The 57,208-nt window shown below is 37.8% G+C and carries 66 protein-coding genes and 2 pseudogenes (1 of these 68 cut by a window edge); 27 read left to right on the plus strand and 41 right to left on the minus strand.

The window, feature by feature from the left end; translation table 11 throughout:
- From G581_RS0108400 to G581_RS12085, 14 genes and pseudogenes are all read right to left on the minus strand, one after another.
- Positions 1-329, minus strand: a 329-nt coding sequence (locus G581_RS0108400; protein WP_028845442.1) for a cupin domain-containing protein, incomplete at its 3' end; no start/stop codon positions are given.
- A 215-nt stretch (positions 330-544) separates the two neighbouring features.
- Positions 545-934, minus strand: a complete 390-nt coding sequence (locus G581_RS0108405) for an arsenate reductase ArsC (RefSeq protein WP_028845443.1) — start codon at positions 932-934, stop codon at positions 545-547.
- Positions 935-944: 10 nt separating this feature from the next.
- The gene (gene arsA, locus G581_RS0108410) at positions 945-2,681 is read right to left on the minus strand and encodes an arsenical pump-driving ATPase (RefSeq protein ID WP_028845444.1); all 1,737 of its coding nucleotides are present in this window, start codon (positions 2,679-2,681) and stop codon (positions 945-947) included.
- Between the two features lies 1 nt (position 2,682).
- Entirely contained in the window at positions 2,683-3,078 is a 396-nt protein-coding gene (gene arsD / locus G581_RS0108415; RefSeq protein ID WP_028845445.1) for an arsenite efflux transporter metallochaperone ArsD, read from the minus strand.
- 15 nt (positions 3,079-3,093) lie between these two features.
- Entirely contained in the window at positions 3,094-3,726 is a 633-nt protein-coding gene (locus G581_RS0108420) for a class I SAM-dependent methyltransferase (protein ID WP_028845446.1), read from the minus strand.
- On the minus strand, positions 3,716-4,786 hold the full coding sequence (gene arsB, locus G581_RS0108425; RefSeq protein WP_028845447.1) for an ACR3 family arsenite efflux transporter: 1,071 nt from the start codon (positions 4,784-4,786) through the stop codon (positions 3,716-3,718). Before arsB ends, G581_RS0108420 begins: the two co-directional genes overlap by 11 nt.
- Positions 4,783-5,328 (minus strand): DUF2703 domain-containing protein, encoded by a 546-nt coding sequence (locus tag G581_RS0108430; protein ID WP_028845448.1) that lies wholly within the window; start codon positions 5,326-5,328, stop codon positions 4,783-4,785. The genes arsB and G581_RS0108430 overlap by 4 nt, the downstream gene beginning before the upstream one ends.
- Positions 5,321-5,656, minus strand: a complete 336-nt coding sequence (locus tag G581_RS0108435; protein ID WP_028845449.1) for an ArsR/SmtB family transcription factor — start codon at positions 5,654-5,656, stop codon at positions 5,321-5,323. The genes G581_RS0108430 and G581_RS0108435 overlap by 8 nt, the downstream gene beginning before the upstream one ends.
- A gap of 520 nt (positions 5,657-6,176) precedes the next feature.
- Positions 6,177-6,632: a hypothetical protein gene (locus G581_RS0108440; RefSeq protein ID WP_028845450.1), complete on the minus strand. Its 456-nt coding sequence runs from the start codon at positions 6,630-6,632 to the stop codon at positions 6,177-6,179.
- A gap of 17 nt (positions 6,633-6,649) precedes the next feature.
- Positions 6,650-7,072 carry a hypothetical protein gene (locus G581_RS11150; protein ID WP_239639054.1) on the minus strand — a complete coding sequence of 141 codons (423 nt, stop codon included), beginning with the start codon at positions 7,070-7,072 and terminating at the stop codon, positions 6,650-6,652.
- Positions 7,044-7,544: pseudogene (locus G581_RS11155) on the minus strand (type II TA system antitoxin MqsA family protein); the annotation flags it as partial. The pseudogene G581_RS11155 and the gene G581_RS11150, both read right to left, overlap by 29 nt.
- A gap of 39 nt (positions 7,545-7,583) precedes the next feature.
- Positions 7,584-7,994 carry a hypothetical protein gene (locus G581_RS0108455; protein ID WP_028845451.1) on the minus strand — a complete coding sequence of 137 codons (411 nt, stop codon included), beginning with the start codon at positions 7,992-7,994 and terminating at the stop codon, positions 7,584-7,586.
- 228 nt (positions 7,995-8,222) lie between these two features.
- Complete coding sequence (locus tag G581_RS11160; protein WP_051179102.1) at positions 8,223-8,897, minus strand: type II toxin-antitoxin system antitoxin SocA domain-containing protein; 675 nt, start codon at positions 8,895-8,897, stop codon at positions 8,223-8,225.
- Positions 8,898-9,052: 155 nt separating this feature from the next.
- Positions 9,053-9,196 (minus strand): hypothetical protein, encoded by a 144-nt coding sequence (locus G581_RS12085; RefSeq protein ID WP_156875243.1) that lies wholly within the window; start codon positions 9,194-9,196, stop codon positions 9,053-9,055.
- Positions 9,197-9,680: 484 nt separating this feature from the next.
- Between G581_RS12085 and G581_RS0108470 the strand changes: the two genes are divergently transcribed.
- On the plus strand, positions 9,681-9,893 hold the full coding sequence (locus tag G581_RS0108470) for a TOBE domain-containing protein (protein WP_028845452.1): 213 nt from the start codon (positions 9,681-9,683) through the stop codon (positions 9,891-9,893).
- A gap of 58 nt (positions 9,894-9,951) precedes the next feature.
- Here the strand turns inward: G581_RS0108470 and G581_RS0108475 are convergent.
- Positions 9,952-10,158, minus strand: a pseudogene (locus G581_RS0108475) (DNA cytosine methyltransferase); the annotation flags it as partial.
- A gap of 194 nt (positions 10,159-10,352) precedes the next feature.
- Here G581_RS0108475 and G581_RS0108480 point away from each other — a divergent pair.
- Positions 10,353-10,976, plus strand: a complete 624-nt coding sequence (locus tag G581_RS0108480) for a hypothetical protein (protein ID WP_028845454.1) — start codon at positions 10,353-10,355, stop codon at positions 10,974-10,976.
- A gap of 153 nt (positions 10,977-11,129) precedes the next feature.
- Here the strand turns inward: G581_RS0108480 and G581_RS0108485 are convergent, their stop codons facing one another.
- Positions 11,130-11,591 (minus strand): Panacea domain-containing protein, encoded by a 462-nt coding sequence (locus G581_RS0108485; protein ID WP_169368428.1) that lies wholly within the window; start codon positions 11,589-11,591, stop codon positions 11,130-11,132.
- A gap of 46 nt (positions 11,592-11,637) precedes the next feature.
- Positions 11,638-11,877, minus strand: coding sequence for a hypothetical protein (locus G581_RS0108490; protein WP_028845456.1), 240 nt, complete (start codon positions 11,875-11,877; stop codon positions 11,638-11,640).
- 305 nt (positions 11,878-12,182) lie between these two features.
- Here G581_RS0108490 and G581_RS0108495 point away from each other — a divergent pair, with 305 nt between their 5' ends.
- Positions 12,183-12,947, plus strand: a complete 765-nt coding sequence (locus G581_RS0108495; protein WP_028845457.1) for a PIN domain-containing protein — start codon at positions 12,183-12,185, stop codon at positions 12,945-12,947.
- 8 nt (positions 12,948-12,955) lie between these two features.
- Here G581_RS0108495 and G581_RS0108500 read toward each other — a convergent pair whose 3' ends face one another.
- The gene (locus tag G581_RS0108500) at positions 12,956-13,237 is read right to left on the minus strand and encodes a hypothetical protein (RefSeq protein ID WP_028845458.1); all 282 of its coding nucleotides are present in this window, start codon (positions 13,235-13,237) and stop codon (positions 12,956-12,958) included.
- A gap of 196 nt (positions 13,238-13,433) precedes the next feature.
- On the opposite strand from G581_RS0108500, the gene G581_RS0108505 reads away from it, so the two are divergent.
- Positions 13,434-14,315, plus strand: coding sequence for an ATP-binding protein (locus tag G581_RS0108505; RefSeq protein ID WP_028845459.1), 882 nt, complete (start codon positions 13,434-13,436; stop codon positions 14,313-14,315).
- Here G581_RS0108505 and G581_RS11165 read toward each other — a convergent pair.
- A complete protein-coding gene (locus G581_RS11165; protein WP_051179105.1) occupies positions 14,282-14,659 on the minus strand; it encodes an STAS-like domain-containing protein in 378 nt (125 codons plus the stop codon). The two genes, G581_RS0108505 and G581_RS11165, sit on opposite strands and share 34 nt — an antisense overlap.
- 379 nt (positions 14,660-15,038) lie before the next feature.
- On the opposite strand from G581_RS11165, the gene G581_RS11170 reads away from it, so the two are divergent.
- The 6 genes from G581_RS11170 (at position 15,039) to G581_RS0108540 (ending at position 22,080) form a co-directional block, all read left to right on the plus strand.
- Positions 15,039-16,046, plus strand: coding sequence for a HEAT repeat domain-containing protein (locus G581_RS11170; protein WP_051179108.1), 1,008 nt, complete (start codon positions 15,039-15,041; stop codon positions 16,044-16,046).
- The gene (locus tag G581_RS12365) at positions 16,021-16,428 is read left to right on the plus strand and encodes a DNA methyltransferase (protein ID WP_051179110.1); all 408 of its coding nucleotides are present in this window, start codon (positions 16,021-16,023) and stop codon (positions 16,426-16,428) included. The genes G581_RS11170 and G581_RS12365 overlap by 26 nt, the downstream gene beginning before the upstream one ends.
- A gap of 227 nt (positions 16,429-16,655) precedes the next feature.
- Positions 16,656-17,489 (plus strand): thioredoxin domain-containing protein, encoded by an 834-nt coding sequence (locus tag G581_RS0108525; protein WP_028845461.1) that lies wholly within the window; start codon positions 16,656-16,658, stop codon positions 17,487-17,489.
- A gap of 382 nt (positions 17,490-17,871) precedes the next feature.
- The gene (locus G581_RS11175; protein ID WP_051179111.1) at positions 17,872-20,283 is read left to right on the plus strand and encodes an N-6 DNA methylase; all 2,412 of its coding nucleotides are present in this window, start codon (positions 17,872-17,874) and stop codon (positions 20,281-20,283) included.
- Entirely contained in the window at positions 20,267-21,700 is a 1,434-nt protein-coding gene (locus G581_RS11750) for a restriction endonuclease subunit S (RefSeq protein ID WP_156875245.1), read from the plus strand. Before G581_RS11175 ends, G581_RS11750 begins: the two co-directional genes overlap by 17 nt.
- Positions 21,701-21,849: 149 nt before the next feature.
- Positions 21,850-22,080: an HMG-box domain-containing protein gene (locus G581_RS0108540; RefSeq protein WP_028845462.1), complete on the plus strand. Its 231-nt coding sequence runs from the start codon at positions 21,850-21,852 to the stop codon at positions 22,078-22,080.
- A gap of 5 nt (positions 22,081-22,085) precedes the next feature.
- Here G581_RS0108540 and G581_RS0108545 read toward each other — a convergent pair whose 3' ends face one another.
- The 22 genes from G581_RS0108545 to G581_RS11780 all read right to left on the minus strand — a co-directional run bounded on the left by G581_RS0108545 (position 22,086) and on the right by G581_RS11780 (position 47,142).
- Complete coding sequence (locus tag G581_RS0108545) at positions 22,086-22,403, minus strand: hypothetical protein (RefSeq protein WP_028845463.1); 318 nt, start codon at positions 22,401-22,403, stop codon at positions 22,086-22,088.
- Positions 22,404-22,436: 33 nt separating this feature from the next.
- Positions 22,437-25,319, minus strand: coding sequence for a conjugal transfer protein TraG N-terminal domain-containing protein (locus G581_RS0108550; RefSeq protein ID WP_028845464.1), 2,883 nt, complete (start codon positions 25,317-25,319; stop codon positions 22,437-22,439).
- An 8-nt stretch (positions 25,320-25,327) separates the two neighbouring features.
- Positions 25,328-26,755 carry a conjugal transfer protein TraH gene (locus G581_RS0108555; RefSeq protein ID WP_028845465.1) on the minus strand — a complete coding sequence of 476 codons (1,428 nt, stop codon included), beginning with the start codon at positions 26,753-26,755 and terminating at the stop codon, positions 25,328-25,330.
- Positions 26,756-26,842: 87 nt separating this feature from the next.
- A complete protein-coding gene (locus G581_RS11755) occupies positions 26,843-27,838 on the minus strand; it encodes a type-F conjugative transfer system pilin assembly protein TrbC (RefSeq protein WP_051179118.1) in 996 nt (331 codons plus the stop codon).
- A complete protein-coding gene (locus tag G581_RS0108565) occupies positions 27,814-28,824 on the minus strand; it encodes a TraU family protein (protein ID WP_028845466.1) in 1,011 nt (336 codons plus the stop codon). The genes G581_RS11755 and G581_RS0108565 overlap by 25 nt, the downstream gene beginning before the upstream one ends.
- Positions 28,821-29,435, minus strand: a complete 615-nt coding sequence (locus tag G581_RS0108570) for a hypothetical protein (RefSeq protein WP_028845467.1) — start codon at positions 29,433-29,435, stop codon at positions 28,821-28,823. Before G581_RS0108570 ends, G581_RS0108565 begins: the two co-directional genes overlap by 4 nt.
- Positions 29,432-31,921 (minus strand): conjugal transfer protein TraN, encoded by a 2,490-nt coding sequence (gene traN / locus G581_RS12270; RefSeq protein WP_028845468.1) that lies wholly within the window; start codon positions 31,919-31,921, stop codon positions 29,432-29,434. The genes G581_RS0108570 and traN overlap by 4 nt, the downstream gene beginning before the upstream one ends.
- A gap of 23 nt (positions 31,922-31,944) precedes the next feature.
- Positions 31,945-33,960, minus strand: a complete 2,016-nt coding sequence (locus G581_RS0108580; RefSeq protein WP_028845469.1) for a hypothetical protein — start codon at positions 33,958-33,960, stop codon at positions 31,945-31,947.
- Positions 33,926-36,445 (minus strand): TraC family protein, encoded by a 2,520-nt coding sequence (locus G581_RS11195; RefSeq protein ID WP_051179119.1) that lies wholly within the window; start codon positions 36,443-36,445, stop codon positions 33,926-33,928. Before G581_RS11195 ends, G581_RS0108580 begins: the two co-directional genes overlap by 35 nt.
- A 10-nt stretch (positions 36,446-36,455) precedes the next feature.
- Positions 36,456-37,403 (minus strand): conjugal transfer protein TraF, encoded by a 948-nt coding sequence (locus G581_RS11200; RefSeq protein WP_051179121.1) that lies wholly within the window; start codon positions 37,401-37,403, stop codon positions 36,456-36,458.
- Positions 37,397-37,948, minus strand: a complete 552-nt coding sequence (locus tag G581_RS11765; protein ID WP_051179123.1) for a S26 family signal peptidase — start codon at positions 37,946-37,948, stop codon at positions 37,397-37,399. Before G581_RS11765 ends, G581_RS11200 begins: the two co-directional genes overlap by 7 nt.
- Positions 37,945-38,238, minus strand: a complete 294-nt coding sequence (locus G581_RS11210) for a hypothetical protein (protein ID WP_051179125.1) — start codon at positions 38,236-38,238, stop codon at positions 37,945-37,947. Before G581_RS11210 ends, G581_RS11765 begins: the two co-directional genes overlap by 4 nt.
- A 12-nt stretch (positions 38,239-38,250) precedes the next feature.
- Positions 38,251-39,006, minus strand: a complete 756-nt coding sequence (locus G581_RS0108605; protein WP_028845470.1) for a DsbC family protein — start codon at positions 39,004-39,006, stop codon at positions 38,251-38,253.
- Between the two features lie 68 nt (positions 39,007-39,074).
- Positions 39,075-39,944 (minus strand): HD-GYP domain-containing protein, encoded by an 870-nt coding sequence (locus G581_RS11770; protein WP_028845471.1) that lies wholly within the window; start codon positions 39,942-39,944, stop codon positions 39,075-39,077.
- A 103-nt stretch (positions 39,945-40,047) separates the two neighbouring features.
- Positions 40,048-40,317: a hypothetical protein gene (locus G581_RS0108615; RefSeq protein ID WP_028845472.1), complete on the minus strand. Its 270-nt coding sequence runs from the start codon at positions 40,315-40,317 to the stop codon at positions 40,048-40,050.
- Positions 40,295-41,173 (minus strand): ParM/StbA family protein, encoded by an 879-nt coding sequence (locus tag G581_RS0108620; RefSeq protein ID WP_028845473.1) that lies wholly within the window; start codon positions 41,171-41,173, stop codon positions 40,295-40,297. The genes G581_RS0108615 and G581_RS0108620 overlap by 23 nt, the downstream gene beginning before the upstream one ends.
- A 200-nt stretch (positions 41,174-41,373) precedes the next feature.
- A complete protein-coding gene (locus G581_RS0108625) occupies positions 41,374-41,835 on the minus strand; it encodes a hypothetical protein (RefSeq protein ID WP_028845474.1) in 462 nt (153 codons plus the stop codon).
- 15 nt (positions 41,836-41,850) lie between these two features.
- On the minus strand, positions 41,851-42,615 hold the full coding sequence (locus tag G581_RS0108630; RefSeq protein WP_028845475.1) for a phosphoadenosine phosphosulfate reductase family protein: 765 nt from the start codon (positions 42,613-42,615) through the stop codon (positions 41,851-41,853).
- A gap of 302 nt (positions 42,616-42,917) precedes the next feature.
- Positions 42,918-43,184 carry an HU family DNA-binding protein gene (locus G581_RS0108635; RefSeq protein ID WP_028845476.1) on the minus strand — a complete coding sequence of 89 codons (267 nt, stop codon included), beginning with the start codon at positions 43,182-43,184 and terminating at the stop codon, positions 42,918-42,920.
- 6 nt (positions 43,185-43,190) lie between these two features.
- Positions 43,191-45,179 (minus strand): DNA topoisomerase 3, encoded by a 1,989-nt coding sequence (locus G581_RS11220; protein ID WP_051179128.1) that lies wholly within the window; start codon positions 45,177-45,179, stop codon positions 43,191-43,193.
- A 786-nt stretch (positions 45,180-45,965) separates the two neighbouring features.
- Positions 45,966-46,481 (minus strand): ImmA/IrrE family metallo-endopeptidase, encoded by a 516-nt coding sequence (locus G581_RS11775; RefSeq protein WP_051179131.1) that lies wholly within the window; start codon positions 46,479-46,481, stop codon positions 45,966-45,968.
- Positions 46,456-47,142, minus strand: a complete 687-nt coding sequence (locus tag G581_RS11780; protein WP_051179133.1) for a helix-turn-helix domain-containing protein — start codon at positions 47,140-47,142, stop codon at positions 46,456-46,458. The genes G581_RS11775 and G581_RS11780 overlap by 26 nt, the downstream gene beginning before the upstream one ends.
- Positions 47,143-47,319: 177 nt before the next feature.
- Here G581_RS11780 and G581_RS0108655 point away from each other — a divergent pair, with 177 nt between their 5' ends.
- From G581_RS0108655 to G581_RS0108740, 17 genes are all read left to right on the plus strand, one after another.
- Positions 47,320-47,565 carry a hypothetical protein gene (locus tag G581_RS0108655; RefSeq protein WP_156875246.1) on the plus strand — a complete coding sequence of 82 codons (246 nt, stop codon included), beginning with the start codon at positions 47,320-47,322 and terminating at the stop codon, positions 47,563-47,565.
- A 122-nt stretch (positions 47,566-47,687) separates the two neighbouring features.
- Positions 47,688-47,840, plus strand: coding sequence for a hypothetical protein (locus G581_RS0108660; RefSeq protein ID WP_156875247.1), 153 nt, complete (start codon positions 47,688-47,690; stop codon positions 47,838-47,840).
- A gap of 22 nt (positions 47,841-47,862) precedes the next feature.
- Positions 47,863-48,510, plus strand: coding sequence for a sigma-70 RNA polymerase sigma factor region 4 domain-containing protein (locus G581_RS0108665; protein ID WP_028845479.1), 648 nt, complete (start codon positions 47,863-47,865; stop codon positions 48,508-48,510).
- A 27-nt stretch (positions 48,511-48,537) separates the two neighbouring features.
- Complete coding sequence (locus tag G581_RS12095) at positions 48,538-48,711, plus strand: hypothetical protein (protein ID WP_156875248.1); 174 nt, start codon at positions 48,538-48,540, stop codon at positions 48,709-48,711.
- Positions 48,698-49,864, plus strand: coding sequence for a hypothetical protein (locus tag G581_RS0108675; protein WP_028845480.1), 1,167 nt, complete (start codon positions 48,698-48,700; stop codon positions 49,862-49,864). Before G581_RS12095 ends, G581_RS0108675 begins: the two co-directional genes overlap by 14 nt.
- Positions 49,861-50,205 carry a hypothetical protein gene (locus G581_RS0108680; RefSeq protein WP_028845481.1) on the plus strand — a complete coding sequence of 115 codons (345 nt, stop codon included), beginning with the start codon at positions 49,861-49,863 and terminating at the stop codon, positions 50,203-50,205. The genes G581_RS0108675 and G581_RS0108680 overlap by 4 nt, the downstream gene beginning before the upstream one ends.
- 60 nt (positions 50,206-50,265) lie before the next feature.
- The gene (locus G581_RS0108685; RefSeq protein ID WP_028845482.1) at positions 50,266-50,688 is read left to right on the plus strand and encodes a single-stranded DNA-binding protein; all 423 of its coding nucleotides are present in this window, start codon (positions 50,266-50,268) and stop codon (positions 50,686-50,688) included.
- Between the two features lie 10 nt (positions 50,689-50,698).
- A complete protein-coding gene (locus G581_RS0108690; RefSeq protein ID WP_028845483.1) occupies positions 50,699-50,938 on the plus strand; it encodes a hypothetical protein in 240 nt (79 codons plus the stop codon).
- 15 nt (positions 50,939-50,953) lie between these two features.
- Entirely contained in the window at positions 50,954-52,093 is a 1,140-nt protein-coding gene (locus G581_RS11785; protein ID WP_051179135.1) for a recombination directionality factor, read from the plus strand.
- A gap of 16 nt (positions 52,094-52,109) precedes the next feature.
- A complete protein-coding gene (locus G581_RS0108700; RefSeq protein WP_028845484.1) occupies positions 52,110-52,478 on the plus strand; it encodes a VRR-NUC domain-containing protein in 369 nt (122 codons plus the stop codon).
- Positions 52,479-52,973, plus strand: coding sequence for a lytic transglycosylase domain-containing protein (locus tag G581_RS11240; protein ID WP_051179137.1), 495 nt, complete (start codon positions 52,479-52,481; stop codon positions 52,971-52,973).
- Positions 52,974-53,423, plus strand: coding sequence for a chemotaxis protein CheW (locus G581_RS0108710; protein ID WP_028845485.1), 450 nt, complete (start codon positions 52,974-52,976; stop codon positions 53,421-53,423).
- Between the two features lie 142 nt (positions 53,424-53,565).
- Positions 53,566-54,321: a complement resistance protein TraT gene (locus G581_RS11790; protein WP_051179139.1), complete on the plus strand. Its 756-nt coding sequence runs from the start codon at positions 53,566-53,568 to the stop codon at positions 54,319-54,321.
- A 301-nt stretch (positions 54,322-54,622) separates the two neighbouring features.
- Positions 54,623-54,865, plus strand: coding sequence for a hypothetical protein (locus tag G581_RS0108725; protein ID WP_038065679.1), 243 nt, complete (start codon positions 54,623-54,625; stop codon positions 54,863-54,865).
- On the plus strand, positions 54,849-55,118 hold the full coding sequence (locus G581_RS0108730; RefSeq protein WP_028845487.1) for a type II toxin-antitoxin system RelE family toxin: 270 nt from the start codon (positions 54,849-54,851) through the stop codon (positions 55,116-55,118). Before G581_RS0108725 ends, G581_RS0108730 begins: the two co-directional genes overlap by 17 nt.
- Before the next feature lie 224 nt (positions 55,119-55,342).
- The gene (locus tag G581_RS0108735) at positions 55,343-56,185 is read left to right on the plus strand and encodes a hypothetical protein (RefSeq protein ID WP_156875249.1); all 843 of its coding nucleotides are present in this window, start codon (positions 55,343-55,345) and stop codon (positions 56,183-56,185) included.
- Positions 56,176-57,208, plus strand: the 5' portion of a protein-coding gene (locus tag G581_RS0108740) for a type IV secretory system conjugative DNA transfer family protein (protein WP_239639056.1). The gene runs 425 nt beyond the window's last position; only the first 1,033 of its 1,458 coding nucleotides appear in the window; it begins with the start codon at positions 56,176-56,178; its stop codon lies beyond the right edge, outside the window. The genes G581_RS0108735 and G581_RS0108740 overlap by 10 nt, the downstream gene beginning before the upstream one ends.

Genomic DNA, 57,208 nt, shown 5'->3' on the forward strand with positions numbered 1-57,208 from the left:
GGAGCATGGACAACATAACATTTTAGAGGTGTCTGTCCTTTTGCCTTTAATCCATGAAGTTCTTTAGCTCCTATGGCTATAATATCACCTTTTTTAACTATTTGCCAGTTGTTTTCTATATATATTTCACCTTCACCCTCAACTATAAATATGCTGTCTACTTCCTTTTCATGAGTATGTAAAGGTATTTCAACACCAGGATCAAGTTCCATTATAATGATACTTAATTCAGGATGTTTTTCTTTTGTAATTACATAACCTACCTTTACTCCACTGAATTTTTGATGAGGCTGCATTGGTAATTCATTTAAACTGATTTTCACTGCCATAACTGTCCTCCTTTATTTTTCAAATTGCATTAAAGCAACATTTTCAATGTGGCTCGAGTTGGTGGAATTGATGTCTGTGGGCCATTTTTGAAACCATCTGTACGTGGGAACATGTCAATAGGTTTTTTGACCATTTTTGAAAAACCGTCGTACGAAGAAACATGTCAATTAACAATAACGCCAACCACTGAATGTGCGATTGGCGTTAATTAATTTTATATCAGTTTCTTCTTCAATTCAATTATTCGGGCTTCAATTATTGAAATAACTTTTTTAAATTCCTCATCACTCTTACCCGTAGGATCATCCAGTCCCCAATCCTCTCTATGCTTGCAGGGAAGGTAAGGGCATTCCACATTGCATCCCATTGTAATAACAATATCTACCGGCGGGATATCATCAAGCAACTTTGGATATTGGGTTTTCTCCATATCTATACCATAAAGCTCTTTCATTAGACGCACAGCATCCTTATTAATTTGGGGTTTTGTTTCTGTGCCAGCAGAGTAGCTTTCAAATACATCTCCTGCTAAATGTTTGCCCAGTGCCTCGGCTATTTGGCTTCGACATGAATTATGAACACAAATAAATGCAACTTTTATCATTTTATTCTCCTTACAGCGCCAACAAGCGATCACCTTTGATATCCTCAGGACTCCATGAAATCAGTGCGAACTTCCCATTTGCATGTTCATTGATGCGGTTGAGCCATTCTATTTCACCAGCTGCCTTAGCCTTCAGTATGTGATTTGTCGTATCCGTGCCATAAAGTGACTGATTGACCACCCACCACTTAGCGGCGATGCCCGCACGCTTTAAATCATCTTCAAGACGAAGAGCCTCATAAACGGGAGTCGCTTCCGGTAGGGTCACAATAATGACCTCGGTTTCGTCTGATTTCAGTCGTGGTAACAGTCGTGCCACCGATTCAGGTATTTCTCCCTTAGTACGTTGTATTTCGTGATTATAACTCTGTGTGGACTCCAACAGGAGCAGGGTGTGACCTGTAGGAGCAGTGTCTATAACTACCACCTGATCGTCTGCCATGTCAACTAATTCCGCAAATGCACGGAAAACAGCGATCTCCTGTGTGCAGGGTGAGCGAAGATCTTCTTCGATATAGGCAATATCCTCGTCACTCATACCGGATGCGCGTGCCTTGGAGAGCACCTCTTGCTGATACTTTTTAAGCTCCTTAGCTTCATCAATATGGCTCATGGATATACCGCTTGTTTCGTCTATCACAAATTTTAAATGTGCAGCCGGGTCAGTAGTGGTAAGGTGGACTTTCTTTCCTCGCTTTGCAAGTCCTAACGCAACAGCAGCCGCAACGGTGGTCTTGCCTACACCGCCTTTTCCCATCGTAAATATTACACGCTTGCCTTCTGCTGCTAATTCATCTATCACATCGCTGAGCGAAGGAATATGGTCAGTATTCAACTTTCGCGGCTCAGTAGGGACATAGTCGGTGGTAAGCAAAGCACGCACATTTTCCAAACCAGTGACATTATACGAGCGTAAAGGTACCATATAGATTGGAAACGCCTTTAAGGCTTCCGGCATATTAGATATAGCTGCTTGCTGTTTTTCGTAAAGGCTGGAAGAAAGAGCATCAGTATGCTCCATCAATAATCCATTGATAACCAGCATCTGATTGTTAACACCTAACGCAGACAATTCATCGGAAGCACGTTCCGCTTCTTTAAATGGTGCGATTTCCGGTCGGGTAACAAGTATTAATGTAGTCAGACTGCCATCCGATAGTGTTTCCACAGCTTGCTGGTAAATCGATTTTTTGCTCTCTAAGCCTGATAGTTGACCGAGGCAGGATGCGCCGTGTGTACTTTCACTTATGAACCTGCTCCAAGCAGAAGGAAGCTGAAGCATTCGTAGGGTATGGCCAGTAGGAGCAGTATCAAAAATAACATGATCGTATTCCTGCTGAACCTTTTCGTCTGTTATGAAATTAGAGAACTCGTTGAATGCTGCTATTTCTATTGTGCAGGAGCCAGAAAGCTGCTCCTCCATATTTGCGATAACAGAAGCGGGCAACTTGCCTCGATAAGGCGCGATTACGCTCTCCCGATACTCAGCTGCGGCCTGTATAGGGTCGAGGTTAGCCACATATAGATTAGGCACACCGGGGATAGGCGTACCTTTGTTGGTCAGTTCCATCGAGAACACGTCTTGAAGATTGGAAGCCGGGTCGGTGCTGATGAGCAACACACGCTTGCCTTTATCCGCAAGAGAAACAGCGGTGGCACAGGCGATGCTGGTTTTGCCAACGCCACCCTTGCCGGTATAGAAAAGATATTTCGTTAATTTGATGTTTTGTGGATCGAATAAATTCATTTTAACAGCAACCTCCCTTGCAATTACAGCCGCCGGATTTTTTCATAGAAACCTTTACTGTTATGGGCTTCCTCTTTATTCCCAACACATCCTCGGGAAGATCAAGCAGCTTTGTAAATTCCTCATTGGTAGGGTATCGGCCTGTAATGACAATCTCGCCATCAACCATTACTGCTGGTAATCCCTCTGTTCCTTTTTTATTGATATAGGCGTTGATGGTCTTGTCTTTTATAAATTCAGCAGGTGCACTGTTAAGGTTGAAGCGGTCAACAATTACACCATGTTTTTTTAACGTGTCAAGCACTGTAGAGATACGCAAAAGTTCAGGGTCTACTCCCACACCACAGAGTCCAGTTGGGCAGCACATAGCGGGTTCGAATATTTTCATTTTTTTCATAACGATCAACTCCTTTTATATAGATGATTTTTCGGCTGAAGCAATAAAGATGTTAATTGCTGCACTACTACAGGATTCACAGGAATCGCAGCAGCATTGTTCATTTAAATCTTCAATTTTTATGTTGGATAGGTTTGCTTCAGCAAACCATTTCTTAATATCTGAGCGCTCAAAACCAAGCCAAACATCAAACTGCTCTTTCCGTAAAAACTCATAATCATGCCGGTCTAAATCGGCAATTACTAATTTACCACCGGGCTTTAATATACGTGTCATCTCTAAAATCGCTTGCCCCGGTTTTTCAACGTGATGCAAGAACATATTTGCCATTACATAATCAACGCTTTCACTCTCTAAAGGTAGCGTATAAGCGTCTGCCTGAATACAGGTGATTGCACCGCTTGAACCGAACTTTTGCTCCAATACATTGAGCATTTCCTTGGACTGGTCTATCGCTATGACACGAAGCTTCCTGTTAAGCAATTCTTGCGTAACAAAGCCGGTACCTGCGCCGATATCAACAGCCGTTGATCCTTCTTTTACTTGAGCTGCTTCACACAATTTTTCCCGAATACTATCAGAGAAAAAGGTCTGGCGTATCGTATCCCATTGGTCTGATACACTATCGAAATAGTTTTTACTGCTCACTATTCAGCCCTCCTTCCGCAGGAAACCAGTGCCTTGTATTATTCGCTATCTTTACTAACATCAACATAACAGGTACTTCTGTTAGAACCCCTACAATGGTAGCAAGTGCAGCTGGACTTTGTGTTCCAAATAATGAAATCGCGACGGCAACTGCCAGTTCAAAAAAGTTAGAGGCACCAATCATACCGGCAGGCGCTGCTATCTCATGAGGTAGTTTTATAGCCTTGCTTGCTAGATATGCAATGAAAAAGATTAGGAAAGTCTGAATAATTAATGGTATAGCAATTAAAGCAATATGCAGTGGATTATTCAGAATTACATCGCCCTGGAATGAAAAGATTATTATTAGTGTTAGCAATAGACCTATGGTAGTGATATTCCCAAACTTCGGTATAAAACTCTTTTCAAAGTAATCTAGTCCTCGCTTTTTTGTAATGTAATTACGGGTAATTATACCACCAGCCAGCGGGATAACAACAAACAATACTACAGACAAAATAAGAGTGTCCCAGGGTATGGTTACACCGCCCACACCTAGGAGAAACGCAACTATAGGCGTGAAAGCTATGAGAATTATAAGATCATTTGTTGCCACTTGCACGACAGTATAAGCCGCGTTGCCTTTGGTCAAATAACTCCATACAAATACCATCGCTGTACACGGTGCCGCTCCAAGAAGTATTGCTCCCGCAAGATAGTCTTGTGCCAATTCTGCCGGAATTAGAGGTTTAAAAATTACGAAGAAAAACAGCCATGCAATGCCGAACATGGTAAAAGGCTTTATCAACCAGTTGGTTATCCATGTAACGAAAAGCCCCTTAGGATTTTTGCCTACATTTCTAATACTTTGAAAATCTACTTTTAGCATCATTGGATATATCATAAGCCAGATTAAAATCGCCATAGGTATTGAAACATTTGCATATTCAAAACGTCCTAAAAACGCTGGGATTCCAGGTAAAAACTTTCCAATCAGGATACCCACTGCCATACAAAGAAGCACCCAAACCGTTAAGTATTTTTCAAAGAAACCGATTCCTTGTGTTTTTTCTCTGCTCATATCGTATTACCGCCTTTCTCACACCGTTCAGCTTTATCCTTGTATGCCTTGGCTATAAAATATTTCTTTAGATTTTCAGGAAGCTGATAGGCTTTGCGCTCAGGCTCACGTTGCCCGGTGTTATATACCTCGCGCAGGATGGCGTCCACAATCAATTCCTTTGGAGGGGACGTGTATTCGACTCCATTATATACCCATACACGGCAGTCAACATTATCTCCGCAAAGCGTTCCACAATCCTCGCAAAGTGATTCTCTGAGCTCTACTGCGATGTCATTTCCATTCACGCGGATGGTCGGCGAACTGATAAATTGATATTTAATTGCCAACTCCTTCGTTGTAATATTTACTTTGTTTACCTTGACTTCATAACCTGCCGCATTAAGTACCACGGCTACGCTGGAAACTGCTTCATCCAGTGCCTTTTCAGTATCCTGGCATCTACCGCAAACGGTCGTGTCCAGATACAGAAAATCAATGTTGATAGGTTTTTTTGGCTGCGGCTGGCAACAATTCTCGGAAGAACAACAACATTTACTCATTTTCATTACACCCCTTACAACAAATTGAGTTATCTTTGCAAATACAATTTTCCTTATTGGAAGTGATAGCACAGAAAAACTGTTTTGTTTTGCTGATAGTATCATCATCCAGAGAGTAATACGTCCATTTACCTTCTTCCCGCGCTTTAACAATCCCACATTCACACAGGATTTTCATGTGATGAGACAGTGTGGATTGGGACATTTCAAACTTCTCCAGAATATTGCAGGCACAAAGTTCCCCGCAGGAAAGCATATCTACAATCATCGCTCTTTTGGGATCTCCCAACGCTTTAAACACTTTCGTGTTATCCAAGTAGTAATCCATAACATCACCTCAAATCTAAAAACTTCGATATGATATATTATATGCGTCAAATCGAAAAAAGTCAATGTGATATATAAATTTTAAATAAAATATTTCATGAACATTTTTAGCGGAGCTGTTTCTTCATTAAAATAGAGAAGCATCCGCTAATTACGGATGCTTAAATAACCGTGTAGATTGTAAAAACAACGTTTTTCATTTTCACACCTACATCCAACCACCACACAACCTCAAAAGAATCCCTTAAAAACATCTAATCTGAACCTTACGTTTACAGGAACATATCAATGGATTTTTGGCTGTTTTTAGTAAAACCGAGGTATATAGGAGCATACCCACTAAATTATAAAAACAAATTAATTTTGGTTGCTTGCTCGTATACTTTTCCAGATTTGTCTTTTGCAGCATTTTTTAGTCCATATCCGATACACATCTTGAAAACTTATATTGCTACCACATGGACACGGTTCACTATCTTTTAACTTAATTTGAGATAAAAACAACACTCCACCCCCTTACTTTATAATCTATTTTGATTCTCATCTGGCTCCATTAAATTATCCTCAAAAACGAACAAGTTTTGAATTGGAATTTGTTCGCGCAAATAATATGTCAGATCAGTATCGCCAACCGTCACTCCACCACAAAGTGCCCCCTTAAAATTGTGAGATTTACCGTCCGTATCTGTAATTTTCATTTCCCAAGTTCCTATATCAGTAGCATAGTAAGTCAATTGGTCACTTTCTATATACTGTGAGAAAAGCTCCAATATTTTCTTTACTGCGGATTTCCCTATATTAAACTGTTGCTTTCTAGAAATCTCGAACCGACCAAAACCATTTCCATATTTATATCCTGTAAACCATATTTCGCCATTAGCAGAAATGGTCAAATGCTGTTCCACTTCGTCATCAGGAAGTGGTTCTGGACCGAAGCATATATTATTTGAAACAATTCTTACTTTTTGTATCTGCAATTGGAACACCTCCTGTGCTACTCCCTTTTTAATACTGGCAAAACAGTCTCTAAATATTGCTGCCAATATCCTTCGTCATCGCCTACCATATCATGAAGCCAATAATACATAAACAGAATTTCAAATTCTTGCTTTCTGCCTTTTATAAAGGGCTTTTTCGGCATTCTTCTGTATAGTGAATCAATATTAAAGAGATTACTTTTCTGCTTATAATCGTAGTCATACTTTCTCCAAGTATATTGACTCTTCTTTCTATGTGTTGAAGGCCAAATTTCCTCATTATCATAAAAATTATTTATCCAATCATATGCAAAAGCAAGAAGATTAACCTGATATTTTGTCCATGTATTATTGATCCAATCACTAATTTCTTCAGTAATAGTCGGTACTCCAAACTCAAAATGCTTTTGGCTTTGAACCCGTTTTGTTTTCTTCCCCAAGCAGTTCCTGTACCTTCCGCTTACTCTTTTCATATGCCTGCAGAGATTTTAAATTGTCCTTATTTTTCTCCAGTAATTCTTTATAATACGCTGGATCATCATAAATCTTTTGAAGAATATCTGAATACTGTTTTGTAGGCATATCACCTTCACAATATCTCGAAAAAGTCATTTCTCCCCAACCTAAAAGCAATGATAGGGGACGTTTTCCAATATTGTATTTCTGAGGTATTTCTAATATCTTCTCCAGCGAAATAATGCCGTTTTTTTGACGGTACGTGTCATACAAAGCCCTTAGATTTTCGTCCTCTATATCCGCTACATAGACTTCGCTCCCACATTCCGTACAAACAGCCTTCTTTCCAGTATACTCATATTCTTCGCCTTTAAGTTTACCCTTAATTGTTGCTGTTTCTACCATGTATTCGACATCTCTTCTGCATTCCTCGCAAAATGTCTTATTCCTATTCATAAGGCGGCCTCCTTTCAAACTCTCAAACTTTCTGATTGATCATCGAAAAAGATAATCAATCGGCTTGTTTCGCTTATGAAACGATATAACAACCACTCGTTTTCCACTTTTACTATCAATTAGATTAAATTTCGTATATATATCAACTAACTCCTCGATGCCATCAAAGTTAAATAACGTAACCTGGGGACAAAATACATATAAAACCTCATGTTCAAATCCTACTTTCGTATTTTGCAATGAATGGCAAAAATCTTCTGTTTTTATTTTCAGTAAAATCTCCTTTTGCCTTCTGCTGTTTAGATTATATTCATTTATAAAATCTATGTTTTCTTGTCTATTCTCATTTTTTGATATAATGAATCTGCCCTCTCTAATACAGTCATGTATCATTGCCAAAATCTCATCAATCTGTTCCCAGGTATAATTCTGATTATAGTGCTGATTCATTGCATCACCTCTTTGGTGATACAATGATACTATATTATATGCCTTTTGTCAAGATTTATGCATCAATTAGTGCATTTTTATTTTATTGATTTTTATATTAAAATAAGTATACTAAAGATAACAGATCCTACGAGCTTATTTTAAGCGCAATACAGTAGGCCATTAAAAATACCCACTTAGGTAGTTCGTTCTATCTAAGTGGGTTTCCTATTTAACATGTTGCTAATGTTATCTTAAACTACTTCCCGTATAAAAGCAGTGCCAGATGATTAAGTGCCTTGTCCTTCCTACGGTACACCTGTGCTCTTTCAAGAAACAGCTTCTCTCCGATGTTTGCCACGGCACGTCTTTATGTGAATAATTGCTGATCTGAGCAGCATTCATATCTGCAAGTCGATTTATTACATCGTCTATAACTTCAAGTTCATGAGCTTTTAATTTTGTTAGATCAGGTTTTCTAAGTGGCAGATACTTTGTCTGGGGATAGTTGAAGTATTTATCTTCTATTTTTACGAGTTCATTGTTATTTATCATTGACTCAACAACTTTTACAAACTCAACAGGTGTAGGTCCATAGTGATTTTTTATATAGGTGGCGCCAATGAGCTGTTCTTCATATTTCTCGTAAAAATCAAAATCAATAAAATAAAGAATTTTATAAAGGACACTCTCCCCTATGTTAGGCTTTGAACCAACCTTATTAAGAATGTAAAGCAGGACTTCTTTTATTTTTTCAATATTTTTTTGAGGAACACTTATTCTGAAATCATGTTTTTGTGCTTCTGAATCCTGGGATATTGTAGGACGGGAAACTCCCATTTTTTCTGCAAGCTCAAGCTGTGTGTAGCCAACCATCGTTCTTAATTTTTTTATTCTTTCCCCTATTAATCTGTTAATATTCATTTTTTTCACCTTTTTTATTTAATTATACATTTTGTATTATACCTGTCAATGTTGTGTTGCTTTTTCTAACAAATTTTGAATTTCCTTTATTAACCTTATAAAACCCGCAAAAAAAGGCAGACCTCGTGTGTCTGCCTTTGATAATTTTGCTTTTTTTACTTGTTTTCTGTTGTTATCTGTGGAGTTAGTTCTTCATCTTCCCATTCAAGACAATGCTGTTGTTGAACTTTCATTAAGTCTTTTGCTGAATTTCCACTTGTTTTAATTGTTGGAAGCTTTGCTGCACCACCACCTCCCATAAAAGCAAAAGGTAAAAAAACTACACGATTTTCTGGGACAGGAGAAAGGAACTATCAGTGACAATCTAATAAGTCTAAGGCTTGATCAACAAAAGCTAAATTCTTATTATGTGACATTATTTTTAAGCAGTTCGTTAGTTAACAGGGTTTGAAGAATACCACTTGCATGTTGATTTCAGAAAACATTTTATGCATTCAGGCTGTCGTGGTTTACATATCAATGCGGTAAAATCAATAAGGGCAAACAAAAATTTTTCTGTTTTATCACAGGTAAACAATTCCATCGCTATATCAATTACCGCTTTTTTCCTTCGGGTTTCCCCTTTGAGCTTCAGAAATATTATAGGTTTATTCTATAATTTTCAGCATGTTAATCAAAAAAATCTATTGGACATTTAATGACTTTATTATTTATTGTTTAAAAAACAAAAAATTCTTTTAAATTTTTAGTGCTCTAAATAACAATTAAGAAGGAGGTTTTACTATGAAGTATGGTGCAAGGAACAAAATAATGGCAAAAGTTAAGTCAGTTAAAAAAGGTGATGTAATGTCCATTGTTAAATTTGAAGTGAAAAATCCAGTTGATATGGCATCAGTGCTAACTACCGAGTCTCTTGAGGAACTTAATTTGAAGGAAGGAGATAATGTTCAACTCATTATCAAGGCAATTCATGTTTTACCTGTAAAAGAGGATTAAAAAATAGAAATAGCGTAAAACTTTTAACATTTATTTTACTGATTGTTAAAATTACAACTTGAAGATAGCTTTTGTATATATCAAGCATGCCTTTTTCTTTTAAATAATGGTAGCCAAGCCGTGTTTTCAAAGTAAGAGCTGCATACCTGTCCATCTCCACGTGGCATACAGGGTAAAATCCAGTTTTTATAAATCCTTCCGATAGTCCTCCAGCTCCAGCAAATAACTCCACGAATGTACATTGTTTATTAATGTTTTTATTCATTCTATATTACCTATATTACATTTTTTGAATTCTTTTTAACATTTTTTATATTTATTTCATATTTCTGTTGACATGCTCTTATTTTTTAAGTATCATTTAAGCAAAATAGCATGGTTACATATTACTGCTGGTAACCAGCAGATATTATTATTAGAGAATTCCATAAGGCATTAAAAATCTGATGGAGGGGTAAAATGGACAATGAACAAGTTGAATTTGCAAAAACACTGTATGGCACACTTGCACAATCAGTTAGAGAACTTGAAAAAAATTTTCTCACGTTAATCGTGCAGCTTATAGCATCTCTGGGAGTTTATGGAGCAGGGCTTGTATATTATGTTGAACATGTAAAGGTTAATTCATGTTACTCAGTATTGATATTAATAGCTGCTACAATAGTGGCGATTTTTATCCTGATAATCCTCCGGCTTTCATGCAATATATTTGCTTACACAAGCAGGTCCAATCAAATAGTTATGGCAAAAATTGAAAATAAGGTTGGAATTTGTGGTAATATTGTTCCCACAAAATGGTGTCAGGCTATAAATATAGATGACCCTCCAGAAATATATAAATTTTTTAAGTTAATTTCTTCTATTGCAATACTGTTGATAATAGGTATTGATTTATTGATAATAATTATTGATTTTTTGATAATAGGTATTGATTTAAAAATATTTAATGATTTAATAAAAACACCAAATATCATTTTCATCATTTTCATAATGTTCATAATTTTTATATTTATATTAACTTGCGTATTTGAAAAATTTGCGTGGAACTCTTACAAAGACAAATTAAGAAAACTAAAATCGTGAAAGGAAGGAATCCAAATTTATAAATAGTTGATACGAAAACTGCTTTAATAGTGCAATATAATTTATTAAAGCCTGATATATTACAAGAAAGTATCAAGTACCTCTGCTCTGGAATTCTTAAATTTTATAAAAGCATGAGAATTAATATAATATTTATCCTAAGCCTGCTTTCTTGATAGCCTTCTCAATTAACTCCCCTGGATAATTATTTTTTAAACCTTTTACTGTATCAATTAATTTATCACCAGAAACTTTAAAGTAGTCATGCACGTAAAAGGCGGTTGCAACAATTGACAATTCTGCAACGTTTAAATTTCCATATTTTTCTACAATTTTTTCTATAGCCTGTTTTTCCTCTTTTGTTAAAAGGTCTAAGTAGTTATTAAGTTCATCTGTAGGGGTAATGAAGTATCCTTTTTCATCTATCCAGTCAATTTTTAGCATGCCTGTATCTTCTGCGAAATTTAATTCAGAAGCAACTTCAGATGAATATGGTCCATAAAGATACAATGAATAATTGAACTTTCCAATATTTTCACGGGTTAACAAATAAATTATTTTCTGGATAACTGTCTTTCCAATTTGCTCACGGTTTTCCTCCCTTAATTTTTTCACCACATAAGATATTAAGGTAGCAGGTTTGAAAATACTATATTGTGTGTCACTTGCCATGATTTTTTAATACCTCCTTTGCTTTAGTCTTGTCATCTGGTTTTACGTATAACCTGATTTGCTTGATTTCTTGCATATTCCTAACTATTGAAGATTCCCTTGACAATGGATAAGGATTACCATCTTTAATTACAAAAATTTCTTTTTTCTGTTCTCTATCAGAGTTAAATTTATACCATGAATTAGTAGCACTGTCTTCAAAACACCAGATATCCTTGTCTGCTAGCATTTTTGTTTAATCACATGTTAACTTTAAGGGTAGAAAATTTTAACATAAAATCGTAACAATTTACTTAAAAACAAAAACGTTGGAAGCAGTAAAAAAATTAAACAATGTGGCTTTATTTGAGAGTTTCGTGGTTTCGTGTAACAAATTCGTAATAGAAATTGGTTACCAGTTTGCAGGGTAACCAGAACGATATTTAAGGGAGGCTTAAGCAAGAAAAAATTAAAAAATAATCTTGAAATACTGAATCAACTAAAGTAATATATATATAAATAACCACAAATAAAAATAAAAAGGAGATAATTTATATGTCATCAACCAACTTTAATATTTATATAGCAGATTCTTCAGCTTTCATAAAAAATCCAAATTTTGTTAAATCTTTAAAAGGTGTAATTGTTATTCCTGATGTAGTGCTTAATGAGCTTCATGGATTAAAAAATTCTGAAAATCCAAAAATAGCAACAAATGCCATAACTGCATTTAAAAATATTGAAGAATATTTTACCAGTAAAAAAGGAAGTAAAAACCCAAACAATGATTCTGTTCTCGTAATAGAAAAAGATTATAAAAAATTACCTAACGTTAATGTAGAAAGCTTTGTAGATAAAGTTGTATTAGGAACAGCTCTATTATATAAAGAAAAAAACCCGTATAAAACAGTAACCTTATTAAGTGATAAACTTAACCTGAGGGTTTCAGCCGCCTCTTTACAGTTAAATACTGTAGATATTTCTTACTTGTTTATAAAAGAAATCAATCCATCAGAACCAATAAAAATAAAAACAAGTGATATGCCTTTAAGAACAAAAAAACAGGAACTAGCAGCAGATATGAGAAGAGCAGCACAGATTTTATTGGGGTGCTCTATAGCTTCTTTCTTTGTATTTCCTCTTTTAGCTATATTTTTTATTTTTTTGCTTGTTCCTTTCTTTTTCTTTTTATTCATAAAACCTGAAGAAGCAGAGGAAATAGAGTTCTCCCCCGCAGCTCCAGATGACTGGAAATTTATTTCTGAAGAAGATCCCTGTGAAAACATAGGAAGATATGGTTCTGATCGTTTATTATATTAAAATTTTTATTAATCTGGGTTTTTAGTTCCAACTTCTTTTTCTACAGAAGAAGGTTGAAAGAGAGCAACCATATCCACATACCCTTTCATTGCCCCCCACCATCTTTCTTCAAATAAAACCTGCTCTATTATTTCAACTTTTTTTGTGTTACCCTTTATTGCACCTATTTTTACAGTAAAAACACCTGGTTCCTGTTTAAAAACGTAGGAAAAAGGAATAAGAAAAAAATCATTTATAAAAATACAAGGACCTTCTTCTTCATGAAAATAAAAAAACACATTTTTTTGCATTTTTATAGGAATTTTTTCTTTGAAAATAAAAGTATAACAATCATTTTCTTCTAAATAAAATAAGGTAAAACCATATAATCCTCCTGTTGTTTTTATTTAACTTTAAAATTTTGCCCCATTATCAAATTTACACAAAATAGTTGACAGTACCAATTGCACTTGAGAATTTTAGGTAATTTTTTTAAAATTAATTACCATGAATGAATTAAGAATTGATAATATTATTAATTGGTTACCTGAGTTTATTAAAAATAAAAATTCATCCATCTCAGGCAAAATAAACTTATCTAGTACTAAATGGATAGAACCTGTTGGAATAAGTATCATAAAATCTATAGAATTATCAACTCCTGATATTGAAATAATTAAACCTGCGTCTAAAAATGTAAAAAATTATTTAGATATAATGCAATCTGATTGTTCATCACAGGGTCAAACTTTTATGTCAATAAAAATAATTAATACCAGACAGCAAAGTAATATAGATAAAATAGCCAATGAAATTGCAGAAAAAATGTTAAAAAATATAGACTTTAAAGATGATATGGAATATAAAAAAGATTACCAGGATTATCTCAAATATATGTTAAGTGAAGTTATGCTCAATGCAGTTAGTCATTCCGACAGTACTGTGGATATAGTAGCATGCGCACAGTATTATCCTTATAAAAGGAAAACGCAGGTATCTATTGTTGATTGTGGCGTTGGATTTAAAGCTACGCTTTCTCGTAAACATAATGACATCTTCAATGAGCGTGATGCTCTTAAGAAGGCAATTCAAAAAGGTATAACAGGCTCCATACAATATGTGTATCAAAATGCTATTAAAAATATTGGCATAGGATTATATGCATTATCTCAGATGGTAAAGAAATTAAATGGTTATCTATCCATAGTTTCAAAAGATGGTTGTTTAATATTAGAAAATAACCAGATAAGGACAACTGAGCTTCCCTGTAAATGGGATGGTAGTATTGTTGCTTTTGAGTTTGATTTGAACGTGATAAACTTAGATTTTATTGACTTTATGAAATTATATGTTTATCAAGAAGAAAATTCAGAAGAAGATATTTTTTGAGAAAAGACTATATCAGGCCTCATAACTATTACTTTGTGTTCTTCTGAAAAATCGTGGATTTTTCTACTGTATTTAACCACCCAGTTAAGAATGCCTCTAACTTTCTCATTTGCATTTTCAAGTTTCACTCTTTCTTTGATAAAGTTTACCCCAAAAGCTCTGGTAAAAATTCCCAGTATTTCATCGCCAAATGATTGATTTATACACTCCACCCCTGAAAAATCCAGAGTGACTGTTTCTCCATTCTGAAATGCTTCCTCCATTACCTTGCGTATTTTTTCTCCCGCAAAACGTGAGCCTATAAAATCATATGGAACTATTTCTTTTACTTTTATCGTTTTCATGTTTTAACACCCCTTTTTAAAAGTATAAGAAAATATTTTTTATTTGTCAATTAGAAAATAGAAAAAAACAATTAAGAAAAATTTATTTCAGATATTTTATTAAAAATCAATAGCTCAGTGGGAGATAGAATCGTCCGCCCCATAGATAATCATGTCGTCTGACCTATAAAAGGTATCTGACTCCGAAGTGTAAATTGGAAAATAAATAAAAAAAATTATTAAAATAACTTATTTCATTTAAAAGATGAAATAGTACATTTTAAGAAAATTAAATTCATTGATAGGGATAGATACGACGAAATTAAAATAAAAATTAAAGAAGTTTATCATTACTCTGTTAAGTATTTCTTAAAAAATTGATGATGTAGTTTACTAAGATATGAATAATGTAAGCTTAAAAAAAGAAGACATTGAAGAATTAAAATCTAACACGAAAAAGTTATATTCATTCGTAAAAACAGAAAATAATGGCATGTTGTTTTTTGTATTAAATAAATTAGGTAAATTACCATATGATTTTGATGATGCTCCACTTTTGTATTTAATAGACCATAAAGATGCAAAGATTAGATATTTAGCTATTAAAAATCTGGCTAAACTGGAAAAATTTTCGTTATTTCCTGTTTTTAAAAAAGTTATTACTAATGATCCATGTGCAGATGTAAGAAGAGAAGCAACTTCTGCTATAGGTCGATTGCGTGACCCAAAAGCCATTCCTTTTCTTATTGAATTATTAAAAGATTCCGATCCCGAAGTAGTTATGCAAGCTATCAGGGGGCTTCTTGTTTTTAAGAACAGCCAGTTAATCGCAAAAAAATTAAAGAAACTAAAAAATCATCCCAACGAAATAATTCAAGATGTCATTAAAAAGGAATTTTTCCCGAAAAAACCTAAAAAGAATGCTCTTAAACATACAGAATTTCCTGATTTTCTTAGAAATAAGGTAGTTCTTGGAGATGTGCAGGAAATAATTAAGTGCATTCCTGATGAGTCAGTTCATCTTACCTTTACATCCCCGCCTTACTATAATGCTCGAGATTACTCAATCTATCAAAGCTATGAACAATACTTAAAATTTCTGGAAAGAGTTTTTAAAGAAGTTCATAGAATTACTAAAGAAGGTTGTTTCTTTATTTTAAATACTTCACCTATTATCATGCCTCGTGTTAGCAGGCAACATGCCAGCAGGCGGTATCCTATTCCTTATGATATTCACCCATTACTTGTAAAGATGGGGTGGGAATTTATAGACGATATTGTTTGGGTAAAACCAGAAGCAAGTGTAAAAAATCGCAATGCAGGATTTTTACAACATCGAAAACCACTTGCTTATAAACCTAATGCAAGAACAAGAGATGGTTATGGTATACAGAAAAAAAACAGATAAGCTAATAGATTGGAATATAAAACAATATGACCAAAAGACGGTTGAAGAAAGCAAGGTAATTGGAAATTACGAAACCTCAAATGTATGGGAAATCGATCCTGTATTCGATAAAACGCATAGTGCAGTTTTCCCATTGGAACTTTGTAAAAGAGTGATAAAATTTTATTCTTTCAAGGGAGATTTAGTTTTTGATCCTTTTGCCGGTAGTGGTACGTTAGGAAAGGCTGCTCAAATTCTGGATAGATATTTTTTCTTAACCGAAATAGATCCAAAGTACTTTGAAAGAATTAAAGAAAATCTTGGATTTATAGATGTGAATTATGAAAAAGATTTTTTTAATAGGATTTTTACTTTTAATTATATCAACGACTGTTTATGCTGACAGTGCAAATCAATCTGGTTGGTTATCATCTTTTATTACCGGTTCGCAGGCAACCCGTTCTGTATATGTGTGTGTTGCATTAAACACGCTTAATGGCACAATAAAATTTTGCAATCTTGTTGAGAGAAAAGGTGATGGCATACAGCCCGGTGAGTATGCTGACTATAACAGCTGTTCAGTAAATTGCAGATAACAAAAAAAACAAATACAAAGGGGGTAGATGTATTATGTACTACAATTTAGTAAAAAAAAGCATGTTTTTATTTTTTGCATTATGTTTTATTTTGGTGTCAGGCGTTAGCAGTTTTGCTGGTAATACGGTAAAGGAAAACAGTCAAACAAATGACTTAGAGCTTTTAAGAAAAGTAATATATAAACAATTTCCTTCAGTTAGAGGCTATTTATTAAAAGAAGAAAAACAATATGATAATGTAACTGTTTATATGGTTGATTTATATGTAGATGCTTCCAGTGATAGAACAGTCCCGGTTTTAGTATATAAGATTGGCAATAATTTTTTTGTAAACGGTAGCTTTTTACAAATAGATACAAGGGATGGATTTGTTGAAGATATATCATTAAGGTTAATGGAAATTCAAAGGCAAGAAATGCAAGAGGAAATAAAACAGAAGTTACCTGTTATTTATTCCAAATTAAACAAAGACCGATTCATAAAAATCGGCAATGGTAAGGGGACGAATGAAGCAATTGCTTTTGTATCATTAGGGTGCCCGCATTGTAGACACTTTCTTTCTGATTTAATTACAAAAAAATACGATGGAACATTCTATTTAATTATTAATGGCGATGACAAATTATTAAAGTATATTCTTTGTAGTGCAAATAAAGAAAAAGCTATTAGCAATATTTTAAATAATAAAGTGGATATTAAAAAGATTAACAGCTTACGTTGCAATATAGATGTGGGAAATTATCTACAGTATTATAATGATATAGCCATGCAGTTGAATATTAATGGGGTGCCATCATTTATAATGAAAAAATGTATCTTATCCGGATATTATCCTGGTGTGCTTGATAAAATAAAAGAATGTCAGTAAAATTTATATAATAAAAAAAGTGGAATTGCAACAATTTTTTCCACACAAAGTTAAGCACATTTGAAATTGAAAATTTTCACGAAAATTGACCCGCCCTTTTAGTTAACAAAAAAATTTATTTTTTTTCAACATCTATTTTCTCATAAAGCTGTTTTATCCTGTAACTCTTACTATTAATGGATAAAATAATAATTTCATTAAAAGGAGTATCAGATTTTATTGATAGCTAAATATTTCCCCTTATTGACCTTTTTTTATATAAAGAGTAATATTTATAATGATAACCTCTGGTTACCAGATGGTTAAGGTAACCAGAACAATATAAAAGGAGGTAAATAAAATGGATAATCATGAAAGGACTATTAAGGGGAAGTATTGAGAAATGCCAGAAAATAACCACTCAAAAATAAAGCAGATTTTTTCAGCTTCAGATGTAAAGCATGGCTTATCTCTTTTCACAAGTGAAGAGATTAAAGCAGTAGAAAGCCTAATTATAGAACGGGATGGAAAATTTCATATCAAATGCCAGATCAAAAATAAATACAAAGTCGCAAAACCTGAGGAAATTGTAAGGCAACTTTGGGTTTATAGATTATTGAATGAGTATAACTACCCGAAAGAAAGAATAGATGTTGAAAGAGTGGTTTATTTTGGCTCAAGAGATTCCGGTTTAGCAGATGTGGTTGTCCTTCAAAAAGACCTCCAGCATCCATACATAATCTTTGAAGTAAAGAGGCCGCAAAGAACTGCAGGACTGGAACAATTAAAGAGTTATTGTAATGCAGAAGGTGCTCCGATTGGTGTTTGGTCTAATGGAAATGAAATTATAAGGCTTCACCGAGAAGAACCTAATATTTTCGTAGAAATTCCGAGGATACCAAAAGTTACAGAAACATTGAGAGACATTTTAACTGAAAGATGGACTCTTAGATGGCTTGAAGAGCATGATGAATTAAAGCAGGGTAATACAACACTTAAAAAGATATTGCTGGACTTAGAGGAGCTTGTTTTAGGCAACGCGGGAGTGGATCCATTTGAAGAAATTTTTAAGTTAATCTACGCCAAACTCTATGATGAATGGAGAGGGATTAACGACCCCTCCTATCAGTTAGAATTCTTCGTTGGAGACAAAAGCCCGGAACAGGTAAAAGGAGCAATAACAAATCTATTAGAGGGGGCAAAGAGAGAATGGCAGGGTGTTTTTGAGCCAACAGATAAAATTGAATTGAGAAACGACCATTTAAAAGTTTGTGTATCTTTCTTAGAAAAAATAAAATTATTCAATTCCAACCTGCGCATTATAGATGAGGCTTTTGAATATTTAATACCTCAAGTTTCAAAAAAGAAAGAAGGGCAGTTTTTTACCCCCCGCCCTGTTGAAGATATGGTTGTTGAAATGCTCAATCCTAAAGCTAATGAATTCGTTATTGACCCTGCCTGTGGTTCTGCTGGTTTTCTTTTACATTCTGTGATGTGGATTGCAGGCGGAATGATAAGTGGAAAGCCGCTGCCTGAAAGCGCAAGAAACTTTGCTCAGACGAAGATTTACGGAATCGATTTTGCCAAAAAAGCCGTAAAGATAGCCAAAGCAATTAACTTAATAGTAGGGGACGGCAAATCACATGTCTATAAAGACAACTCATTAGCACCTCATACATGGGAAGATGAAACAAAATCAGGTTTAAGAGGCAGGCTGTTACGGTTCCCTGATGATCCTCAAAAAGACAGAGAAAATCAAAATCAGTTCCTCTTCTTTGATTTTGATGTCTTAATGACCAATCCACCCTTTGCCGGGACAGTAAAGGAAAGGGACATTTTAAGACTCTATAACCTGGCCGAGAGAAATGGAAGATGGGTAAACAGAATTGGAAGGCACATCCTTTTTTTAGAGCGTTGTATCCAATTTATAAGACCCGGTGGAAGAATGGCTATTGTTTTGCCTCAGGGATTATTAAACAATACAAACGCTGAATATATCCGCAGATTTGTTATTGATGAAGCAAGGATTTTAGCAGTGGTAGGTTTACACGGTAACACCTTCAAACCGCACACAGGAACAAAAACAAGCGTTTTGTTCTTACAAAAATACACAAATGAAGAAAAAGAAAAGATTCAACAGATAGGAGCAAAATATGAGGGTGAATGGGAAGAATTTTTGAAAAACCTGAAAGAGAAATATCAAAACATAGCTTGGGATAGTTCGGTAACTGAAGAAGAAATACCGGAAGAACTAAACTCTTTCTTAGAAACTTATTTTGAAAGTAGAGAAGAGATTGAGGAATTGCCATCAGAAGAAACCAAGGTTGAAGAAACAGAAGAAGAAAACAAAGAAAAGAAACCCCTTGCTGTTTTAGTTCAGGAAAAATCCGAATTAAACGAGGTGCTAAGAGAAAAAACAGAAGAGCTGGAAAATGCAGATGCCACAAGAAAAACTGAACTGAAAAAAGAGATCAAAACACTACAAACCAAGATAGACAAACTCACCAAAGAAATATCACAAAGAACTTTAACAGGACAGATAAGTTTAGTTTTAAATGAGGAAAAGATTACAACCGCATTTAAGAAATATTGGCTTGATGGAAAAGTTATGCAAGAGATGGATTATCCAATCTTCTTTGCTGTGAATGAAAAGCCGGTAAAGGACGAAAGCGGGGAGTATAGATATAAGAAAGCACCAAACGGCGATTTAGAAATGGATAATCATGGTCACCCGGCAATTGACCATGATTTAGATGAAATAGCAAAGGCTTTTATTGAGTTTGCCAAAGAACAAAACTTTGATTTTTGGAGATGAAAAGATGGCGGTAATTAATGTTGTAAGAATTAGCAAACTAGGAGGAACCACTGGAATAAGGATGGATGCAGAATATTACGATCCAGAATCTATAAAAATAGAAAACCATCTAAAAAGAATACCTTGTATAACCATAAAAAATCTACAACTCCGCGTTGATGGAAGCGCCTTTTATCCATCCATTGCCGAATACTATCAAACATCAGGCATTCCGTTTTTGCGAGTTGGCGATATTATAGATGGTTTTTTAAAAACCGAAGATGTCTTATTTTTACCAATCGAAATAGCAGATAAGTTTTCGTCCATTAGAAAAACTTGTCCAAGAGACATTGTAATTACTAAGGGTGGAAGCGTTGGGATTGCTGCGATTCTTCCTAATATATTTAACCGATATGCTCTTAGCAGAGATTTAATAGTTATTAGAACCTCAAGACTTTCAGAAGAAGAAGCAATTTCAATATTGCTTTTTCTTATAAGTAAGTACGGCAAATCATTGCTTTTAAGAGGAAAAAGCCAACAAGTTCAACCACACCTTACCTTACCAGTCATTAAAGAACTTCCAATTCCAGATTTTAAAATTGGAAAGCTAGTTGAAATTTATAAAGATTCATCAATACATTTTCAGAAATCAAAATTCCTTTACTCCCAAGCCGAAAACCTGCTTTTAGAAGAACTCGGACTTAAAGACTTCAAGCCAAGATATAAAAAAACATATACCGCCAATCTTTCCAATGTTTTATCTGCCCACAGAATAGATGCAGAATATTTCCAGCCTGCGTATGAAGAGGTGATTGAGAAATTAAGAGAAAATAATATAGAGCTACCACCACTTAGAAAATTTATTTTGAACATTCAAAAAGGCATAGAAGTTGGAAGCGAGAATTACCAAAACGAAGGGAAGCCATTTATCAGGGTAAGCAATCTTTCTATAACCGGATTTACTGACAAAGACCAAAAATATATAAGTGAAGGATTATATCAGCAATTAAGGGGAACCTATGAACCCCAGCAAGGCGATTTTCTATTGAGTAAGGATGCAACTCCTGGAATAGCGTATGTTGTAAAAGAGCAAATTGAAGGGATAATCTCAAGCGGTATCTTAAAATTACAAATAGACGAAAGCGAAATAAATAAAGAGTATCTTGCTTTATGTATAAATTCTCTTATTGGAAAAATGCAGATAGAAAGGGATGGAGGAGGTTCTGTTATACTTCATTGGAAACCAGAACAAGTAAAAAGATTAAATATCCCTATTCTTCCTCTCTCAACCCAGCAAAAAATCGCCTCATTAGTTCAAGAGTCCCATGAGGCAAGAAAAAAGGCAAAGGAATTATTAGAGGCAGCAAAAAAAGCAGTAGAGATTGCCATTGAAAATAGCGAAGAAGAAGCTGTGGAGTATATTTCTAGAATTGCATAACATCCTCTTGCTTGCCTCTCTTGTTTCATTAAAATAAAAATATTTTCCCTTATTGACCTTTTTATATATAAAGAGTAATATTTATAATGATAACCTCTGGTTACCAGATGGTTAAGGTAACCAGAACAATATAAAAGGAGGTAAATAAAATGGATACATTTATCATAACAATAATCATATTAATATCAGGGGTATCAATCGGAGCAGTTTTATTCAGTGCATGGCACAGCATGAACCCAGAAGAGAAAAAGGAATTTATTGATGAGGCTAATCTCAGAGGAGAAGAGTATTTATTTGAAGAAGATGAAAGTTTCAGTTCTCCCGGTTCTTCCCGTAACCTTATTATAGAACCATCAAGCTTTTCCTCAGATGATAGATAAAATTATTAAAGTAATTTCTCCAGAAAATCTCTTTCTTTCCCTTTTGGAATAGCATCTATTCCGAATGCCAATACATCTGCATTATTTGTTAAATCACGCAATCTCTGTTTAACGCTCTTAATTTCAATTTGAATCATGACATTATTGACTGCAAGAATTTTTACAGAATCTGCACCCTCAAGGAAAACTGTATTTTCTGTAAAAACCAGAAACTGCCAGTATTTATCGTCATAAAGTCCTTTATTGATTTCCAAAGTTCTTTCTGTATTTGAAGAAAAAATCCTGATAATTAAGTCATTGTCCCCAATTTTAATTTTTAACATAATTTTAATTCCTCCAATTTATTTTTTGCTGATTTACCTGCCATAAACATCAGGAAGTTTAACCGTATCTTCTTCAGTAAAGGGTCCCTTGTAGCTTACGCTTCCAGGTCCTGATGGATTGTTTTCCTGGTTATATAAATTTCTTCCCTCTGCAAATATTGACGATATTTCTTTTTCCAGAGTTCTTGCCTTTTCCTGTGCAGTAAGAGAGCGGTTGAGGTCAAGTTCTTCGTATTTGTTATAAAGTTGATGTCTAACAAAGTTAAAATCTCTTACTTTCTGATTGGCTTCTTCAAAAGACATTCCTGCCTTAATACCAAGAATTTTCCCAAGAGGAGTTGCGGATAAATCAACCCCGCCCTGACTTTTCACGTAATCCCTCAGCGATCCCTCATGCTTAAAGTATTCATTAATTTGCTTTGCAGTTGTTGACATAACCTCTTCAGCCAGTGGTGTATTATGTTTCGTGAACATGTCAAGATAGCTTTTTTCTATAATGCCTTCTTCTCCATGCATGACTCTCCATGTATCATTACCAATAACAGTATTCTGCCCATAATAATCATTAACAGTTTCATGATAACGGTCCTTCCTGCTTCCCGTTATTGTCTCTCTTAATCTCTGGAAACTGGCGTTGTCAATGTCTTTCGTATTAAACTGCTGTCCTCTTTCCCCTTTTACATTTACAATTTTGCCATTACTATCCATAACGAGGGAGCCTTCAAACTGCCTGCCATTTTTATGTTTTATAATTCCATCATATTTTGAGGTAAGAAGCTGTCCTGTTTTGGCATCAATAATTCTTTCTGCTGTTCCATTAAGAGTGAATCCTCCAGCTTCTGCATTATGCAATGCCTCTTTTTCTATTAACATGCCGTCTTTGTAAGTAACAGATTTGTTGCCATCCTGCGATTGAGCAGTTATATATCCAACCTTTCCATCCGAATTTACACCAAACCCTGTGAGCTTCATGCCTGGCTTAATTGCTTTGCCTGGCCCTGGCAATTGTTTGTTTAAAGCATCTGCTTCAGCTTGCCCTATTATGCTACCTCTTCCAGTAAATTCCGTATACTGCTTGAGCATTTCTTCGTTATTGCCCTGATATCCTAAAGCCTTTGCTGTATTAAGAGTACCTTGTATTTCACCAATGCCTCGAGCTACCTGTCCTGACTTAAGCATTCCATAATCGCCTGCAGAAGTGTTTTCCATAATCTGTTGCTGTGCTCCTGCTTGATATTTTATCCCAAAAGCCTGCTGTGTTGCAGTAGCCTGAGCAATACTCTCACCTCCAAACATATTACCTGTCCTTGCCTGCCCAGACAGTTGCCCTGCTTGCATCTTTGCCGACCCTTCCATAAGACTTTTAAATCCTCCCTGAGCTGCCTGCATAGAAGCAGCATTAGCATATGTTTTAGCGGGTAGTATCTCTCCACTCATTACCCCGCCAGGATTGGTTACCATAGAACCATACTGTGCTCCTGATGACTGAGGAACTCCAGTAATTGACCCTGCAAGCATTCCTAATGCAGCCCCACCAAATTTAACAAGCATTCCTGTCATTACAGTGCTCAACATAAGTCCTGACCACCTGATAGCTCCAAATGTTGCAGCCACTTTAGGAAGATAATCCTGCGGAAGCATCATTAGCTGGACAAGCCCCATACCAAGATTACCATTTACTTTAAGTGAGTCAGATGCCTGTTTTGCAAGATCAACTGCCATGCTGTGTAAAATTGCATCAACCACTCCCCATACCGTAACCCAGAGAAACATGCCTGCTATTAAACTTATGGCTCTTCCTGCAAGAGGTGTTACAGCTATAAGAGCCATAAATGGAACAAGGGAGATTGCAACAGCCTTCATTGTCTCCTTGATAACAGGAATCCATGAGTTTGCATGTGCTGCCATACCTATCAGGTTTGACTGCGTTTTTGCTGTAGCCATTGCTTTCATTGCCTCAGTAGTAGAATTTGACGTTATAACCTCCATCATTGCATCTGCAAAAATAGACTGTCTTATGTATAACCCTGTATCTCCTGTTTGAAAAATCATCTGAACTGTGCTGTCAAGAAGATTTCTGCAGGCATTTAATCCTGTCCCCCCTGAAAAACTGTTTGAATAACATACTGCCTCTGTGGTGGTCTGTTGAATCTGAGGAGCATTTAAAGCCTGTTTAAGTGCAAGTCCTGCTTCCTGACATGTTTTAGTCTCCCCTGCAGGATTTTGCTCGGTGTAGTAAACTGTATAAAGCGATGGATTTTGTGACTCTGTTATAATAGTATCCCATGACGTTCTTCCGTCAGATATCGCATCAGGATTAAGCTGTGTTCCCGGTCTTACTGTTTCAGCAAGTACACAGTCCTTAACATATCTTTGAAGTGATGCCCTTAAGGATGCAGGTGCAGGATTAATATCAAGTAATAAAAATCCAGTCCCTCCTGCATTTGTCCTGTAATCACTTGCGGGATCAGCACTTGTTGATACTATATCAATAAATCCAACTTCTATCTTGTTTAACAGTCCTGCTAAAGTGGCAATGCCTCTTGGAACATCATCTACTGTTTCAGGTCCTCTGTTTAGGGTCTGGTCATAGATAACAAGTTTGTCTTTAGGGACAATAAATGCAGCATAAATCATTGTCCCTAAAAGCATATATACAAACCATGAATGAATCCCGCTTTTAACACCTGTTGCTATTCTTATATAAGCAGAGATAAAAGCAAACCCTGCTCCAAGAACCACTGCTGTTATAAATAATCCCTTGTATGCATCATCTGAAAATATTAAGGCTACTTTTTTCCATGCACTAAGACATGCATCATAGCCTCCATATGTTATATACTCCCATGTAGCAGCAGATGCTATAGCAGGAACAAAGGGAAGTATCAGAATTAATAAAACAAATAGCTTTCTCATGCAAACCCCTACCTTGCAAACAGCCTTTTACCAACAGAGGTTCCAAATTTAGTTGTAACCTCTGAATAAGCAGTAGACTCAAACTGAGAGTAAAGCTGTGACATGTTGGCAACTGACTGAATCTCCCCTAAGGACGCAGTATAAACTTCTCTTGCCTTGCTTATTGCACCATGTAGCCTTGATAAATAATCTGTTGCTGCACTTTTTAAAGTTGCAGAATCAAGAATACTGCATGGCTGGCTCTTTGAAGAACCAGTCCCTCTTGGAGTACCTAAAGTATCTGCAAAAGCAGCCGCTTTTAAAGCTCTTGACTGAACTGTAAGTAATGCTTGATAAAATACCCCTTTTGCAACAGGATCACTTATTGCAGGAACAACAGAGTCATCCCCTGACATCATTGCATATCGTAAATATAGATGAAGAGACAACGGAGAAAGCTTAACAAGATTTTCATAACTAACGCCATCCTGCCCCTGAAGCTTCTGTTTATTTCGTATTGCCTGCAGTCCCTTAAGTAAAGTGTCATAGACTTTCCCTCTCATGTTGGTTTGATCAAGGGTACACTGTGCATTGGGACTGTCTTTTCTGTAAAGCTTGTTATCTTTAAACAGCTCTGTTTTCATCTCTGAACATCCATCTACTGGATAAAACTGGAATGCTGAAGCATCTGTCTGTGCTCCAGCTATAACAATATCTCCAGCCATTGCCCTTATGTAAGGGATAACATCTGCTATTGTGCTATCCTGGGCTGCAACATAATCAAGAAAGCTTTTATAGCCAACCATCACCTTTAGTTCTGATGGACACCCCTCAATGGTCTCTTCCTTTGTAACAACCCCCGAAGAAGTCTCTGACCTGTCATCTGTGTTTGAATATAGCCCGATATCATGAAACAGACTTGTAAGCCCAGTGCTCTGTAAAGCCGTAGTAGCAGCCTGTTCAAATGCAGCTCCCGCCTGATTCTTATTTAAATCAATAGCTGCAAATGGTTTTGACAGTGCACATTCATTTAACTGAATGTTGTTTAAATCATTTATTATTTTTTCCACCTGGTTTAAATTGGTGTTTAAAGCAGAGCTTAATGTATTAAGTGCAATCTGAAATGCAACTATAGGGGCAGCCTGTATGAGTCTCTGAAACTTATCCACAAGGTAATCAAAATTTGTAAATCCAAAGCCGCCTAAAAAAGCATCAATGCCACCACAGCCTCCTTTTATTCTTGGTTTATTTATGCTTACCAGATAGTCGGTAGTGGATGGAACTCTTGCACTAAATGAACCCGCAGTAAAGTATCCACGCTTCTGTCCTTCAAAATATCCAGGAGCAGAAGATGTCTGCTGATCATACCAGTCATCAAGCCATCCTGCTTTAACCTCCCAAACGGAGATAAAGCTGAATAATATAGCAGTTAGTAATGCCGTAATCTTTTTTATCATAATGCTTCCTCCATAAGAATAATTTATGTTTTAATATTACTACCCTTGCTGGTAACCATAGATGATAAGGAATCTGAAAATGGCAGGTTATTTTTCAAGATGCTCCGCTATCAGTTTTATCTGTTCATCTTTGCTATATTCTGCAATAAGCTTTAAATGATAAGACAGCGATATATCGCCGTAAGACAGGTAAAAGCCTGAGTTTTTTACTGTGCCTAATCCTTCCGATAAGCCTTCGGTATTTACCACATTTTTCACATAAACCACTGCTGGAACTGCTTTTACTTCGTATTTCCTAAAAAGCAGAGGATCAATCAGGACTTTTGTCCTGTAAAGCTCACAGGAGCCACTACAGAGAGGGTCTATCTTTAAAGCTGTAGAGATCCATTCTGCTGTGGGTGCTATTTTCTTAAGCCCTCCTTTCCCTCCACGCATAATCAGAAAAACATTATCCTCCCCTAGCTTTGCCAGATCCCTTGCATAAGCTTTTACTGTCTCTATCGGCATGGATGAGGAAATAAATATATAAACTCTATCCTGAGCTGGAACCATGCTTTTAACAGCAGGTTTCATCTGGCTGTAAAACATACTGGAAGGATCATTAGCAGAGGGAATCTGCATTTTAGCTGTAATATCGTTCTGAAACTCTTTAACCTGAGATTGGAATTCTTTGCTTTCTGTGTATTTAAAAGCATTCTTAGCTTTTTCCTGAATTTGTGGCGTAATGTTCACATTATCAGGAAGTTTGATATTTTTTATTTTATCCTGCATTTTATCTATCTGTTGTTCAAGACTTTCTTTATAAAGAATATGTGTTTTCCATAACTTCCCATCTGTGTAAATCTCCACTGACTGGTATGGTTGATCAAGCACAACTTCTTTCATAACAATCTGCTGTGTACAGATATCAGCAATTTTCTTTAAGTAAATCTTACTATTAACAATTTTATCAACGTTATAGCAGGCTGACGGCATTGGAATTAAAGCCTTAACACTGCCCTGTCCATACGCATCAATGCTTAAAACTGCTATAGCAAGCAGTAAAATTATTTTTTTGACTAAAATGATCTTCCTATACAGCACTTAACCCTCCTTATAAACATCCAGCTAAAATTATCTGGAGAATTACTCCCCGCTCCATATGGCGGGTTTTTGTTTGTCTCCCATAAAAGCCCTGCTCTTCCAATTGGCATGGGAGCCCCTCGTACAGGCTTTATCTGGTGAACCTTATAGTGAGATTTTATCCATATTGGGGTAAGCACGGCCCCGCATTTGTCAACTCCTGGATCCCACGCAAGAAGCTCTCTGTGCATTTTATATACCATTCTTCCAGCAAGCCCTGCATTGGCTGATATATAGTCTCCCTGTGCAATGTCTCCTGATAATGGATAGCTGTTTCCCCACGAACCCATGCACCAAAAAAGCGGATCAAGAGGCCAGCCCATTGAAGAAGAAACAGAATCAGCCATGCATGCCATTTGAGCTGCTGGATTTCCAAAAAGCAGTGCCTCTGGATTAAGTATGAATGATAAAAGATCATTATTCCACGTTGGGTCAATCTCGGTAAGATACGCAAGGTCAAACCCTTCTATCGGTACACACGGAACATCCATAAATAGATCCAGTATCTGCCATACAGCAAAAATATACCAGTGTGCATTTGCCTGTACATGTTGTGTGTCATCCTTGTGAGAACCCTGCTGAAGATTTTTATCAGAACCACTCAGCTTTAAGCCCCCAAGTGTGGGAAGACACCATGGGGTCTTGGTTGTCTCTATAATTCTTGAAGGCTCCCAGTAAGAAACTGTAAGCCCTAATGTGAGTTTTGCTCCTTTTTTACAGGCACATACAATACTGTTTATTGTATCGGGGTTGTCAAGATCTGCTGGACCTTTAATTTTAACTCCTGCAAGCTCTATTGGAAATACCGCATCCCACCTTACATCTGTGAAAGGATTTATAAAGCTGGCTTTGCAATCATCTCCCGCTACATCCTGACAGTATAAAAAAACAACTGATAAAGCGGTTATTACAAAAGTTATTAAAGCTGTGGAAGTTATTTTTTTCACTTAATGCCTCCTTTAGGTGGAACCTCCCTTACAACAAAATATCTGTTTTGAGAATATACAAATGATGGAACTGCTTTTATTTGAAACTTATCAAGGAGTCTTTGATTGCACCCATATACAATCCTTTTTAGCTGTGCTTGGGCTGCTGCTACATCCCCTGATACAGCAATGAACATTATATCCTGTCTTTCATGGATTTTATTTTTCATGATCCATGTAACCTGCTCCACTGAATTTGCATTAAAAAAAAGTAAAGTATAGGGAAACTGCATGTAATCAAGCGGGTTAAATCTGTATCCTTCTGGATATATAACTTTCCCTTTATCATCCGTTATATCAAAGGGAAGTGTATAAGTGGGATCTACATGGAAAGTTTTATCCTGCCTTGCCTGAGCTATAGAGAAGTTAACCTTTGTTTTTGTTTTTGCAGACTGTCTCATTTTATCCCACAGTTTTTGCCAGTTTGTCTGCTTCATCTTATTCTTTATCTCTTCATAAGCATCAGGTTCAACTATTGGATAAGTGTTACCTGTTTTGCCTATTGTTTTTGCATGTAAAGTTAAAGAAACAAAACATAAAACAGCAGTTAATAGTAAAACTAATTTTTTCATTTAACTCCCCTATTTTGTAAACTCTGTGTTGCAGTGTTCTGTAAACTGCTCTCTATATTTTTTCTCATGTTTCTTTCAATATCCTGTGTATATTCACTTAAATCTATATTGTCAAAATTTAACGCCTGAAATTCTTCTGGTTTAAAGCCTCTGCAGTTAGGATGTTTTTCACTGCCCCACCCTCCATCGGGTCCAAAAGAAGCTAGCTGAGGTCTTCCCTGCTCATGCACTATCCTTGCAAGTTTGCTATTAAAACAACAGTATGATTTTACTTTCTGGACACATCCTACAAATTTTATTTTCTTTGTACAATAAGTCCCCACATAATGACACATTCCTGAATCCGCCATTGTTGAGGTAATTACGTCCTGCTTGTCACAGCTTGCCATAAAAAGGTTTGCAGCCAGAGTTGCAGCAGATAGTGCAAACCCAACAGGACCTCCCGCCGATCCTGCAATCCATAATGAAGCAGAAAATGCAAGATTAACTGCAGAAGCAATTACTGGATCGCTTATCACCTGAGAAATAGCTAACTGAGCTATCGCTGCTGCTATTTGAGGTCCCATTTTCTCAATATATGTACCCATTGCTGTCCCAACTACTTCGTCTGCACTTGCTCCTGCTTGCTTAAGTTCTGCTGCTTTTGAAAGAGCGGCAAATTCTTTACTACCCTCAGAAAATACTACTCTAGAAAGTCCATTCCCGATAGCAAGATTGCCTCCTTCCAATAAGTAGTTTCCTGCAGCAATATCAAGAGCATATGAGCCTATTTTAACCGCTTCTGTTGCAGCATATATGGCTCCTACTGCGTCAGTTATTGCTGATATCCCTGTTGATCCCACACTGTCATATATTTTTCCCTGAGATTCATCACAGCAGTTGTGAAAGCCTGTTTTTATCCCTGATTTCTGGCATCTCATTTTAGAGCCACTGAATATTGACCACTCCCCTGTACACATATCCTCATTAGAAGCAGCACTGTCATATGTGGATGCAATCATATCAGGGTCATCGTTTTCAATTTGACTTTCCGTAAAACATTGATTTGGAGAACACATCCACTTACTATTTACATTCATACACTGATAATTCCCCAAAGGACAGCCATATCCCGTAAAACATCCATTTGCTTGCAGTGTCCCTGAAGGGCAGGTTGCAGGAGCTTCACATTTTCCCGTTTGGGAATTAAAACTTCCTCCAGCAGGACAGCCTGAATAACATGATGTAGTACACTGAGCTTGTGTATCATAAAATGTTCCATTAAGGCTACATTGATATTTATTTGCATAGCTTGTATGAGTTGTACAGGACTGCCCCACTGAACAAGTAGGTGGATTACCTGAACAACTTGAACCACCTGGGAGAGGACAATAATATGAAATAGATACTACAGGTATCCATGCACCAAAACCACAGTCCTCACTGTCCCAATAATCACATGCACCTATTCTTATATTGTTATTTTGAGTTTGAATTAAAAAAATAGAATAACTTGTTTGGACGTTCGATTGGTATAAATTTCCACTTTGAAGAGGTATAAAATCTCCTGTATAATAATAATTATAAACGCCACCAGACTTATTGTAGTAATGAGTCCATGCTGCTATATAACCATTCTGGACTTGAATTCCAATTTCATCTCTTGGATGACCCCCACTTCTTCCCCATGCTGCACTTAAACCTGAACCATTCAGTGGTACCCATGTTCTTGTTTCATAGCTTGTTCTTATTCGAATCTGCCCTGCTTGTATATCTATACAACCAGTATAACCTCCCTCCCCCCATGTCCAAAAATCAGAACTACATGAGGAATACATGGTTGTGTCAGCATTACAAGAAGCAGTTTGAAAACAGTTATTGTTACAGGTTGTAGCATCAGCGTATATCTGTCCAGTTCGAGGGCATTGATAATTTGTATAAGGAACATTTTGAGATGAGCATGCTCCAATCGTAGTATCAGCTTCACACTTCTGGGTCTGCCCGTTATATGTATATCCTGCCGGGCAGTTAGGTTGAGAAAACTGCTCTATACATTCTGTTTGTCCTTGTGGACAGATGTATCCTTGAGGAGTCTGGGTGCATGCAAATATTTCATTTTGTTGCACTTCTCCATCACCATTAGAATCAACAGCACAGGCATTTGCAGGCATTGTCCAGCTACTCTCCCCATCACCTGCAGTCGCCTCTATGGGGTCACACTGTTTTGTATTTTTGTTGTAAATATACATTCCTGAACACACAGGCATTAAAACACATTTATTTGTTTCATAGTTGAAAGTATAATACTGTGGACAGGAATGTTTCTCATCTAATGGATTTGTAACACAGTATCCTGAAGAAGGATCATATGCTCCAGGAGGATAAACACATACAGGAGCATCTGCATAAGCTTTCCTGACCTCAATAAAAGGAGAAGCTATATTAATCACTGCATAGATAAATAAAACCAGTAAACCAGTTGTTTTTATGTGTATCTTGTTAAACATTCGATTTATGTATTACCCCCTTTCTAAGGCAGGGTTACATAATTGTTGTTAGTGCACTTCATATCCTGACTTGCCTGCCTTAATACCGCCATAGTGGACGTTGAAAGATTAAAATCATTGGAACATTTACAACCTTCAACCATTTCTTCTCCTTCCTTTGTAGGACATGTGTTTTCTATGCATGCTCTGTAAAGATATGTATATCTCTGCTCTTTATTGTATGTTGATGTTGGCCCTGATATGCCTATTTCTGGTCCTGTAGACAGTTTTTTTACTTTGCAGACAGGTTCACAATCCTGTCCAATCGGTCTATTTGTTATTGTAAAAAACCCCGTGTCGGTTATCTCTCCCTGAGAAGTCTTTCTCCAGTCCTGATAGTAAACGTTTGAACCTGTATCATTAACTGATGGAACAACTGTTGCAAGTCTTTTCTTTGCATCCGATAAATCTATCTGATTGTTCTTGCAAACATAAACCCTTTTTGTTTCCCACCAGTCCTCGCAGCCCATAATGCTGTCTCCTGTGTTAGGACATGAAAAATTTTTACAAGAAGGATATGCTTTAAATCCTGTTCTTATAAAATTTTTCATTACTGGTACATCATCTATATATTCATCTCTTAAAGTACAATTGGGATCATTTTCTAAAGAAGAACATGTGTTATTTACAGATTTGTTTAGTTCACAAATAGTTTGAATATCTAAAGTTACTATGCTAAAACCCTCCCCGCAGCCTGACACAGCCACCCTGTTTTTTGTCCTTAAAATTCCGGAGGATCTAAAAAACTGAGTGACATCCATTTGTGGCCCCTGATCCCAGCTGGTGTCTAATTCACAACTCCCTGGCGGATAACCATTAGGGTCAGTCCATGCGTAAGGTCCATACCAGATTAAACTGTTATTTACAAAAATCTGAATCCAGTCATCCCACTTAACTCTATTTAAAGTAGCCTTTGAAATTAAGTCAGGACGTTTAACCTGAATATCATAATAGGTTTCATAAATACTGCAACCGGCACACCAGTAGTTATCTCCCTCTATGCCAAGTACTATCTGAATGCACTTATCCCCGCAGGACCTTATCTGACCTGCATATCCTCCAACAGGAGCCACAACATCATACACTCCTATCCCCACAGGGTTTACAACATTCTGTATCACACAGGTTTTTTCTTGGGTACTTTCCTGAACATTCTGCTGTGCGGTAACCATGAGATTATAGTAAGAAGCAGAATCCCCGCTTTGAGCTGCAACTTCACTCTGAATGCCTCCTTGCAGATTCTGAGGAGAATCAAAATAATTTTGTAATTGTGGACTTGATTTTCCATAAGCAGACTGCACCTTCGAACAGCCTTCTGTTTTCTGTCCGTAGTACACTATGGAATTCCCCTGAATTTTTGAATCTGAAATAATGAATGCATTTTTGCTTGACTGCATTACAGCTCCAATCACTCCTCCTCCAAGTGATTTAAGAATATATGTAAAGTTATCCAAAGTCACAGCTCCATTACATGTGCTTGAAATACAGTAGCAGCCTGAAAGTTCATTGAACCCTGTTGTGGTATATAAAATTTTTCCAGAGGTTTCTGAAGTCCATTTATACGGATAACACTGCTCCTGGCTAAGACAGGCTATAAATCCATTGGAGCATACAGAAGTAATTGTCCCGCTTATCTGAGTATTTGTATCTACTGTGCCATCTAAATCTAAGTCCTGCTGAACCGTTATTGTGGATATTCCATTAGAGCTGTAATTAATGCTAACAATTGTAAATGCCTCACTTGAAGGGCATAAAAGTTGAGCTTTAAAACTAATGGATTTATCCAGAGTGGACATCGGTTTATTTTCATTTAACATCGGTAAAATAACATTCTGATTTAAATTGTCTCTTGTTCCATAAATATTTTGCATAAGCTTACCCATATCACTTGCAGCCTGATCGGGGTCTTTTGAATCATCCGCAAAACAGATTGAAAATATCACGGTAAAAAACATAACTGTTAAACTACTTCTTGCTATTACGCCTTTTAACCATCTCATCTATTGCCTCCTCATAGTTCATACCATTTGAAACCATTGCTTCTATCTCAGCAATTTCAGTTGGGTTTGAAGTATAAAGGTAGTAAGAATAAGGATCAACCATTAAGCGTGCAACTCCAATACCATAAGCATCAGAGTGTATAAATATCTCTGAGTATTTTGGAGCATTGTACTTAATTGTCCTTAATATGTTCATTGCAAAATCATCATAATTAATTACTTTTTCATCTTTTGCTTTTTCAAAATCAGAAGATTCAAGAAAGAACTTGTAAGCAGAGTTTACGTTTATGACATTTCCAACACGCCCAAACTGCTTTAGGTCAAGAATTGACTGTGTGATTATTCCAAAAGACCCCTTATACTTTCTTGCACGTCTATAGCCTGTTTCAATAACAACCTGAAGCTGGGCTGTGTCCTGCAAAAACTGCCATGCTTCATCAACTATAACCATTCGGGGTACTTCTCTTGTTGAGTGATACAGATCCATTGTTACAAGGTTTAAAATCTGAAGCACCACTACACTGAATAAATCAGGCAGGGATTTTAAATGCTCAAGCTCAAGCACTACAAAGTTATCGTTTGCTATATCGATTGTGCTTTTCCCTGAAAACCACTTGCCATAACTTCCATCAGATGTAAATTTTGCAAGGTTAAACGCAAGATGGCTTGCTATAAGTTTGAAATCCTGCTGACATTTTTCATCACTGCAAAAGAATGATTCATCATCGTAGTATTTGGGGAATGCTTTTAGCCACTCAAAAACTAAATCAACACTTCCTTCTTCTCCATAATTTTTTACAACCCATTCAACAGCACTTCTTATGAGGTTTGCCGCTGACTCTTGATAAATTACCTCGGGCATCTGTCCTGTAGATGATACAACCATCTGCCTTATAATCTCTGTTATAACAGGGATGTCATACTCTGGCTCTTTTATGTTTGAAAACGGATTCAGGCTTATGTTTGAATTAGGAGAAAACTCCAAAAACTTCCCTTCAAATATCCGTGCAAGTTTCTTGTAACTTCCTCCTATGTCAACTATTCTTATTTTGGTGCCCGCTCCATAGTAGTTTGCAACTATGTAGTTAACCAGAAAGGATTTTCCCTTCCCTGTTGGAGCTGCAATATACCAGTTGTAGCTGGATGAAGCTTGGCTAAGTATATCAACCCCCACTATCTGCCCTTTTCTTCCAGTAAAAAGAAGTGCAGGCTTTCCTGCTCCACCAAAGTCTGTCTGAACTGGAAGCAGTGCTGGCAAGCTGTCAAGTGGAACCACAAAATCCCTGTCAAGTATGTTTAAGGACATTTTTTCACAATATGCCGAAAAAGGAAGACTGTAACACAAAAGGGGCATAAGTAAATACTTGTCTTCCTGCATAACCGCTCCTGTTGACTCCCACAGCTTTATAGCCCTATAAACTGCTGTTCTTGTTGCTTCTTTATCATGAGAGAACAGCCACATTATAGGAATAATTCTGAAAAACTTATCCCCCTTTTCAACCTTGTCAACTGACCATATAAACTCCTCCTGCTTTCTCTTAAGTGCAGGAATAAAGGAGCCAAATGCCTGTTGCTGTATAACCAGATTAGCTTTGGTGTGCAGCTTGCTTCTTAAATTCTCAACAAAAATGTTCAGTGTCAGTATAAAAGGCGTGTTTATCTGTGATACATCTCCTGCCACTCCTTCGTAGCTTCCAGTAATAAGGTTTGTCCAGAAAGCATTTATATCCTGCGGAAGTGTTTTTGGGGTTATGCATCTAAAGTAGGTGGTATTTTCCTGCTGTTCATATCCTGATTTAATTTCGATAAACCCGCTTGATGGATCTGTTTTTATTGTTGTATCAGCATATATAACCTGCTTTGACAAAAGAGTGGTTTTTGTCCATTCTGTGTCATTCTGTGCTACTCTTGCATTAAGTATTCTTCTTAAAAGCTGAAGAAGCTCAGAGGGTCCGCATAAAACAGGATTTAACATTACTGCCTGAAGAACTTCTCTTACGTTTGTGACAATTTCTCTTATAAGCTCAGATGAAGTATCTTTAGCAGGCATCTTGATTGTTATAAAACTTCTAAAGTTTCGTAAACCTTCAAGTACTTTTTGCTCGTAAAACTTTCTTAACTCGTGATAACCCTTTTTTACAAAATCAGGTGCATACTGCTTTTCACTTTCATAAAAATCAAGAAATGCCTTAATGTCAGGATCAGCATAAAGAATAAACTGTATAACACTTCCTTCTGGATACCCTATTCTGAACAGTCCTTCAAGCACCTTTAAATCGTGAGCTCCAAAAACAAGCACAGGAGTACACTCAAACATAACTCCTATAGTGTCATCTTTATTGTAAAAACCCCCTGCTGCTTCATCGTATGCAAGGGGAGCAAGAAAATCACTGAATTTATCCCTTCTTATGTTTGAACGAAGTTTTTCTACAGGCAGGGAGCTTTTCTCTTCTTCTGTTTTTACAAGTCCAAAAATCTCTAACATCTATACCTCCTTATTTTTCTTTCTTCTTCCACAGAGGAGATGGGACAGTTGGATCAAGACTTGTCCCTTTTTGAAAATCATAGGCTCCATATGTTTCAGGGGATTCTCCTCTAAGAAGCCTTATTGCTCTTTGTGTTCTTTTATATATGTCATCTAATGCAGTAACCCCAGATGCAATTGGAAGATGCTTTCCAGAGCTTCTTTCAACTAAAATTATCGTTGGAGTGGTTTCAATCCCAAACTGGGCTGCAACCTGAGGCTGTCTTGCTATATCAACAACCTTTACTGCGATTCCATCCAGCACTGCTTTTTTGAGAATTTGTAGCTGTGCATCACAGTATTTACACCCTTCCTGTACAAAAACTACATATCCAAAATCCTGAGCATTTGTCTGTGCATACTGTCTTACTTCTTCCTTTATCATCTCTGCTTTCTGGGTAATTCCAGGACCAACTATTGGAACATCCCTTTCTGTTGTAAGCTCGGGATATTTCTGCCACACAAAACCTGATATATTGGCAAATAATAAAGCCTTCTTTCGGGCTACATCCTGTATGTTGTAGAATTCATACACAGACTCCTCAGTGGGCTTCTGAACAGCTTTTTTAAGATAGTAGTCATAGAGTTTTGCAAACTCATCAGGATGCATGTAGAGAAGCTCCTCGTATGTGTATTCTTTAAGAGGTTTATACTCTGGCTGTTGTCTCTTTTGCTCTGGCTGTTGTTCTTTAGTTGTCTGATTAGACTCTTGTTTGGGCTGTTGTTCGGGTTTTTCTTTTTTAAAATCTTTATACCACCACCAGCCTGGCTTTTGGGATTTATCATAAAATGTGCTCTGCTTTGCATCTGTCTCACTGTCATTACTGTTTTTCTGTGCTTCTTTAGCGTTATTGTCCTGAGCAAGAACAGGGACATAGAGCATTAAAACTGTAATTATCGTTAACAGAATTCTTACCATACGGGAACTGACACCGCCACTATATCTTCTTTTTTAATTAAACCAATGTATCTGGAGTCATAACTGTCAGGACTGTGTCCAACCGCAAAGTAACAGCCATCAGGGATTATAATTTCACACGCTTCCTGGTTTCTGTTAATACAGGGAGTATAGTTTTCCACTTCTTTTCCTGTTTTTGACTTATCTTTTGCTTTTCCTATAAATTGCCCATCACAGTAGTATTCTTTGTTTTTTGTAACCGTAAGCTTCATTCCAGGAGTGCAGACAACCTGCTTTGTTATCGTAGCTCCCTTTGCAAATGGATCTGAAGGTGAGGTTGCAATGCTTATGTAGTCATTTAAAAGAGGATCTCTGCTTACTTTCCACAATACATGATGGTTTATGCTTCCCCCATAGCTTATAACTATAAAAGAAGGAATTATGCTTCCTATAAATGCTAAAATTCCAAATGTAATGATAAAATAAGCAAGCCTTTTTTTACTTGAGGTTACTTTACTTATGCCTCTTCTTATTAAAGCCAGTTGTTTTAATAGGTATCTCTTCACTGTCCTGCTCCTATTTCAAGTTTTTCAACTCTATCTCTTCCTATAACCACATCCCCCATGATGATTACTTTTCTTTTTGGGGTGTTGTTTACCATTACTTCAATCCTATCTATCCTTCTTTTTAGCTCAGCATCATCTATTTTTTTGGCAAGATAGAGGTCTCTTAACTGTTCTATGTATCCCTTTATGTCAAAAACCACTACCTTTTGTGCAAAAAAGCGGTCATAGGCAAACACAACTGCAGAGGATACAACCAGAGAAATTATTATGTTTAAAAGTAGCCTCTTCATCTAATTTTTCCCTTACTGCCCTTCAACTATTTGTTTTATCTGTTGGGCTCCAAAATATGCTTTCCCATCTACATAAAAAAGAGGAGTACCTCTAAGTCCTATTTTTCTTGCATACTCCATGTTTTCATCAATAATAGGTTTAGCTTTTTTAATGCATTCATCAGAAAGGTTTATTTCTTGTCTGTCTAGAGCACCACTCATTAATTCATTTAAAGCTTTTGTGGGATCGAGGCTACAAATTACATACATGGATTTTTTGTCTGCCCCCTGATGAAAAGGAATAAAAATGTTGTAAACTGTTACTTTATCACTGAATTCTTTAAGCTGCTGGTGTGCCTGTCTACAATACGGGCAGTCTGGATCAGTGAATGCATAAACTACTTTTTTACCTGTACCGAATTTTACAGCATTTTTAACAGGGATATCTTTTAATTTTGCCAGCATAAGTTCTTCTCTTTTCTTTCCTGTAAGAGATACCCCCTGTGTTGTCCATATTTCTCCAAATATGAGATACCCTTCTTTGGGCTTTGCTCCTGGATGTACATACATTATCTGACCGTTTTCTCCTACAATCTCATAAACTCCAGGAATTGGTGATTTTGATACTTCTTCGGTCTTCATGTTTGGAAATGTCTGTGCAATCCAGTTTTTTACGCTTGCCATTTCATCTGTTTTTGCCTTTGGTTTTGGTTTCTCCCCTGCATAAACAAATGAAACTGCCAGTAAAACAACCATGCTGATTAATAAAAATACAGTTTGTTTTTTCATGCTTTTTTCTCCTTTATACGTGTGAATTTTTTCTTCTTAAATATTACCCTCTGCATGGTAACCAGAAACTACAACCACTCTAGAGCCTTGCTCTCTATGAGGGAATCAAGAACCTGCACAATTTTTTTGTCAAACAGATTTTGTTTGGCTTTTAAGTAGCTTACAGCAAGGTCTCTGTCGCATTGAGATCTGTAGGAGCGACTGCTTCTTAATGCCTCATATACATCTGCCACCATAATTATCCTTGTAGAGAGATTTATCTCATCTGCTTTTTTACCTTCTGGATATCCTGAACCATCAAGCCTTTCATGATGAGAATACGAAAGGCTGCCTGCAAGATATTTAACCTCATCGAGGAGATTTAGCTTTGAAATAAGATAAGCTCCCCAGATGGCATGTGCTTTAACAAATTCTCTTTCAATATCATTAAACCATTTGGTGGAATGAAGCAGGCTTTGAGGGATGCAGATTTTCCCAATATCATGATAAACGGCTGAAACTTTAAGAAGCTTTACTGCATCTTCATCAAAGCCAATCTCTTTTGCTATTCTTACAGCCAGCTCTGAAGTCCTGAGAGAATGCCCACCTCTGTCAATCTCAAAAGTTAATCTGTCAATGGGGCATCCACGGTTTAATCTGTCGAGAAATTTAAAATACAGGATTAAATCATTTATATCCCAGAAAAAACATAACCCCAGCCTGGCAAGCTCCTTTACCCATGAAAGCGGCAGCGAAGAAACCTCACATCCTTCAATAAAAATTATTCCTCTTATGCGTTGGGCAATAGATAAAACTTCAGCGGTTAAACTTTTTGCTTCAACAACGGTAGAGCAAGGCTGCCCTTCATCTGGATAAGCAAAAATAGGCTCTATGCCTTGTGAAACAGAGGACTCTCTGTTTTTAAACGTATTTTGTAAACATATCCAGTAAATTTTCATAATATATAATTAGAAAACCTCTGGTAACCAGATTCTGCAAGAAGCTGGAGCATTGCCTGCAGTGATGAATGGGTTTGCAGGGTCTCTATTAAATTTCTACTTTTTATCCCCAGAAGCTTTCTCCGTCCACATTCAATTTTTTCTCAGGCTTTGTCTTCTCCTGTTTAACAGGTTCAATATTTCCTGACATTTTCTCTCTTATAAACTCTTCAAGTACTCCTCTGTCATGCATCTCCCAGAGTTCAAGCGGACTGGTTCTCTCAAACAGTATCTCAAGCAGGGTCTCTATTACCGAACATCCAAGGCCTCTTATCTGCCTGTACTTCAATCGTGTCTTTTTGTTTTTAAGGTTAATTATCGTTCGTTCCTGCACGATAGTAGCCTCTTGCCTGCGAAAATTCAGGCTCTTCTGGAATTAAAACATTCGATCCAAACTGTTTTCTGTCAATACAGTATGCTCCTCCCCCGGCCACTACCACACTGGCAATGTCTCTGTAAGAATCCTTCAATTCCTGCCTTATCTTGCTTAAGAGCACTTCAGAGTACCTGACTGTGGCTTCTTTCTTGTAAGGCGTAACATCAACCCTCTCTCCGTCAATGTGTAAGAACCCTTTTTCAAATGTTTCAAGAAGTCTTGATGCTGACCAGTTTTTGAGCATGGAAAAACTTCCTGGCAGGACATCCCGCATGAGTTCAACCGCTTTCATGGTTCCAAAGTTCTCAAGTGTCCTGGCAATCTTTTTCTTCCATGTGTCATTGACTTTCTCAGCCACTATGCAGTCAACTGTATTGTATCCAATGTCAATTATCACTGCTTCATCTGCAACTTTCTCAGCTACATCATAAAGTATTCCCACTCCCTGAGGAAGTACCATAATATCAGCATTTGTAACGCTTTTAATGCTTTCAATCAGTGACTGAACATAGCCGCGACAGTTAGGCGGAAGCCCTGTAACCACTTTTTCAAACTCTCCGCACTTTACATATACGTAGCGTAGAATAATAGGAGCATATCTTATAAGCTCCACTGCAGACGGAATCTCAATTCTGAATTGAGAATATTTCGCATCTCTTCCAATAACGTATTCAGTTCCTGCCACATTAACCTTTTCAAGTTCCACACTCTGATCCTGAGGAGCGTAGGCTATCTGCGTTGGAAACTTCTCTTTGATGCCATCAGAAAAAATCTTAGTATGTCCAAACCCTACATCAAAACCCAAAACACGCATATTAATCCTCCTTGCTTAAGTTTTCTTACACTAGCAGGTGCATGGTAACCATGATATCCTGGTTACCTTAGTGACTTAGGTTACCTACTGCACTTTGGTAACCAACCGCACTCTGGTGACATAGATGCAGTTGGTGTTTTTTGTAAGGGGGAAATATAGTTTATTATCATTACTTCGATTTATTCGATTCTTTATTATCTTTACTTCGATTTGTCACGATTTGCTTTCAGCTCTGAGGTCACTTTTCGCTTGATATTTTTAATGCTTCTCTCCACCTGTTTCATGGTTCTTTTATCTCTTTTTAACTTGAAAATGCCGGTTACCTGTCTGATTAAAGCCTTCGTTCTCACAGGCTTGCCTGCAAGTCTCTGCTGTTTTATGTGAGTATATAGCCATGAGTCTAACTTGCTTTCTATCCCTGCTTGTGCTCTGTCAACTATTTTTGATAAGTCACGTTTTGACTTGCCTGACAGCTGAAGCTTTATCGCTGTATCATTTCGCCAGAGTTTGTGCACTGCATCCAGCTTTGCCGCATCATCTACTGTAAGGGGCAGTTCTATAATTTTCCTGCTTATGAAAAACTTTATATCCTTGAGGCGAAACTTCTTAAACCTCTTTAAAATCTCTTCAACTGTAAGATTATGAAACTGAGCCTGTTGCATAAAGTGTTCTCCTTTTTAAAACAGACTTAAACTGCCTTCCTCTTCTTCAACCTTTGTTGATAACTCGCTGCTGTACCATGAGGCAAGCAGCTGCTCTGCTGAGTAAACTCCGTTTTCACGGTACCAGTCCTGCTTTGACAGATAATACTTCTGCACCGATCTCTCAAATAAACGGTACATTTCAGGCCACCTGTTTTTGTGAGTCTCAATCATGCCCGGTCTGCACACAAATGGACATATAACACATCCAATCCTGCTGAATCCCTCATCATAAAGCGATGGATACTCAAGCCCTCTATGCTCTATGTACTCCCACACTTCTGCCTCGTTGAAGTTGAAAATGGGATAGTAGTCTGTGGTGCAGGATTCGGCATTTTTGTTTACCATGCTTCTTCTGGCTCTCCTGTAAGATTCCTCAGCTCTCACCCCAAGAATCACGCACTTTGACAGTTTTGTATGAATTCGGTGCTTGAGCTTTGAACAACACCACCTCCGCACTTTTGTAGGCGGACCTATGCGTTCTACCCATTTAAAAAAGTTTCTGCCGGGCCTGAGCCACTTAACATGAGGATAGTGTTTAAGAATAAATCTGGTTACCTCTGGAGGATCTATTGAGGTGTAGTTGTAGTAAGCCACGTACTTAACTCCTGCCTGTTTTACCAGATCAAGCGTTACTATGCTGTCCTTACCGCCTGAGAATTTAACAGAATAACCCTCTTCAGGCTCATGCTCCCTGATGAAAGAAATTGCTTCATTTATTTTTTCTCTTAGAAAAAGCATCTATATATAACAGGCGTCTGGTAACCATAAAAAAAGCCAACGCCAGGGAGGGGCAAGCTTCCGGCGTTGGCCCTAAGAACCTCACCGCTGCAGGGTGCTGGGCTTCCCGCGTCCGTGCGGAAGCTGCAACAAGCGAGGTTTTCTAATTTCACCTCTTACACTAGCAGGTGTGTGGTAACCAAATTTTTCAGGGAGTGGAGAGAATAATGGGGGGGTAATTGTTTTCATATAAAAAGCTAACGCCTGATATGCTGCATATTTTTTCACTGGCGTTAGCTTTTACACACGTTGCAGTCTGAAAGTTAAAGAGATCTCAGCTCTAAAGACGGCACGAACTTGAGCGCCTTCTTTGGCGGAACTTTAACAGGCTGCCCTGTTTTTGGATTCCTGGCAACCCTTGCATTTCTCATGACTACCCTGAAAGTGCCAAATCGCGGAATTCTCAATTCCTCTCCATTTCTGGCAAGATCAGAAACTATGGCTATCGCTGAATTAACAGCTCTCTCCGCATCTTTCCGGCTGATGCCGCTTTTCTTTGAAACCTCTAGTATAAATTCTGTCTTGGTCAATATCCATCACCCCCTTTCTGTCTTTTTTCTGTTGCCCGCTCCGGCTCTGCCAGAGTTAGACGATCTTTTACTCCATGATGATTTTTTATGTCCTGCTTTGACAGTGGCAAACTTTTTAAATCCTGATTTACCTGTAAAACTGCGACTACCCTGATATGAAACCTCTGCATTTTTAATTTTTTCAACGAAGTGATGCACATAGCTCTTAATACTGTTAAGAAATGAGCTTATGTCCTTGACTTCTCCTCTTGCTATCCTGTCAAGTTCTTGCTCCCACAATGCCGTGTACTCCGGGGATGCAACTTTCTCATCCCTTAAAAGATTTTTTATGAGAAATATGGCTTTCTCTGATGGCGTGAAATTTTTGCCATCTTTTATCAGGTAGTGCCTGTCCTTAAGTGCAGAAAGTATTCCCGCTCTTGTTGCAGGTGTTCCAATCCCCGCATTTTCCCTGAGGATTTTCTTCAGGCTTTGATCGGTTACAACTTTGTGAGCATTTGCCATAACCTCAAGAAGGGAAGCATCGGTGTATCTGGGTGGTGGCTGCGTTTGTTTTGTAACCGCCTCAGCACTCTTAACTAAAACCTTTTCCTGTTCCTTAAGCACAGGCAGTATCACATCGCCCTTTAGCCCGCCGTAAACTTCTCTCCATCCCGCGTCTATCAGCGTTTTGCCCCTTGCAATAAAGTTGTGATTCTGAACTTTAATGTAAACCGAGGTGTTCTTGAATTTGCAGTCCGGATAGAAGGCTGATATGAATCTCCTGAGAACAAGTTCGTATATCCTGAATTCATCCTGAGAGAGCTGCCCTGTCGGTATGCCCTGAGGGATAAGAGCATGGTGATCTGTGAGCTTTGATGCATCAAACACTCTTTTACTGGATGGATCCACGTTGCACCTGTTCAAACTGAACTTTACAGGAGTTTGAACGAGCAGATGGAGGATCTTTTTTACATGAGGCACATAACCGGGATCAAGATGTCTGGATTCTGTTCTTGGATATGAAAGCAGTTTCTTTTCATAGAGGGATTGTGCAATGTCAAGCGTTTTATCAGCTGGAAAAGAAAACATTCTGTTTGCTTCCTGCTGAAGAGTGGTGAGAGAGAAAAGCTCTGGCGGTTTCTCAGCTGAAACTTTGCTTACGACTTTCTCGATGATGCCCTCCTTGCCATTGACTTCTTCAGCAATTGCCTCTGCTGTATTTTTTTCAGCAAGTGCATACATGGAATTAAGTCCCTGAATATCATCCTTTTCATCTGCTTCTTTGTTCTCACTGCTGTGAATTTTTTTAAAGTAGATTCCCTTGAATGCATCTGACCTCCCTGAAAACTCTGCGTTTACATTGTAGTAAGTCACAGGTTTAAAATTTTTTATCTCTTCTTGTCTCTGAACCACAAGAGCAAGTACCGCTGTCTGAACCCTGCCAATGCTGAACAGTTCTCCTTTACCGCTTTTTACAGTGACTGCTCTTGTTGCATTTATCCCCACCAGCCAGTCAGCCCATTGTCTTGCAAGCGCAGATTGATAAAGCCTGTCAAACTCTTTCTCTGGCTTTAAATTCTGCATGCCTCGCCTGATAACATCCGCAGTTAGCGCCTCTGATGTCCAGAATCTATAAACTGGCTTTTTGTTTTTAGCAAGCTTTAAAATCAGCCTCTGAATTAGTTCTCCCTCTCTTCCGGCATCACCACAGTTGACTATGGCTGACACGTCACTTCGGTGTATCAGCTCTTTGATGATTTTGAACTGCTTTGCGGCTGACTGAATGACCCTGTACTGAAACTGTTCAGGGATGATTGGAAGATGGGCTATATCCCACTTTTTCCACTCAGGGTTGTACTCTTCAGGAGGTTTTAGTGCACAGAGATGCCCGTATGCCCAGGTTATTACGTGATTGTCTCCTTCAATGTATCCATCCCTGCGGTTTTTAGCTCCCAGTGCATTTGCAAAATCTACTGCCACTGAAGGCTTTTCTGTTAAAAGTAAAAGTTTCATATTAACTTTGTGCGACTAAGCCCCCTTCCGTGAGGTAAGGGAGGAGTCGCATCCTCCTTTCAAGGGTTCTTAATTAAACAGGTGGGCTGGTAACCAGAAATTTTCTTACTTTGACTTTCTCTAATAAATCGTACATCTGGTAACCAAAACTACGTTACTAGTAACGTACGCTTTTATATAAAAAAATAAATAATATATATATTATATTTTTAAAATAAATATATTTATTATTATAAGCGTAGCTATAGAGGATAGAGGGGGATTATTAAGGGGGGGAAAGGAGACCTGGTTTCCAATTCATCGCTTAAAAGATTATAAAAATCAATAAGTTATGCTTTTTGCCCCGCCGCTGCAGTTTTTTAATTAATATTTGAATTTTTCCGCGCCCGCCTGTAACCTGGCGTCAATACTTGATTTGATGCTGACAGCATTGCTGACAGCATTACTGATTGCATACCTGACAGCATTGCTGATTGCATTGCTGAGTGTATTACTGGGAGTATTACTATCAGAAAAGTTTATTTTATTTTTTATTTATCTCTCAGCTCTGTTTTAGAACTTTTCAATGTCCAGTTTGTGGAATTGTAACGCCAAGAGATGTTAATTCGGTTTTAAACTTTTTGAAAATCTACCAGTATGCCGTGCGGCACGGTCTGAGAGCAATGACAACTCTCAGTATTGCCAGAATGACACTAAATCCAGTTTCTGGCAAAAACCGAAGGGCTTTATATAAGCCTGTCATCCTGAACTACCTGAATGCTCGGTGCCTTTGACGCCGAGAGGATGTCACGGGATAAGTTTGAGTTCTTTAAGCCTTATTCTCATGGCTTCATGTGAAACCATGAATATCTCAGCAAGTTCCTTAACATCTGTGCCGTATGCATTGACATACTTTCTAACCCAGTGCTTTGGCATCAGCAGTTCACTTGCAAAAGCATCTGCAAGCCGTTCAATTTTTTTCTCAACATCCTTGCTAGGACTGATGTTTGCAGTAGACGTTAAAACTTTTGCAATCCTGTGGTGCCTTAAGGCAATGTGGGCAAGCTCATGGGCTATTGTAAAGTTTCTTCTGGCTTCACAAATAAAAACATTAACAAGAATTAAAAAACTCCCTGACTTTACAGGGACAACAGTGCCGTGCACTTCTTCAGGCAGTTCATCGGACAGGACAATTTCAGCATTCAGATGCCTGGCCACCTGTATAAGATCAACCGGTGGCTCATTAATTCCGAGATCTTTAAGCAGTTTTCTCGCAACAGTTTTAACACTTTCTGCATCAGGAAGTTTTACTGTCCCTGCCACTGCTGCCCTTCATATTAGAGGCTAAAACAGCGTTTAATATGGCCTCTATCGCTTTTATGGTTTTATCCATGCTTTCAGGAGGAATCTGCTTAAGAGACCTAAAAAGCTGCATTAAGAGAGTCTTATTATCCAGCAGTTCTCTTAACTCATCCGGAATATATTGAGCTTTAACAAGGTAATCGGTGACGTCCTTGTTTAAAATTTTTGCGATTTTTATAACATCTGCCCTGCTTAACGCTGCCTGTCCTACAAACACCTGACGAATCATATCCCGTGAAATCCCATGTTTTTCAAGAAGTACAATATCATTATCCTTTAAATCCTGCCTCAGCTGCCTTATAAACTCAGATGGCATTGAAATCGGGAAATGAGAGTCCTCTTGTTGTTTGAGTTTCAGCTTATTTCTTATTTCCTTTGGAGCTTTGATCTGAGCAAGCAGAAATAAAAGCTGGGTTCTCAGCTCCTCTTCATCCTTCTTGTCTCTGGCCAGAACCTCTGCAATCTTTTTAATAGCCTCTTCAGAGGGAACCCTGATTCCCTTTTCGATATAAGAAATGTGGACGTAGTTCATGCCTACCTTATCACAAAGTTCTTGAAGCATCCAGCCTTTTTCTTCTCTCCTCTGCCTTATCAGCTTTCCAAGTTTTTCCTCTGGCGTCACAGCGGTTACCAGCCCTCCTGTTAATAATAAAAACCCTTAAGGTTAATTATAGCAAAATATAACAAAAATTGTTATACAAACGAATTTTGAAATGTTAAATATAATAACTTAACAAGTTATGTTATGTAATAAAAAAACTATTGACAAACATACGTAGTTGTGTTGTATGATCAAGGAATGCATCTAAGAAAAGGAGGCAGTATGGAAGTAAGTGAGAAATTAAGTGAGAGGGAGGAAATTAAGAAACGAATCCTTGAGCTGAGAGCTTCGGGAATTCGCTACGAACAAATGGCTCTTGAGATAGGGCTGTCGCTTGACACCATAAGAAGATTCCTGTACACAAAAAACAGAGTTCCCGCTGAGATTACTATGCTAAAGATCAAAAACTGGCTTAAGCAGAGAGAAACTTCAGATGTTCTATAAAAAACCTGCGTTCCAGAAAATGCAACAGTTTATGAAAGTTTTCATCAGAACAGGTAAGAAAATACGGCATTAACAAGATGTTTGAGGAAATAAAGCAAAAATACACAAAAAGGAGGCAAAAAGTGAAAGAAAAATGCCACAGAGACAGAGAAAATCTTAAAAAGATTGAAGAGATGGACGAAGATGAACTCTGGGACAGATACATTACCGAGCACTTGAAAATGGAAAGACAGTTAAAGAAAGAAATGAAAAAAGCAAAAAAAATTAAAAAATAACAAACCTCAGCAGGAGGGGCATATGCAGCTAATTTTAGACGAAACAATAACTGAAGAGCAGTGTTCAGAAATTCAGGACATGATCAAAACAGACTGCAAAGTCCAGAAATTTCTCAGGCAGTCAAGATTCTATATCTCAGGGCTTGAATACAAAGACCTGGAGCATGAAGCATTCTGCACAGCGATGGAGGTCTTACATGAGTGCAGAGATCTTTTTTGCTGTTCTGAATGTAACAACATACGTAGTTGTGAAATTTTTAAAACAAATTTCAAAACTAGATTAGTAAGAACAATAAACAGGTTAAAGGACATTCCCCGCAGATACGGGATGATCAGCTACTCTGAGGCATCAGATGGAGAAAACGATGAGTTTGCCACCTACACAAGGAAAGACTACGATATCAATGAACTATCACCTGATACTCCAGTTGAAATTTTGATTCACGAAGAAGAAAAAGAACAAGAGGAAAAAGGACTCGAGATAAAAAAACAGCTCACAGCTGGCATACTTGCAGTGATGCCCAAAAAAGAGAGGACAATCTGGGAACTATACCTTGCCGGAGTTCATCCTTCTGAGATAGCAGATAGACTTGGATACAAGAAGCCGCAGGGAGTTTATGTAATCCTCAGAAGAAGTGTAAATAAAGTAAAAATCAAAAAATACCAGTGAGTTTAAAGGAGTTTAAAGGAGGAGAAAATGTGCGATGTGATTAATTCAGAGATAGAAAAGACTGCATGCGATTTAATTTGTGAAGCGGTAGTTCTGCTTATGACGTCAGGCTATGACCCTGACGATGCAAGATGTGTTGTCGAACAGTTCGTTAACGGCGCAGTTGATGGGCTAATAGAGGTGTGTTATGGCAGCAAATAACGTAAACTGCGACTTCAGAATTAAAACAGGCTTCTTTACTCACAGAAAAACGCTTAAACTCATCAAACGACTTGACTATAAAGGTGTGTTCTGCCTTCTGCGCTTATGGTCAGATGTGGCGCAGAATGCTCCAAAGGGCGATATATCACACTATACAGAGGAAGACATCGCAATAGCATCCGGGTGGGATGATGACATAAACATCTTCATAAAAACACTTATTGAGGTAGGTTTTATTGACGAAAATTTCATGCCTGATGGCACCCTGAAACGGGTAATTCATGACTGGGAAGATAATAATCGATACGCTTATTATGCTCCAGAGAGACATGAACAGGCAACTAAAGCAGCTGAAATGAGATGGCAAAAAAGAAAAAACTCAAAAAATAAACATAAAAATAAAGCAAAAAAATCCCCTGCAAATGCTTTAACCACGCCATCTGATGCTGACAGCATTGCTGGCAGCATTACTGACAGCATTGCTGAGTGCATACCTGACAGCATTGCTGAGTGCATTACTGGGAGCATTGCTGATTGCATTACTGACAGCATTGCTGAGTGCATTGCTGACAGCAATGCCCCTTCTCCTTTACCTACTCCTTTCCCTACCCCTTCTCCTATACCTTTTCCTGATCCTTTTCCATTACCGAAGGAAAAAGAAAAAAAGAATAAAAACACTGGTAACCCAGGTGAGGATACAAAATTGGACGAAAAGAAAAATATTTGCACTCAAGTTTCTGACAAAACTTTCGTGCCGGCAGCTACGCAAAAAATTAATTTACATAATTCAAGATCAAAACCCAAATCCAGAAATGGTACAGGAAATAACTCCATACCGCCTGTAAGTTTTGACGAAGATGAAAAATCCTTTAAGGGAATAAATCAGTTTCTTAAAAAATGGGCAGATGCCTATCCCCTTGTGAACGTTGAACAGGAAATCAAACAGATGGAGGCCTGGATTATAAGCCAGCCAAAGTATATGTGGAAAAAAGACTGGAAACGATTTATCACCAACTGGTTATCCCGTGAACAGGACAGAAAGGAAAACGCGGCTTTGAACTCCTCTGTCCGGTACAAAAAAAGCTTTCTTGATGTCGTGGACGACCTGATTGCAAAAGAAGAACAAAACTTAAGCAAGGAGGATGTCAGGTGATCCAGTTAAAGACATATCTCAACTGTATCAAGGAAGTTCTCTTGCTTGCAGGGCAGACGTCCAATGAGAATCAGATCAGGGCAATTTATGAACGCATTAAACACTACGAGACTGCTGACTTCATAAAAGCCTGCAACGATGACGTGTTCCTTTACGAGTGGAGCATCCGGGTGAACTATCCGTCCCTGAAAAACGCCATTGAGAGGCATATGATTGAAAGACTTGAGCGTGAGGAACGCGAAAGAAGAAGAAAAGAGAGAGAGGCGCTCAGAAAAAAATTCAAACACGAGGAACTTCCCGAAGCAGTAATTGAATGCCTCAGAAAAATAAAAACTCTTTAAATTTTCTGGTTACCAGAAGAATGCTTTTATAAATACGCAAAATTTTTGAAGGAGGAAAACATGGTAAGCTACAACAGAATCATCCTTATAGGGAATTTAACAAGAAACCCTGAACTCAGGTATACTCCGTCAGGGCTTGCGGTTGCTACTGTGACAATAGCTGTAAACACAAGATACCGCCAGGGCGAAGAAGTAAAAGAGGAGACTCTCTTTATTGATGCAATAGTATTTGGAAGACAGGCTGAAAACTGTCTTCAGTATCTGGAAAAAGGGAATCCTGTTCTCATTGAGGGACGTCTTCGCGAGAGAAGATGGGACTATGAGGGTCAAAAAAGAAGCAAATTCGAAGTGATAGCAAGCGGAGTTAAATTTCTGTCAACCGCTGCCGCTAAAAAGAAAAACGGCGGCACACAATCTGAAAGCGAACCTGCTGTTGATGAAGTTGAGGCTTCCTCTGATTATCCGGATTGCGATCCGTTCTAGGAGCTGCGAAATGTCAGCCACAGCAAAAACAGACAGAAACAAACAAACAGGTTCATCAGCGTTTGTAAGAGGAAGAAAGGCTTCATCCATAGTCCAGAAAAAATACAGATGTGTGTACTGCGGAATAAAAACGCACAATCCAGAAGCTGTTTGCGCTCTCTGCAGAACAGGAATCACAGCTCGATATCTTGATCTCATGCAGATCGTTAACAGAAAAAGACAGCAGAATAAAAAAACATCAAATTTTTAGAGTAAGGAGGCAGGGGTGAGAAAAAAGATTACAAGAATCAAAGGAATTTCAGAAAGAAGGAGACTTCCCAGATTAGGTAAAATCCGTCTTGGAGTCAAAGTGATAAATCCAAAAACCGGCAGAGAATACCCCCGCGAAGTGGATTATTTTGTAGTCCCTCCAGAGGTAGCAAAAATCTACGGGGAAAAACCCAAAGAGTTAGACGTGCTTTTTCCGGTAAATGACATTGATGTGGTATTTCCTCAGGCATATAAGTGGTATGGAAGTTCAAAAGGACTTAAATGCTATGGAGACGGGGAGATTGCTTACAGGTGGAATGAGAAAAAAGAGCAGTTTGAACAGAGGCCATGTTCCTGTGAACTTAAAGATAGAGAGTGTATGGCAAGAGCTCACCTGCTTGTTATCCTGCCAAAGGTAAGTATGGGAGGTGTCTATCAGATAGATATCGGGTCATATAACTCCATTGTTGACATCAACAGCGGACTTGAATACATTCAGTCTCTAATTGGCAGATTTGCAATGGTTATGCTGAAGCTCAAGAGAGTGCCAAGGGAAGTGGCTTACAACGGAGTTAAAAAAATTCACTATCCTCTCCAGATTACCCTTGAAAATGTTGATGTTCAGACCATCATGCAACTGAGGCAGGATTTAAGCAGAGCTCTGCTTGAATCAAACAAAACAGCTCTTCCGCCCATTGAAGATGTAAACCCCAGGTTTGACGAAGGAGCAGTAGTAGTGGTTGACGAGACAGAGGAAGAAGAAATGCTTTATGTTGAACCGGTAGAACCTGCTGTTGATGAACCAGAAATTGAAACGCATGACGAAACTGAAGAGGCTATAGCACCACCTGTCACGACTTCTCAGTCCGTCAGTAAACATCCTTCAGGCAGACATAAACAAGAAGATACGGCAAAGATGGCAACCGAGCAGCAGCAGGCTGCCATCAGAAAGCTTGCAGAGTTCTATGAAATTGATTTTTCCATAATTGACAGGATCATAGCAAGTGGACTGACAGAGTATCAGGCGGGGAAAGTGATTTCAGACATAAGCAAGAAAGGAAAAGATGCAGAATGCATAAAATCGATCATTAATACAAAAAAGGAAAGAACAATCACAACACCGCCTGAGCTGGAAACCGTCATGGAACCATTCTAAACTGGAGGTATCTACCATGCCGCTGTGCTTGCTTGACAAAAACATCCGCAAACAGAGAAGAAAAAGCGTCAAAAAACCAGAAGCCATGCTGGTTTCATCCTGCATGGAGTACCTGTCCATTAGGGGAGCTCAGGTAATAAGAAACAACACCGGATTGCTGTTTATTAAGGATAAAAACGGTAAATCAAGGGCTATAAAAACAGGAAGTCCTGGCTCCCCTGACTTAATAGCTTTTTTGCCAGAAGGCAGGGTTCTCTGTATAGAATGTAAAAGCAAAAAAGGCAAGCTTTCAGATTTACAAAAAGCTTTCATTGAAAAGATGAGAAAAAATAAACACGAGGTAGTAGTTATTCGAAGCCTTGAAGATTTAATGGAGGTGGTTTAGGTGATAAAAAACATTTTGTTTGTTGTCCTGACCATAGTATGTTGTTTTGCTCAAATAGGTCTTGCTGAAGCCTCTAATTTTAGTAGTACAGTGGAGCAGTGCATGATTAAAGCATCTGAATACTATCAAGTAAATCCTCTGGTTTTATGGGGCATAGCAAAAGTGGAAAGCAACTTTAACCCTTATGCTGTAAACAAAAACAAAAATGGTTCATATGACATGGGAATAATGCAGATTAACTCTGCGTGGATACCTGCTTTAAAAAAGTTTGGACTTTACGATGCAAAGAAAATATGGGATCCTTGCTACAACGTTCATGTGGGAGCGTGGGTGTTAAGCCAGTGCATTAAGCAACACGGAAACACATGGAAGGCTATTGGCTGCTACAATGCTACATCCAATCCCAAAAGAATAAAGTATGCCTGGAAGGTTTACAACGCTATAAAAAACTATATCCAGGTGGACTACAAACAGACCGAGCAAGGGAGGCAGTAAATGGCTGAAAAATATTTATGTTTTACGCTAGAAGGGAGCTTATTTGCAGTCCCCGTGGGATACGTACAGGAGATTGCATCTGCCCCTGATAGCATAGTACCAATTCCTGATATGCCAGAACACATAAGAGGAATAACAAAGTTCAGAAATCAAGCTCTCATGGTAATTGATTTAAAAAAACGACTCGATGTTTGCGGCACTGAAGAATGCAAAAAAATGATCATTATAAACAAAGGACATAATGTCGGCGTGCTGGTTGATGAAGTGGTAGGAATGGTTTTGCTTGAACAAGAGCAAATTGATAAAACTCTTGCTATACATGCTTTTCTTGAAAATCCTTTTATTAAAGGCATTGCAAACCCTGATAACAGGCTTATATGTGTTTTATCAGAAGAGATTTTTGAAGCCAGCCCTCAGAATGGAAATATTGCTGCAACATTTTTGTCATAAAAACAGCGTATCTGAACTGATTTATTTGCATATAAAGATTTTACAGATCCGTCGTAATATGTGAAATTTCAATCGTTTGCCCGTTCTGGTTACCGGTAATATGCATTTATAAATAAACACAAAACAAAAAAGGAGGATTTGCATGAGAAACAATCAAGCTTTAAGGGCAGTAGCAGTTCTTGTTCTTGCGGTTTTTTTTGTAAGCAGTTTTTCTGGCTGTGCTCAGATGATTAATGCCATTGAGCACTCCAGCATGGAAACAAAAGTGAAGATGACTGACACGATTTTCCTTGATCCAGTCAAAAAAGCAAAGCTTAAAACAGTTTTTGTAACAGTTACAAACACATCTGAATTTCAAGAGGCAAGTGCTGAATTAATTAAAAATCTAATAGTTTCAAGACTTCAGGCTAAAGGTTATCAGATAGTTGATGATCCTGAACAGGCAGGCTACATGATACAGGCAAACCTGCTTTACATGGACTACTACTACAACACTGGAGCCACAGAGGGGGCAATTGAAGGAGGCTTAATCGGTGCTGGTTCAGGAGCACTTGTGGGGCAGTCAAGAGATACATCCATTGCTCTTGCCATTCTTGGAGCTATGGGTGGAAGCGTTGGAGGAGCACTGCTTGGAAAGGCAATCAAGGTTGAAAAGTATGGAGGAGTGGTTGATGTCCAGATATATGAAAAAACAGACAAACCAGTTACTGGCAAGATAGAAACCAGTGTGGCATCGGGTTCAGGGACAAAAATACAGACAACTCAGGAAATAAACAACAACTGGCAGATATACAGAACCAAAGTAGCATGTCTTGCTGAACAGACAAACATTAACAAAGATGAAGCAGCAAAGGTCATTGCAGAAAAGCTCGCTTCACAAATTTCGGGAATGTTTTAATTTAACTTTCTCGCCGAGAAGTCCCCTTCCGTGAGGGAGGGGATGAAAGGCGATTTTTCCCTGATGAAATCTACAGCAGAAACTGCGGGAAGTAACGCCTGGGGAGAGGTTTGGATACAGACCTCTACGAACCAGGAAGTACGAACCAGGAAGCCCCGCCCTTATGGGCAGGGTAGTTCACAGGAGATATAGCGGGATGATTGCAATTAATCCTGAATACTCTTGTTAATACCTCAATATCTTAATATCTTGACATTCTGATATCTTGCATGGTATCTTTTATCAAAAGGAGGTGTTTAATATGAAAAAGGGAGCAACAACCTTAAGATTACCTGAAGACAGGCTTAGAATTATCAGGGCGATTGCCGGCTATGAGAACAGGACCCTTGTGGATATATTTACTGAACTTACTGACGAATATATAGAAAGGCACAGAGAAACAATGGAACTACTTGCCATTCCAGGCTTTTTAGAAGAGTGCAAGGCAGGAGTTGAGGAGATTAAAGGCGGTGGAGGTAAAAACCTGATTGAGCTGGACGATTAAGGTTTCCTCAAAAGCTGAAAAATATTTCAAACGGCTCGATAATAATATAAAACAACGTATAAAAGAAACCCTTTCAGAGATGTCCCTATTAACCAATCCGCGTGAACATTTTTCTGTAAAACCATTGACAGGTCAATTAAAGGGATTTTATAGACTGAAAGTAGGCGATTACCGAATTATTTTTAGTATTCTAAAAGAAGATAGCATAATCGCAGTGGTCAATATTGCTCCGAGAGGTGATGTGTATAAATAAAGTCTATAATGGACCCCAAAAACTGGACAGATTGAAAATATCCCCACAAAACAGGGCAAACCTGCCCTCAAAAATGCCCTTAAAATTTATTCTAATAGCCGTGAAATAGCTTTTGCATCCAGAGGGTAACTCTTCTTCTGATTTTTCTTAAAAACTTCTTAATCAACAGCGTATCCTCAATCCCTTACCAGCTATGGTTACCAGAATTCTTACTTATTGATAAGATGCTTCAGACAGCTAAAAATCTCAGTAAGGATGTAATCTCATCAAAGGGAAGCGTAATGTTGTCCTCAAAAGACGTTGAAGTCATGGGGCAGATAGTTGATGCTGTAACATCCCTTTCGGAACAGTATGAGATACCTTACGAGGAAGCGGTGGAACACGCTGAATTCGCCCTCAGCTATGCGCTGAGCGAGCGTTTAGGGCTTGACGTTCATGTTTACTTAAGGGATAGATGCAGAATACTTGTGTTTGACGACACTCAGGCTAAAGAAGTCAAAACGGGACAGATAAAAAAGAAGGTCATACGGCATGCAAAAAAGTTTCTCCAGTATCGATTTTTGTGTCTGCACGCATACAGGGTTTACCGTGAAGCAGTTCATCTTGTGAGAACAGTCGTGAGCGGACAGATTTTAAGAATAATAAAACAGACGCTTTATGTGAAGATTTTAAACCCGCACGCTGCGATAGAAGGAGGCAGGGTTTTAATAGGGGTGTGTTCTCCGGAGCATCAGACTCCAAAAGAAAGAGGCACGTATTGGAAGGGAGAGATTTTAGCATTCTTCGTTGCCAGCGTGCGGGGCATAGTTGAGGAAAAAGTTCCAAGAGTAATTATCACTTTGAGTAGAAATTCTATTAGCTTACCAGAAGTCATGCTAAAAAATTTTCTGTTTGATATAGGGATAACAACAAAGGTAAAAGCAGTGAAAAGAATCGCGGGCGCTTACACTATAATACACACCGAACAAAAGATTCCAAAAGAGATAATACAGAGAGTATTTCGCGAGCTTAACGAGGGCATTATCGTTAAATATAGAAGCGTCAAAGAGGGCAAGCCGTGGCTTTAGCTTTTTTACAATGGTTTTTCAGGACTGTTTTAGGCATTAAACCGGCTGGTTTGATAGAACAGGCAAAAAAAGAAAAGCTTACCTTTGTTGGCACAGGTCATAGATTAGGTGAGCTTGAAGATGAAGAAATTGATCTGGTTATACCTGACTCTCGCCGCAAGGGACACTGCTGGTGCTTTGGAACCACAAGAGTTGGGAAAACGAGGCTTATGGAGGCAATGGTTGAGCAGGATATAAGAAAAGGATTCTCTACGATAGTCATTGATCCTAAAGGTGACTGGGCTTTATTTAAAAAAATCATTCAGGTTGCTTTTGAAGAGGGAAGACAGGAGGATTTAATTTTTATTACTCCTATTTTCCCAGATTATTCTGCAGTTTTTGACCCTCTTGCCTATTACTTTATGCCTGAAGAGCTTGTTGCGCATATTACAAGTGGTGTTCCTGTAGGCGAACAATTTTTCTATATGGTAGCCTATAAAATTTCAATGATACTTGTGCGGGCTTTATTGTTAAAGGCAAAAGCAGAAGGCAGACCATTAAGAATAAGTTTAATGGAAGTAAAAGACAGAATGGACAGAGAAGAGCTTGCAAAACTTTACAAAGAACTCCAGATGATAGATGCATCAGAAGCCAGGGATGTCTTAAAACAGGTGGAAGAACTGCTTGACCATCCCGTCGGCATTGTGCAGGAAGTTGCAAGAGACATGCAGAAAGTAATCAATTCGCCACAGCAGTTTTACGAAAAAATTTCTGAATCTCTACATGTTGCGTTAATGCAGATTTGCTCGGGAAATATAGGAAAGCTGGTAGGCAAAGCAAAAGAAAACAGATTAATTCAGAGGCTTGAAGAGGGCAAATCAGTCATTATGGTGGCGCATCTTGGTGCGCTTCAGACTGAGGACGCGGCAAAAGTGCTTGGCAAAGTAATCATCAGCACAGTAAAAGCATTTGTGGGAAGAAGATTTGCCTCAGGCAAGGATGTAAATCCTCCACTTGCTATATACATAGACGAAGCCCAGAACG

This window comes from Thermodesulfovibrio thiophilus DSM 17215 (assembly GCF_000423865.1).
Classification (GTDB): domain Bacteria; phylum Nitrospirota; class Thermodesulfovibrionia; order Thermodesulfovibrionales; family Thermodesulfovibrionaceae; genus Thermodesulfovibrio; species Thermodesulfovibrio thiophilus.

Excerpts from the sequence above, each read along its gene's own strand:
- G581_RS0108405 (WP_028845443.1), bottom strand. The coding sequence starts at position 934 with ATGATAAAAGTTGCATTTATTTGTGTTCATAATTCATGTCGAAGCCAA.
- arsA (WP_028845444.1), bottom strand. The coding sequence starts at position 2,681 with ATGAATTTATTCGATCCACAAAACATCAAATTAACGAAATATCTTTTC.
- arsD (WP_028845445.1), bottom strand. The coding sequence starts at position 3,078 with ATGAAAAAAATGAAAATATTCGAACCCGCTATGTGCTGCCCAACTGGA.
- arsB (WP_028845447.1), bottom strand. The coding sequence starts at position 4,786 with ATGAGCAGAGAAAAAACACAAGGAATCGGTTTCTTTGAAAAATACTTA.
- G581_RS0108430 (WP_028845448.1), bottom strand. The coding sequence starts at position 5,328 with ATGAGTAAATGTTGTTGTTCTTCCGAGAATTGTTGCCAGCCGCAGCCA.
- G581_RS0108435 (WP_028845449.1), bottom strand. The coding sequence starts at position 5,656 with ATGGATTACTACTTGGATAACACGAAAGTGTTTAAAGCGTTGGGAGAT.
- G581_RS0108455 (WP_028845451.1), bottom strand. The coding sequence starts at position 7,994 with ATGAATCAGCACTATAATCAGAATTATACCTGGGAACAGATTGATGAG.
- G581_RS11160 (WP_051179102.1), bottom strand. The coding sequence starts at position 8,897 with ATGAATATTAACAGATTAATAGGGGAAAGAATAAAAAAATTAAGAACG.
- G581_RS12085 (WP_156875243.1), bottom strand. The coding sequence starts at position 9,196 with ATGGGAGGTGGTGGTGCAGCAAAGCTTCCAACAATTAAAACAAGTGGA.
- G581_RS0108470 (WP_028845452.1), top strand. The coding sequence starts at position 9,681 with ATGAAGTATGGTGCAAGGAACAAAATAATGGCAAAAGTTAAGTCAGTT.
- G581_RS0108480 (WP_028845454.1), top strand. The coding sequence starts at position 10,353 with ATGGACAATGAACAAGTTGAATTTGCAAAAACACTGTATGGCACACTT.
- G581_RS0108490 (WP_028845456.1), bottom strand. The coding sequence starts at position 11,877 with ATGCTAGCAGACAAGGATATCTGGTGTTTTGAAGACAGTGCTACTAAT.
- G581_RS0108495 (WP_028845457.1), top strand. The coding sequence starts at position 12,183 with ATGTCATCAACCAACTTTAATATTTATATAGCAGATTCTTCAGCTTTC.
- G581_RS0108500 (WP_028845458.1), bottom strand. The coding sequence starts at position 13,237 with ATGCAAAAAAATGTGTTTTTTTATTTTCATGAAGAAGAAGGTCCTTGT.
- G581_RS0108505 (WP_028845459.1), top strand. The coding sequence starts at position 13,434 with ATGAATGAATTAAGAATTGATAATATTATTAATTGGTTACCTGAGTTT.
- G581_RS11165 (WP_051179105.1), bottom strand. The coding sequence starts at position 14,659 with ATGAAAACGATAAAAGTAAAAGAAATAGTTCCATATGATTTTATAGGC.
- G581_RS11170 (WP_051179108.1), top strand. The coding sequence starts at position 15,039 with ATGAATAATGTAAGCTTAAAAAAAGAAGACATTGAAGAATTAAAATCT.
- G581_RS12365 (WP_051179110.1), top strand. The coding sequence starts at position 16,021 with ATGGTATACAGAAAAAAAACAGATAAGCTAATAGATTGGAATATAAAA.
- G581_RS0108525 (WP_028845461.1), top strand. The coding sequence starts at position 16,656 with ATGTACTACAATTTAGTAAAAAAAAGCATGTTTTTATTTTTTGCATTA.
- G581_RS11175 (WP_051179111.1), top strand. The coding sequence starts at position 17,872 with ATGCCAGAAAATAACCACTCAAAAATAAAGCAGATTTTTTCAGCTTCA.
- G581_RS0108540 (WP_028845462.1), top strand. The coding sequence starts at position 21,850 with ATGGATACATTTATCATAACAATAATCATATTAATATCAGGGGTATCA.
- G581_RS0108545 (WP_028845463.1), bottom strand. The coding sequence starts at position 22,403 with ATGTTAAAAATTAAAATTGGGGACAATGACTTAATTATCAGGATTTTT.
- G581_RS0108550 (WP_028845464.1), bottom strand. The coding sequence starts at position 25,319 with ATGAGAAAGCTATTTGTTTTATTAATTCTGATACTTCCCTTTGTTCCT.
- G581_RS0108555 (WP_028845465.1), bottom strand. The coding sequence starts at position 26,755 with ATGATAAAAAAGATTACGGCATTACTAACTGCTATATTATTCAGCTTT.
- G581_RS0108570 (WP_028845467.1), bottom strand. The coding sequence starts at position 29,435 with ATGAAAAAATTAGTTTTACTATTAACTGCTGTTTTATGTTTTGTTTCT.
- traN (WP_028845468.1), bottom strand. The coding sequence starts at position 31,921 with ATGTTTAACAAGATACACATAAAAACAACTGGTTTACTGGTTTTATTT.
- G581_RS0108580 (WP_028845469.1), bottom strand. The coding sequence starts at position 33,960 with ATGAGATGGTTAAAAGGCGTAATAGCAAGAAGTAGTTTAACAGTTATG.
- G581_RS11195 (WP_051179119.1), bottom strand. The coding sequence starts at position 36,445 with ATGTTAGAGATTTTTGGACTTGTAAAAACAGAAGAAGAGAAAAGCTCC.
- G581_RS11200 (WP_051179121.1), bottom strand. The coding sequence starts at position 37,403 with ATGGTAAGAATTCTGTTAACGATAATTACAGTTTTAATGCTCTATGTC.
- G581_RS11210 (WP_051179125.1), bottom strand. The coding sequence starts at position 38,238 with ATGAAGAGGCTACTTTTAAACATAATAATTTCTCTGGTTGTATCCTCT.
- G581_RS0108605 (WP_028845470.1), bottom strand. The coding sequence starts at position 39,006 with ATGAAAAAACAAACTGTATTTTTATTAATCAGCATGGTTGTTTTACTG.
- G581_RS11770 (WP_028845471.1), bottom strand. The coding sequence starts at position 39,944 with ATGAAAATTTACTGGATATGTTTACAAAATACGTTTAAAAACAGAGAG.
- G581_RS0108620 (WP_028845473.1), bottom strand. The coding sequence starts at position 41,173 with ATGCGTGTTTTGGGTTTTGATGTAGGGTTTGGACATACTAAGATTTTT.
- G581_RS0108625 (WP_028845474.1), bottom strand. The coding sequence starts at position 41,835 with ATGCAACAGGCTCAGTTTCATAATCTTACAGTTGAAGAGATTTTAAAG.
- G581_RS0108630 (WP_028845475.1), bottom strand. The coding sequence starts at position 42,615 with ATGCTTTTTCTAAGAGAAAAAATAAATGAAGCAATTTCTTTCATCAGG.
- G581_RS11220 (WP_051179128.1), bottom strand. The coding sequence starts at position 45,179 with ATGAAACTTTTACTTTTAACAGAAAAGCCTTCAGTGGCAGTAGATTTT.
- G581_RS0108655 (WP_156875246.1), top strand. The coding sequence starts at position 47,320 with ATGCATCTAAGAAAAGGAGGCAGTATGGAAGTAAGTGAGAAATTAAGT.
- G581_RS0108665 (WP_028845479.1), top strand. The coding sequence starts at position 47,863 with ATGCAGCTAATTTTAGACGAAACAATAACTGAAGAGCAGTGTTCAGAA.
- G581_RS12095 (WP_156875248.1), top strand. The coding sequence starts at position 48,538 with ATGTGCGATGTGATTAATTCAGAGATAGAAAAGACTGCATGCGATTTA.
- G581_RS0108675 (WP_028845480.1), top strand. The coding sequence starts at position 48,698 with ATGGCAGCAAATAACGTAAACTGCGACTTCAGAATTAAAACAGGCTTC.
- G581_RS0108685 (WP_028845482.1), top strand. The coding sequence starts at position 50,266 with ATGGTAAGCTACAACAGAATCATCCTTATAGGGAATTTAACAAGAAAC.
- G581_RS0108690 (WP_028845483.1), top strand. The coding sequence starts at position 50,699 with ATGTCAGCCACAGCAAAAACAGACAGAAACAAACAAACAGGTTCATCA.
- G581_RS0108700 (WP_028845484.1), top strand. The coding sequence starts at position 52,110 with ATGCCGCTGTGCTTGCTTGACAAAAACATCCGCAAACAGAGAAGAAAA.
- G581_RS0108710 (WP_028845485.1), top strand. The coding sequence starts at position 52,974 with ATGGCTGAAAAATATTTATGTTTTACGCTAGAAGGGAGCTTATTTGCA.
- G581_RS11790 (WP_051179139.1), top strand. The coding sequence starts at position 53,566 with ATGAGAAACAATCAAGCTTTAAGGGCAGTAGCAGTTCTTGTTCTTGCG.
- G581_RS0108725 (WP_038065679.1), top strand. The coding sequence starts at position 54,623 with ATGAAAAAGGGAGCAACAACCTTAAGATTACCTGAAGACAGGCTTAGA.
- G581_RS0108735 (WP_156875249.1), top strand. The coding sequence starts at position 55,343 with ATGCTTCAGACAGCTAAAAATCTCAGTAAGGATGTAATCTCATCAAAG.